Below are 57,671 nucleotides of genomic sequence, written 5' to 3'. Positions count from 1 at the left end.
GAGATGCCACTTGTGAGCACGACACGCCGCAGAATCCGCGCACAAGTGGCATCTCGCGGAGGGGGTCGGCGGGGGCGCTTCGGGGGCTTCGCCTCGTGAGGCGATCCTGCGCCATACTTCCTGGATGAGCAAGAAGATTGACGCGGCGCATCGCGCCCTGGTAGCAGCCCTCGACAAGCACGCCGGCCTCGTCGGCGACAAGTCGTCGAAGCCGAGCAAGGTCGCGCGCGCCGCGTCCGAGCTCCGCGCCGCGACGAAGGCCTACTCGGCGCTCGTCTCGGCCCGCACCGGCACCTCGAGCCCGTTCGCAGACCTCGCCGACCCGCGCCTGGACCAGCCGACCATCGCCTCCCTCCGGGCCGAGCGCGACGCGATCGCCGCCCGCCTGGCCAAGCACGAGGCCCTCGCGGCGGAGTCGGGCGACCAGGCCCTCGCCGGCTGACCCTCCTCCCCCGCTCTCCCTCCCCCGCGGAAGTCGCCGTGTTACGGGCGTGTTTCGCGCGCCCGGTGGCGCCCTGCGTACGGTGGTCTCCGGGATCCGCGCAGTCGCGGCGTCGAGCGACCGGAGGCCGGTCGCAGCGCCGGCGGTGACCAGCACCGCCCGTGGACGCCGCCCGGATCCTCTCCACGGAAGGATCCACCGCATGTCCCTGCGCCGCACTCTCCTCGCGACCACCGCGATCGCCGCCTCCGCCCTCCTCCTCGCCGGCTGCTCGTCCGCCGCCGGCGCGAGCGACGACACCGTCCGCATCGGCGTGGTCGGCGCGGGCGACCCCTACTGGGCGACCTACGAGCAGGCCGCCGAGGACGCGGGCATCGACGTCGAGATCGTCGACTTCACCGACTACAACCAGCTCAACCCCGCGCTGACCGAGGGCGAGATCGACCTCAACCAGTTCCAGCACCTCGTCTACCTGGCGCAGTACAACACCTCGGCCGACGCCGACCTCGTGCCGATCGGCGCGACCGCGATCTACCCGCTCGGCCTCTACTCGACCCAGTACGACAGCGTCGAGGACATCCCCGAGGGCGAGAGCGTCGCCGTCCCGAACGACGTGACCAACCAGGCCCGCGCGCTCCTCGTCCTCCAGTCGGCCGGCCTGATCGAGCTGACGGACGGCGGCACCGCCTTCTCCGGCCTCGACGACATCGACACCGGCGCCTCGAAGGTCACCGTCACCGCGCTCGACGCGGCGCTCGTGCCGACCTCGCTCCCCGACGTCGCCGCCGCGGTCGTCAACAACGACTACCTCGCGGGCGCGGGCCTCGAGGCCACCGACGCCCTCGCGCAGGACGACCCGAGCGACCCGACCGCGGTGCCCTACGTCAACGTGTTCGCCGCCCGCGCGGACGACGCCGAGAACGAGACCTACCTGAAGCTCGTCGACGTCTACCAGACGTCGCAGGACGTGCTCGACGGCGTCTCCGAGCAGTCGGGCGGCACCGCCGTCTTCGCGACGACCCCCGCCGCCGAGCTGCAGTCGACCCTCGCCACCGTCGAGGCCGACGCCGCCGCCCAGGGCTGACCCGCCCCTCCCCCGCCGCGACCCCGCGGCGCAGCAGTGCCCGTCCCGGCAGTGTCCGACCCCAGCAGTGCCCGACCCCAGCAGTGCCCGACCCCAGCAGTGAAGGAAGCGCCGTGCCGCTCATCCGCCTCGCCGACGTGAGCAAGGTCTACCCGCCGCTCGCGCGCGGCGCGTCCGCCCTGACCGCCGTGGACGGCGTCAGCCTCGACATCGAGGCCGGCGACGTCTACGGCGTGATCGGCTACTCCGGCGCCGGCAAGAGCACGCTCGCGCGCCTGATCAACGCCCTCGAGCCCGCCACCGGCGGCAGCATCGAGATCGACGGCCGCGAGATCGTCGGCCTGCCCGAGCGGGAGCTGCGCCGGCTGCGCCTCGGGATCGGCATGATCTTCCAGCAGTTCAACCTCTTCGGCTCCAAGACCGTCGAGCAGAACGTCGCCTATCCGCTGCAGGTCGCCGGCACGCCGCGTGCCGAGCTGCGCGCCCGCGTCGACGAGATGCTCCGCTTCGTCGGCCTCTCCGACAAGGCCCGCAGCCACCCGGAGCAGCTCTCCGGCGGCCAGAAGCAGCGCGTCGGCATCGCCCGCGCCCTCGCCGCCTCGCCGCGCATCCTCCTCGCCGACGAGGCCACCAGCGCCCTCGACCCGGACACCACCGGCGAGGTGCTCGCGCTCCTGCGCCGGATCAACGAGGAGCTCGGCGTCACCATCGTCGTCATCACGCACGAGATGGACGTCGTCCAGCAGCTCGCGACGAAGGTCGCCGTGATGGAGGCGGGCCGCATCGTCGAGCGCGGCCCCGTCTTCGACGTCTTCTCGGCCCCGCGGGAGGCGGTCACCCGCCGCTTCGTCTCCACGGTCGTGCGCACGGTGCCCTCGCGGGAGGAGGCGGCGGTGCTGCGCGCGCGCCACCGCGGCCGCCTCGTCACGCTGTCCTTCTCGGACGGCTCCGCCTCGCAGGGCGACGTCTTCGCCGAGATCGCGCAGGCCGGCGTCCCGCTGGAGCTCGTCTACGGCGGCATCACCGACGTCCGCGGTCGCGCCTTCGGCCACCTCACCGTCGCGCTCGACGCGTCCGACGCCGTGATCGACCCCCTGCTGGCCCGCCTCGGCGCCCGCGTCGCCCTCACGGAGGTGCCCCGATGAACGAGCTCATCCCCCTGCTGCCCCAGCTCGCCGAGGCGACCGGCGAGACCCTCTACATCGTGGCCTTCAGCCTGCTCTTCGGCGGGATCGGCGGCCTGCTGATCGGGCTCGGCCTCGCCGTCACCCGCGGCGGCGCGCTCTACGCCAACCGCTTCGTCTTCGGCCTGCTGAACGTGATCGTCAACGTCTTCCGGCCGATCCCGTTCATCATCTTCATCGCCGCCGCCCAGCCGCTCGCGCGCCTGGTGGTCGGCACGGGCATCGGCACCGACGCGATCGTCTTCACACTCTCGCTCGCCGCGGCCTTCGGCATCGGGCGCATCGTCGAACAGAACCTGCTGACCGTGCAGCCCGGCGTGATCGAGGCCGCCCGCTCGGTCGGCGCGAGCCGCTTCCGGATCGTCCGCACGGTCCTGCTGCCCGAGGCGCTCGGACCGCTGATCCTCGGCTACACCTTCGTCTTCGTCGCCATCATCGACATGTCGGCCGTCGCCGGCTACATCGGCGCCGGCGGCCTGGGTACCTTCGCGATCCAGTACGGCTACCGCCAGTTCGAGCCCGTCGTCACCTGGGCGGCCGTGCTCGTCATCATCGTGATCGTCCAGCTCGTCCAGCTGCTCGGCAACGTCCTGGCCCGTCGAGTCCTCCGCCGCTGACCCGCGCGTCCCCTCCCTCTCCGCGAGATGCCACTTGCGTACACGACGCGCCGCGAAAAGCGTGCCCAAGTGGCATCTCGCGGGAGGAGTCAGCACGGTGGGTGTCATGAGGATCCGATACGACCCGCAAGCGAACGCCGCCTACCTGCCCGTCGGGCGCGAACCCGAGGCCGGCGAGTCCGTCGAGCAGGTGCACGACATCGCCGACCCGCACGGGTTCGGCGAGATCATCCTCGACTTCGACGCCGCCGGACACCTCATCGGCGTCGAGATCCTCGGCGCGCGCGCACTCCTGCGCCCCGAGGCCCTGGCCGACGCCGACATCCTCTGACGCCTTAACCACCTCCGCGAGATGCCACTTGTGTACGCGACACGCCGTGAAAGGCGTGCACAAGTGGCATCTCGCGGAGGGGAGGGGGCAGGGCTCAGTAGCGGGGCTTGCGCTCCGGACGCTCCGAGGAGCGGGACGGGCCCGAGGGGCGAGCGCCGCGGTCGGCGCCGGCGCGGCTCGGGCGGCGGTCGGGCTTGAGCTCGATCAGCTGGCCGCTGATGCGGGTACCGGCGAGGCGGTCGAGCACGTCCTGGGGCAGGTCGGCCGGCAGCTCCACGATCGAGAAGTCCGGGCGGATGTCGATGTGCCCGAAGTCGCCGCGGTTGAGCCCGCCCTCGTTCGCGAGCGCGCCGACGATCTGGCGGGGCTCGACGCGCTGACGGCGGCCCACCTCGATCCGGTACGACGCGAGGTTGCTGTTCGACGAGCGCTGGCGGCGCTCGGGACGCTCGCGGTCGTTGTCGTACGAGGACCGGTCGGAGCGCTCGGGGCGGTCGCCGCGGCTGTCCTCGCGGCGGAAGCGGGGGTCGTCCGGCGAGAGCAGCAGCGGCTCGTCGCCCTGGGCGACGATCGCCAGCGCGGCGGCGACGTCGGACTCGACCACGTCGTGGTGCTCGACGTAGTGGCCGATGATGTCGCGGAAGCGGTCGAGCCGCTCGCGGTCGGCCAGCGCCGTGGTGATGGCGTCGTCGAAGCGGGAGAGGCGCGTCACGTTGACGTCCTCGACGCTCGGGAGGCGCATCTCGGTCAGCGGCTGGCGGGTCGCCTTCTCGATGGCGGAGAGGAGGCGGCGCTCGCGCGGGGTCACGAAGCTGATCGCGGCACCGCTGCGGCCGGCCCGGCCGGTGCGGCCGATGCGGTGCACGTAGGACTCGGTGTCGATCGGGATGTCGTAGTTGACGACGTGGCTGATCCGGTCGACGTCGAGACCGCGGGCCGCGACGTCGGTCGCGACGAGGATGTCGAGCTTGCCCGACTTCAGCTGCTCGACGGTGCGCTCGCGCTGAGCCTGCGCGACGTCGCCGCTGATCGCGGCGGCCGTGTAGCCGCGGGCGCGCAGCTTCTCGGCGAGCGTCTCGGTCTCGCTCTTGGTGCGGACGAAGACGATCATGCCCTCGAAGTTCTCGACCTCGAGGATGCGGGTCAGCGCATCGACCTTCTGCGGGTACGACACCATCAGGTAGCGCTGGGTGGTGTTGGCGGAGGTCGTGGTCTTCGCCTTGACCGTGATCTCCTCCGGGTCCTTCAGGTACTTCTGCGAGATGCGGCGGATCTGCGACGGCATGGTCGCCGAGAACAGCGCGATCTGCTTCTCGACCGGGGTGTCGGCGAGGATCGTCTCGACGTCCTCCGCGAAGCCCATCTTGAGCATCTCGTCGGCCTCGTCGAGCACCAGGTACTTCAGGTGCGTGAGGTCGAGGGTGCCCTTCTCGAGGTGGTCCATGATGCGGCCGGGCGTGCCGACGACGACGTGGACACCGCGGCGCAGTGCGGAGAGCTGGGTGCCGTAGCCCTGGCCGCCGTAGACGGGGAGCACGTGCACGCCGCGCAGGCCGGACGCGTAGCGCTCGAACGCCTCGCAGACCTGGAGCGCGAGCTCGCGGGTCGGCGCGAGGACGAGCGCCTGCGGGGTCTTCTGCGAGACGTCGAGGCGGGAGAGGATCGGCAGCGCGAACGCCGCGGTCTTGCCGGTGCCGGTCTGCGCGACGCCGAGGACGTCGCGGCCGGACAGGAGGGAGGGGATCGTCGCGGCCTGGATCGCCGAGGGCGTCTCGTAGCCGACCTCCTTGAGGGCCTTGAGGACGGGGTCGCTGAGACCCAGGTCCGAGAAGACCAGCGAGGGGGCGGTCTCGTCTGCCGGCGCGGCCGGGGCGGTGCTGTCGGCGGCGGGCGCGGTCGCGCCGTCGGCCTGGGGGGCGGGTTCGGGTGTATCGGTGGACGCCATAGTGCAACGGTAGGCCGTCGGAGGCGCGCGCGAGCGCAGATCCGGCCTCTGAGCGGGCATTCGCGCCGGATCGGCGGCTGTGGAGGGGTCTCGGGGGGCCGCGCGGGCCCTGGCGTCAGTAGAACTCGACGGTGTCGACCCGGTTGATCAGCTCCTCGCCGTCGAGGAAGTGGGTGGCGTTGCGGGCGAAGAGCTCGGCGATCAGGCGGTCCTCGGCCGCGTTCAGCGCGGCGGTGTGCGGGCTGAGCAGCACGTTCGGGTGGCTCCAGAGCGGGCTGTCCTGCGCGAGCGGCTCCTCCGCGACGACGTCGAGGGCGGCGAAGCCGACCCGGCCGTCCTCGAGCGCGACGAGCAGCGCGCCCTCGTCGATCACGGTGCCGCGGCCGACGCTGACGAGCGTCGCCCCCGGGCGCAGCGCGGCGAAGAAGTCCGCGCCGACGAGCTTCTCGGTCTGCTCGGTGCCGGGGAGGGTGACGACCACGCCGTCGATCCGCCCCGCGACCTCGGCGATCGCCGACGGCGGCACGATCTCGTCCACGTGCTCCACGGCGCTCTCGTGTCGGCTGGTGCCGATCACCCGGGCGCCCAGCGCCGACAGCTTCTGCGCTGTCGCCCGGCCGATGGTGCCGAGCCCGACGATCAGGATCGTCTGCTCCGAGAGCAGGCTCATCGTCCAGCGCGACCCCCACTCGCGGGCGCCCTGCAGCGCCTGCAGCTTGGGCAGCGTCTTCGCGCCGGCGAGCAGGCCGAAGAGGGAGAACTCGGCCAGCGGGTCGGAGTGCACGCCCGCGGAGGTGGAGAACGCGACCCGCGCGAGCTGCTCCTCGCTCAGGCCGGCCTTCTTCACCTGCGCGCCGCCGCCCGCGGGCATGGTCTGCACCCAGCGCAGCGCCGGGTTCGCGGCGACCGTGCGAGCCAGCGCAGCCGGGTCCTCGCCGGGGATCCCGTAGAGCACCTCGGCCGAATCGACCAGCTCCTCGAACGCCACCTGCTGCTCCGCGGTGCGCTCGAAGGCCGGGTCGCCGCCGTGATCGCCCGGGTGCCGCATCGGCGGCAGCAGACTCTGGTCGGCGACGAAGTCGATCCGCGGCTCCAGCTCCATCACCCGCACGATCAGCTCATCGCTGATCGGCGTGGCGGCCACGACGCGCAGGCGCTCGGTGCGGTCCGCGCCGGACTCGGTCGATCGGGGCGGAGTCGGAGCGGGCGTCGTCACGGGAGTCCCTTCGAGCGGCGAGCGGCGAGCGGCGCGGCGGGCACCGACGCGATCGACCGCGGTCTCCCTCAGCGTATCGAGCGGAGGGAGCGCGTCAGGTTCGGGCGCAGGGCGGGGAGGAGGCCGACGTTCGCAGGGAGGTGGGTCTCGATACGCCCGGCCAAGAAGCAACCCCTTGGCCGCCCGCATTGCTGTGGATCTCCGCGTCGCCGGCCGTCAGTCACCGGGCCGCCGGCTGGACGAACGGTGAGGACGCCCCTCCGCGCCTCGGGCCCCGCCCTACCGTGAGCGGACGGGAACATCGATCGAAGGAGACCGGATCATGGCGGCAGCAGGAGTGGCGACGGTATGGGTGCCGGTCGAGGACATGGAGCGGGCGGTCGCGTTCTACCGCGACACCCTCGGCCTCGACGTGAAGAGCACCTCGGGCGACTGGTCGGAGCTCGATGCGGGCGGACTGATGATCGGGCTGAACGCCCGCGAGTCGGCCTCGGTCGCGGAGAGCGGCGGAGCGGTCATCTCGTTCCAGCCCGACGGCAGCATCGAGGACGAGCTGGAGCGGCTGAAGGCGCGCGGCGCGTCGATCGAGGGCGAGATCAGCGACCACGAGTGGGGTCGCATCCTCCCCTTCAAGGACTCCGAGGGCAACGACCTCCAGTTCTACACGCCGCCGCAGAGCTGACGGCGGGCTGAGCGCCGGAGAGACGGCGCGGAGCGAGGGGGAGGCGGACGGAATCGCCTCCCCCTCGTCGTGTCAGGACGGCCCGTCGTGTCAGGACGGCTCGTCGGCTCAGGACGGCCGCAGCGGCAGCCGGCCGGCGAGCCGCGCACCGCCGAGGGCGGCCGACGGGGCCAGCTCGATCGAGCCACCGTAGACCGCGAACTGGCGCGAGAGGCGCTCGAGCCCGGAGAGCACCGGCGGGGCCGCGAGCCCGCCGCCGTCGTCGTCGAGACCGATCACCACGGCGTGCTCCCTCTCCCCGCGCGCCACGTCGAGCTGCAGCCGCACGGCCCGCGCGCCGCCGTGCTTGAGCGCGTTGGTCAGCGCCTCCTCGATCAGCCGCACCAGCAGCACCCGCTGCTCGATCGGGACACCGCGCTCCTCGAGACCCGGGTAGTCGTCGTGGACGTCCAGGTCGACGGCGATCTCCGGCGGCAGGCGCGAGAGCAGATCGCGGGCGGCGGCGACCAGCCCGTGCTCGATGTCGACCGGGTAGAGCGCCCCGCTGACCGCGCGGACCTCCTGCTCCCGCAGCTCGTCGAGCCGGCTCGCGATGCCGCTCAGGCGCTCGGCGGTCGCGGCGGAGGGAGGAGTCGCGGCCAGCCCGCGCAGCTCCGCGGCCAGCACCACGAGCGTGTTCTGCAGTCGGCCGTGCAGGCCCTGCGCGACCTCGCGGCGCACGCGCAGCTCCTCCTGCTGAAGCGCCTGCACCGCGTCGACGGCCTGGAGCAGCACGCGGGCGCGCTCCCGCTCCTTCTCGCGCACCCGTCGGGTCGCATCGACGAGCAGGAACCCGAACGAGACGATCAGGCCGACGACCACCGCGCCCACCACGAGCTCGACCACGAGCGCGTCGAGCGCGGTCGGCAGGTAGACCCCGACGATGAGCTGCAGCCCGACGCGGACGACGGCGACGACCGCCGCGATCCCCGCCGAGACCAGCAGCCGCCCGGTGCGCGCGCGGCGCTCGGGACGCAGCAGCGCGACGAGCGCGACCGCGAGGCCGATCGACGCGATGTTGACGACCACGCGCACGACGACGTCGACGACAGGCCCGCTCTCGACCCCCCGCACGGTCTGCGACAGCATGCCCAGCGCGAAGACCGCCTGCAGCGCCGCGAGGACGGCCAGCACCCCGCCGAGGATCGCGACGGTCCCGCGCAGGATCCGGTTGTCCTCGGCGTCGTCCGCGCGGCGCGGCCGGGAGTCGTCGGGGAGGGTCACCGGGTGTGCTCCAGGAACAGCAGGGTCGCCTCCACGCGGGGGTTGCGCGAGCCGTCGGAGCGCAGGCCGAGCGCTCCGTAGAGGGCGTTCACGTGGTTGTCGACCGAGCGCACCGCGATGCCGAGCCGCACCGCGATCGCGGCGTTGGTGAGGCCCGAGGCGAGGGCGCCGAGCACCTCGTACTGCCGGCGGCTGAGCGCGTCGACGGGCGAGCTCCGGCGGGCGGTGCGCGCGGCGACCAGGGCGGGGTCGAGCACGGTCCGGCCGTCGAGCGTCGCCCGGATCGCGGTCATCAGCGCGGGGGACGAGAGCGACGAGCTCTTCGAGAGGTAGCTCCAGCCGCGCACCTCGTCGCGGCCGAGCCGGAGGAATCGGTGCATCGAGTCGACCGCCGAGAGCAGCACGACGGCGAGCTCGGGGTCGCCGGCGCGCAGCTCGCGGCCGAGCTCGATCCCGTCGCCGTCGCCCAGCTCGATGTCGATCACGGCGACGTCGAGCTCGGCGGGTCGCAGCCGCTCGCGCGCCTCGGCGGCCGAGGACGCCTCGACGACGCTGCGGACTCCGGGTACCGCGCGCAGCAGCGACGCGAGCATCTGCCGGTAGAGCGGCTGGTCGTCGACGACGGCGAGCCGCAGCTCCCGCAGACCGCCCCCGAACGTCACACCGCATATCTTGTCCCGGCGCCGGGGACGGGATCGGCGGAGATCGTGCTCAGAGCCGCTTGACCCCCGTCAATGGGGGGCACGGTCCCACTGTCGGAGCGCCCTGCGGGCCGGTCGATGAGACATCCGGTCTCAGCGCGCGAGCAGAGCCCCCGTCAGCGCCAGCCCACCGGCCGCCGCGGCGAGCGCCGCCGCCCACATCCCGAGGCCGTAGCCGAGGCCGGCGGCCCAGCGCCGCTCGAGCAGCATCCGCGCGGCCTCGACGCTCGCCGTGCTGAAGGTGGTGAAGCCGCCCAGGACGCCGGTGCCGAGCACGAGGCGCCACGCGTCGTCCAGAGCGCCGGTCAGGGCCAGCCCGGTGACGACGCCGAGCAGCAGCGAGCCGGAGACGTTGATCAGGAGCGTGCCGACGGGCCAGCGCACCGGGATCAGCGAGCGCGCGACGCCGTCGAGGACGAGGCGGGCCGCGGCGCCGACGCCACCGGCGAGAGCGATGCCCAGGAAGAGGAGCGGCTCCGTCATGCGGTCGCCCCGCCCCGGCGCCGGCTCGCGAGGACGACGCCGAGCGCGGCCGCGAGGGTGCCGAGCACGAGCGTCACGCCGGTGTACAGGAGCACCTCGGCGATCCGGCCGCCCTCGAGGAGCGCCACGGTGTCGAGGGAGAAGGTGCTGTAGGTCGTGAAGCCGCCGAGCACTCCGGTGCCGAGCAGGAGGCGGAGGGTGAGCCGGCCGCCGGTGTCCGGTCCGCGGCGGGCGAGGCCGGCGAGCAGCAGGCCGAGCAGGAAGGCGCCGACGAGGTTGACCGCGATCGTCGCCACCGGGACGGCGCCGAGCGGCGGCAGTACGAGCGCGGTCCCGTAGCGGGCGGCCGTGCCGACGGCGCCGCCCGCGGCGACCAGGAGGATCGCGCCCGGCCGCAGGTGCGGCGGCCGGGTGCTGAGCGGCGCGGTGCTGGGCGGCCCGGTGCGGGGCGGCGTCACTCCCCCGTGTCCCAGGGGACGCGACGGCGTGTGCCCTCGTCGGCGCGGGGCACGACGAGGACGGGGCGGCGCTGGCGGTGCGCGAGGTGCACCGCGACGCTGCCGCTGAGGAACTCGGCGATGCTCGCGAGCACTCCGGCGTCGCGGGTGCCGACCACGATCATCCGGGCGTCGATCTCCTCGGCGACGTCGGTCAGGACCAGCGCCGGCTCGCCCTGGACCGTGCGCAGCGTCCAGTCGACGTCCGTCCCGGCGAGGGCCGCGCCGATCTCCTCGCGGAGTCCGGGCGGCTCGGTCGGGCCGGCGCCGGTGCCGCCGGAGCGGGGCACGAGGCCGACGGGGATGCCGCCGGTCATCGGGTCGACGTACTCGCCGACGAGGTACGGATCGGCGACCACGGTGAGCAGCAGCAGCGGCGCGCCGAGCCCGGAGGCGAGCTGCGCGGCGGTGCGGACGACCTCGGGACGCTGCCCGTCGACGACGCCGACGAGCACGGGTCCGGAGGGAGTGGATTCGGTCATGGACGGCTCCTTCCCTGGTCCTTCCATCCTCCCACCGGGGCCGGAGCGGGAGGAGACGCTGCGCGACGAGTTCCGTCGTGATCATTCCGTTACCGCACGGTGGCGGGCTAGAGTGACGAGTCGCCGGGCCCTGCCGGCGCCCCGCACCACCCCGCAGGCCCCCCCTGCACCACCCCAGTCCGCCCACCCGAGGAGAGCGCACGCGTGTCGACCACTGGCATTCCCGATCCGCAGGAGTGTCACGACACCTCTCCCTCCGCGCCGGCGCACCTCACCCGCCGCGAGGCCCGCGCCGCTGAGGCCGCCGCCGCTTCACGGGTGGCCGGTGCCGCTGTGCCTGTCGCTGCCGCGGCCGTCGCCTCTGCGCCCGTCGCTTCTGCGCCCGTCGCTTCCGTGCCCGTCGCCTCCGTGCCCGTCGCTTCCGTGCCCGTCGCGACTCCTCGCGCCACGGTCGCCCCGCGCCCTCCCGCCGCCTCGCAGCCCGCTCGCTCCGGTGGGCTCAGCCGGCGCACCCTCGGCTTCGCCACGTTCTCGATCGTCGGCGGACTCTTCGCCACCGCCGCGCTCCCCGCGTACGGCGCCCGAAGCACCGCGGCCACCGCGGCCGGCACCGCCGCGAACCGCGCAGGCCTGCAGAACCTCACCGTCTCGTCGGAGGCGGCCGGGCAGACCGCCGTCCGCGACGCGTTCGCCGCGCCGACGCAGGCGCAGCTCGACGAGGCCAGCCGCCAGGCGGCCGTGCTGCAGAACGCGAACGGCGGCGGCTTCAGCACCGTGCAGACCCGCGCCGTCGGCGACGACTACCCGTGGCCCTACGAGACGATCGACGACGACGGCGGGGGGCTCTCCCCGCTCGGCTACTACTACCGCGAGTGCGTCGACTTCGTGGCCTGGCGCCTCAACCGCGACGCCGGCGCGACCGCCGCGCCGTGGAAGTACACCTGGGGCAACATCACGCCGATGGGCGGCAGCGCCTGGGAGTGGCCGGACAACTGGGCCGCGAAGGGCTGGGCCACGAGCTCCGTCCCCATCGTCGGCTGCGTCGCCTGGTGGACCTACAACCACGTCTCCTACGTGCAGCAGGTCAACGACGACGGCACCGTCCTCCTCGAGGAGTACAACTACGGCGGCCGCCACAGCTACGTCACCCGCACCTTCCCCACGGCGCAGGTCCCCCTCTTCCTCTACCCGCCCGCCCTGTAGCGGCGGCCCCCGCCGCCTCGCGGATCGCTCACCGCCTCCGTGCGGATATCCATGCTGATCGAGTAGTCCGCGAAGCGGGCGTATCGAGATCCACCACCGCCAGCAGGACGACCTGCAGACCCCGCCGCGCCGAGGGTGAGCGGCTCTCGAGACGCCCCTGCGGGGCTACTCGACCAGCATGACGACGCGCAGCGGCCGCACTCCCACCCCCAGCATGACGACGTGAAGCGACGTCCTCTCAGCGCTACTCAGGAAGCGACGGGCGTCGTCCCGCGCTCGAGCTGCTGCACCCTGGTCCGGGACACACCGAAGGCGGCGGCGGCGGCATCGAGCGTGTACCGGTCGGCTCGAGCGATCGCGACCGCTCGGCGTCGAGCGGCGGCCGAGCGCTCCTGCGCCTCTCGCGACTCGCGCTCGGCCTCCTCGGCTTCGCGCCACGCCGCCTCGGCGGCGGGAGTCACGTGCACAGTGACTGTGACGCTCACGTCCTCCTCAGGGACGTTCAGGAAGAGCGCGGCCACTTCGCGAGCAACGGCGTCGACCTCGCCCACCGTTCGGGCCTGACCCACGGTGTCGAGCTCGGGGATCGTCACCAGCCACCAGCGCCCGTCCCGCTCGGCGGTCGCTGCAAGGTCGTACTTCGTCACGGTCACCCTCCTAACGCCATTCCCTCGGGACATCGGGAAACTTCTTGCCGAGCTGACGAATCACGCCCGCCGATACCTCGGCATGCCGTGGGATCGTCTCCTTCACCGACTCGTCGGGCAGACCCCAGATCTCGTGGCTGCCCTTGCCCCGCCGCAGGAGCCCCCCTAACGACGACAAGGAAAGGGGGACTGTCGAGATGGCGCACGACGCACGGTCGTCTTCCCGCGCGCAGCGGAAGATCACCTCTGAGGCGACGCGCGCAGACGATCGAGGACGGCCAGGAGCGCGGCGAACGCGGGCGTGCGCGGGTCGATCGGGGCGTAGTGGTCGGCGTCCGGGATCTCGACGAGGTGCGCGGAGGGGTGCTCGGCGCAGTAGCGGCGGCTGTACGCGATCGGGACCTCGTCGTCGAGGGTGCCGTGCAGCAGGACGGTCGGCATCGGTGGGGCGGGGAGCCGCGCCGGGTCGAGGTCGTCGAGCGGGCCGTCCGGGCCGAGCAGCTCCGCCACGGCGCCGTTCCCCAGCCGCTCGTCGGCGGCGGCGCGCAGGTCGGCGACTCCGGCGAGCGAGACGACGGCGTCGACGTGCGGTGACGGATGCGCGGCCTGCGACCAGAGCGCCAGGTGGCCGCCGGCCGAGTGGCCGACCAGCACCGTGCGCGGGCGCTCCTCCGCGGGGACCAGAGGCGGGAGCGCCGCGACGGCCGCGAGGACGTCGTCGAAGGAGCCCGGCCATCCGCCGCCCGCGTCGCCGACGCGCCGGTACTCGAGCAGCAGCACCGACCAGCCCGCGTCGGCGAGCGCGGCGGCCAGCGGACGCGCGTGGCTCCGGTCCCAGCGTGCCCGCCAGAAGCCGCCGTGCACGAACAGCACGAGATCCCGCCCTGAGCCGCGGTAGAGCTCCGCGATCTGCTCCGGCGCCGTCCCGTAGCGCAGCAGCTCGTCCGGTTCGCGCGCCGCGAGGTCGAGGACCCCGCTCACGCGCCGCCGTGGACCTCTCGGGACTCGCGCGCCCCCTCGAGGAGCAGGTCGCGCACCGCCAGCACCACGGTCTCGACCTCCGCGAAGGACGTGGAGAGCGGCGAGAGCCCGAGCCGGATACCGCTGGGCGTGCGGAAGTCCGGGATGATCCCGCGCTCCCAGAGCACGGGGACCATCGGGGCGAAGTCCGGGTGGTCGACGGTGATGTGGCCGCCGCGGCGCGCGGGCTCGCGGGTGGTCGACAGCTCGACGCCGAGCGGGGCGAGGTGCTCGTCGAACAGCTCGACGGCGAAGGCGGTCAGCGCGATCGACTTGGCGTGGATCGCGGGCAGGCCGGCCTCCTCGATCAGGTCGAGCATCGCCTGCATGGCGAGCATCCCGACGATCGGCGGCGTCCCGCTGAGGAAGCGGCGGATGCCGTCGGCGGGGTCGTAGTCCTCGCCCATCCGGAACGAGTCCTTGACGCCCATCCAGCCCTGGATCGGCTGCTGGGCCCCGGCGATCAGCTCGCGGCGCACGTAGAGGAAGGCGGGGGCGCCCGGGCCGCCGTTGAGGTACTTGTAGGTGCACCCCGTCGCGAGGTCCACATCCCAGGCGTCGAGCTCGATCGGCAGCACGCCGACGGAGTGGCAGACGTCCCAGAGCACCAGCGCGCCGTGCTCGTGCACGATCTCGGTGATCGCCGGGACGTCGGCGGCGTAGCCGGAGCGGTAGGCGACCTGGCTCAGCACGACGACGGCCGTCTCGGCGCCGACGACCGCGCGGACGTCGTCCGGCGTCACTCCGGAGCCCGACTCGGTCTCGATCCAGCGGATGCTCGCCCCGGTCTCGGCGGCGATCCCCTCGACCACGAAGCGGTCGGTCGGGAAGTTGCCGCGGTCGATGACGATCTCGGACCGACCGGGCCGGGCGGTCAGCGCGGTGCGGATCAGCTTGTAGAGCGAGACGGTGGTCGAGTCGCCGACGACGACCTGACCGGGAGCGGCGCCGAGAACCGATGCGCCGAGGCGGTCGCCCAGCGTCAGCGGGAGCTGGAACCAGCTGTCGTCCCAGCCGCGGATGAGGCGGGTCCCCCACTCCTGCTCGACGAACGCGGCGTAGCGCTCGGTCAGGACCTTCAGCGGGCGGCCGAGCGAGTTGCCGTCGACGTAGGCGGGCAGCGCCGGGTCGTCCGCGCCGACGAAGCGGGAGCGATAGCCGGCGAGCGGATCGAGGCGGTCGAGCTCGGCCGCGGAGGAGCGGACGGTCTGGTCGAGGGCCACGGCGGCCCTCCTCTCGTGTGGGGCGCGGGTGCGGGGAGGAGCGGGGACTCCTCACAGTCGCACGAGCGGGCCCCCGCGGGACAGCACTCGCGCGAGGATGGTCGGGTGACCTCCTCCGCAGCGCCCGTCCACCCTCGCCCGCGCCTGCTCCCGAGTCTCGGGGTCGGCGTCGCGGCGGGCGCGCTCGGACTGCTGCCGTGGCTGCTCACCGGGCTGCGACTGCCGCTGCAGAACCTCTGGGCGACCGACGTCCTGCCCGAGGAGATGCCGCTCGCGCTCCTGCCGTTCAGCCAGTACTTCCTGACGCTGATCGTCTCGGTGATCGTGGTCGGGTCGGCCCTCGCGGGACTCGCGGCCCGCGTCGGCCGGCGGCGCGGCATCGGCCCGCTCGGCGCCGCGCTCGGAGCGGTCGGCGTGCAGGTCGTCGCGCTGGTGCAGTCGGCGCTGACCGTGTCCGCCGGGCTGCGGGAGGACCGCGACTCCGACCTCTACCTCGCGGCGATCGTCGGCGGCACCGTCGCCGCGATCGCGGTCGGAGCGCTGCTCCTGCTCGTGATCGCCCGGGCACCGCGGGTGGGGGCGGCCGTCGCGATCTCGTTCGCTGCGGTGGCCGCCGGCGGGTGGCTGACCGGAGTGGTGGCGCCGCTCAGCCGCGACGGCTCGGCCGCCGGAGTCGCGCTGCTGAACGCGGTGCAGTGGCTGCCGGGGATCCTGGCCGGTCTCGCCCTCGCCTGGTGCGGGGTGCTCTCCGCCGGCCGGGTGATCGCCTGGATCGTGAGCCTCGCCGTGCTCTGGGTCGGGCCGGTGCTGGTCACCGCCGTCTCGGCCGCCGCCGGCTCGCGGGTGCTGGCCCGCCATCCGCTCGAGATGCTCGACTACGCGCAGGCCGTCTTCACCAGCGCGCTGATGCTCCCGGCCGTCTCGCTCCGCACGCCCGCGACGGCCCTCGTCGTCGCCGCCCTCGGCGTCGCGGCCCTGCGCGCCTGGCACGCCCGCCGAGCGCGGTGAGCATGCTGGTCGAGTAGCCGCGCAGCGGCGTATCGAGACCGACTCGTCTGCGGGGGCGGATCTCGATACGCCCGCTGCGCGGGCTACTCGATCAGCATGACTGGCCCGCTCCGCGGGCTACTCGATCAGCATGCTCGGCGCGGGAGGGGTCAGGACTCGAACCAGCCTCGGGGGTGGTGGTCGGCCGTCAGGGGGGTGCGCTCGCGCTTCGGGCGCGCCCACTGCACGGCGTTGGCCAGCACCCGCTTGATGTCGGGGTGGTGGTAGACGGGGTAGTCCTGGTCGCCGGGCGAGAAGTAGAACACCTTGCCCAGGCCCCGGGTGTACGTCACTCCGGAGCGGAAGACCTCGCCGCCCGAGAACGTCGAGAGGAAGACCGTCTCCTCGGGCACCGGGATGTCGAAGTACTCGCCGTACATCTCCTGCTCGGGGATGACGATCGGGCTCGGCACGCCCTCGGCGATCGGATGGGTCGGCGCGATCGTCCAGACCAGCTCGCGGTCGTGGTCGTTCCGCCACTTCAGCGAGCAGGTCGTGCCCATCAGCGCCTGGAAGATCTTCGAGTAGTGGCCGGAGTGCAGGATCAGGATGCCCATGCCCTCCTGCACGTGCCGCAGCACCCGCTGCACGACCTCGTCCGACACCTCCGGGTGCGCGATGTGCGCCCACCAGAGCAGGACGTCCGTCTTCGCGAGCGCCTCCTCGGTCAGCCCGTGCTCGGGCTCGGGGAGGGTCGCGGTGCGCACCGAGACGGCGTCGCCGAGCGACTCCGTCAGGCCGTCGGCGATCACCCGGTGGATGCCGTCGGGGTAGTGCCGCATCACGGTCTCGTCGCCGCGCGTCTCGTGGCGGAACTCGTTCCAGACCAGGACCTCGAGGGGTGCGCTCATGCGACCGCCACCTCCTTCTTCTCGGCGGCGGAGCGGTAGATCGCGTCGACCACCCGGCTGCGGTGCAGCGCGTAGTCGCCGTAGTGGCCGGCGTAGCGGGGACCGCCGGCGGGAGCGTCGGCGCCGGAGGAGATCGCGGCGAGGAACTCCGCGATCACCGAGCGGTGGTGCCCGGCGGGCACCGGGACGTCGGGGCGGGAGACGGTGGGGGCGCCGGCGACCTCGGAGTAGAACGTGAGCGTCCCCTCCGTCGCGTAGTCGGCGACGTGCAGGCGGGCGCCGCCGGCCGAGCCGAGCAGCTCGACCTCGATGTCCTCGTGCACCTTGGAGTAGCTGGCCCAGGAGGCGTCGAGCTGCAGGCTGCGGCCGTTGTCGAGGCGGAGCAGCGCGCTGGAGAAGTCCTCGACCTCGAAGGCGTGCGTGCCGGTGGCGGCGACGCCGTGCGGGCGCCCGCCGCGACCGGAGCGGCCGATCTCGCCGTAGGCGACGGCGGAGACGCTGGTCACCCGCGGTTCGCCGAGCAGGTGCAGCGCGATGTCGAGGACGTGCGAGCCGAGGTCGATCAGCGGTCCGCCGCCGGCGAGCTCCTTGCTGGTGAACCAGGAGCCGATGCCGGGGATGCCGGTGCGCCGCTGCCAGCTCGCGCGGGCGTGGTAGATCTCGCCGAGCGGGGCGTCGTCGAGGTAGGTGCGCAGGTAGGCGACGTCGGCGCGGCGGCGGTGGTTGTAGGCGATCTCGAGGACGCGGTCGTTCGCGCGGGCCGCCTCGACCATCTCGGCGGCGAGCTCGGCGGTGGTGGCCAGCGGCTTCTCGCAGAAGACGTGCTTGCCGGAGGCGAGCGCGGCGACCGCGATCGGGTGGTGGAGGTGATTGGGCACGCCGATCGAGACGACGTCGAGGTCGTCGCGGGCGACGAGCTCCTCCCAGTCGGCGTAGAGGTCGGGGACGCCGCGGGTGGCGCCGAGCTCGCGCAGGCGCTCCTCCTCCTGGCCGGCGAGCGCGACGACGCGCGCACCGGGGAGGGCCTGGAAGGCGTCGAGGTGGGTGGTGCCGGCGAAGCCGAGGCCGACGACGCCGACGCGCAGCTCCCCCGGGATCTCGGTCGTGCCTGTGTTCTCGGTCATGCCGTCGAGCCTAGTCGAATTGATTCGAGTCCTCGATAAACAGGGGGGTGGGTCTCGATACGCCGCCTGCGGCGGCTACTCGACCAGCATGCAGTGACCGGCGAAGGACAGCTTCATGCTGGTCGAGTAGCCCCGCAGGGGCGTATCGAGACCCGCCGTCGTCAGCAGGGAGGCGTCAGTCCGCGCGTTGCAGGCGCACCGCGATGTACTCGCGGCCCGGCAGGTCGATGCGGAAGCGGCCCGAGTAGGCGCCGGGCAGGCGCTCGACCGTCATCGCCCAGGTGTCGAGGACGTCGACCGTGTACGAGACGTCGGGCTCGAGCAGGAAGCGGCGGTAGGTGGGGCGGTCGAAGCCGAAGTAGTAGAGGTAGTACTCGCCCTCGACGCCGGCGCGCGGCACGTCCCAGTCGAGCGGGATCGGCTCGAGGCCGCGAGCGGGCCCCTCGGCCAGGACCGACTCCAGGAACGCGATCCGCGCCGGGCTCGTCCCGCGCAGCTCGCCGCCCTTCGACCACCAGAGCACGTCGTCCGGATGCACGTAGGTCTCGCCGTGCCCGACGTAGCCGCCGCGCAGCGCGCCCTCCCAGCACCGCCGCACCAGCTCCTCGCCGGTGATGTTGCCCCAGCCCTGGTCGATGTCGCCCTCGTAGGCGCACTCGTCGATGACGACCGGCTTGCCCCAGCGGCGCCACTCGGTCGTCATCTCGGCCGTCTTGTAGACGTCCTGCCGCTGGATGCTGGCGTGCGTGATCCACGGCCGGGAGTGGTCGTAGAACTCGCGGCAGTTGTGGATCGAGAGCAGGTGCCGTGACGGGTCGTCCTTTCCCACGATCCCGGCGAAGCGCTCCCAGTCCTCCTCGGTCTTCTCGAACAGCAGGTCGTACTCGTTCGCGAGCGACCACCAGACGTTCGCGAACGAGGCGAGCCGCGCCACGGCGTAGCGTACGTAGCGGTCGTCGGCGACGGCGTCCATCGTCGAGAAGCCCCAGCGGTCGTAGGCGTGGAAGAGGATGAGGTCCGCCTCGATGCCGAGCTCGCCGAGCTGTTCGATCCGCCGCTCGAGGTGCGCCCAGAACGCCGGATCGAAGCGCTGCCAGTCGAACCCCGCCTCGGGCGAGCCCTCGAACGGGTAGAGCTCCGGCTCGTTCTCGTTGAAGAGGTACGACTTCGGGAAGACGCACATCCGCATCTTGGTGAAGGGCGCGGTGGCGAGCGCGGCGAGCGTCCGCTCCTCCAGCTCGTCGCCCTGGTGCGTCCAGGCGTAGGAGGTGGTGCCCAGCGGGCGGTGCCGCGTGCCGTCGGCGTGCGCGAAGTGGAAGGTGTCGGCCACCCGCACCGGGCCGTGCTGCCCCGCCACCGCCGCGGTCACCGAGACGGAGCCGGTGACGCCGTCGAGCGAGCGGGCGCTGCTCGAGGTGGTCCAGGCGTACTCGCCGGCGGCCTCCGGCATCCAGCGCAGCCGGTAGACGCCGTCACCGTCGTAGAAGCCGGGCACGCGCACCGACCCGGTGGGCCCGTCGACGATCGCCGAGAGCGCGACGTCGACGAACGGGTTGCCGTGCGCGGGGCCGCGCAGCTCGATCTCGAAGCGCCCGAAGACGGTGGCGGTGGCCGGCGCGGACACGCCGGCCGAGGCCAGCGGCACGTCCGCGGTCTCGTAGTCCCCGGAGGGCTCGACGAACCGCTCCTGCTCGCGGACCGGCGCCGGCTCCTCCGTCGGGATCGCTGCGACCTCGGCCAGCAGCGCCTCGCGCTCGGCCGCGTCGAGAGACTCCTCGGTGTCGACGACGAGCCCGAGCGGATAGCTGTGCAGGGTGTGCAGGATCGAGGAGTGCACCAGCCCGGGGAGGCGGCGCTCGACGATCGCGTGCCCGCGCGGGTCCCGGAGGACCTCGAACAGGCGCGTCTCGCGCGAGAACCGCTCGGCGGTGTCGGTGGTGTGCGGCACGGTCAGCCCTTCACGGCGCCGGCGAAGGCGCCCTCGACGAAGTAGCGCTGGAACATCAGGTAGACGATCAGCACGGGGAACACGGACATGATGGTGAAGGCGTTCAGCGGCCCGTACGAGCTGGTGAACTGCGACTGGAAGCCCTGCAGCGCGAGCGGGATCGTCCAGGAGTCCTGGCTCTGCAGCAGCGCGAGCGCGATGGAGTACTCGTTCCAGGTGGAGACGAAGTCGAGGATGAACAGCGCGGCGAGGGCCGGGCGGGCCAGCGGCAGGATGATCGTCAGGAACAGCCGCCAGTTGCCGGCGCCGTCGATCCGCGCGCTCTCGTCGATCTCCTCGGGGATCTGCCGGAAGAAGCCGTAGAGGATGAAGGTCTGGTACGGCAGGCCGAAGGCGATGTACGGCAGGATGATGCCGAAATTGCTGCTCAGCAGCCCCAGCCCGTTGATGACCTGGAAGAGCGGCGCGATCGCGACCTGGATCGGCACCATCGCGCCGAGCGCGATCACGCCCATCAGCAGGCGCTGCCGGCGGAACCGCATCCGCGCCAGAGCGAAGGCTGCGGCCGCCGAGATGAACAGGCCGATCGGCACCTTGAAGAGCGCGATGATCAGGCTGTTGCCGCCCGCGGTGAGCAGGTTGCCGCGGTCGAGCGCCTCGACGTAGTTGCCGAAGTCGGGCGACCACGGCGGCACGAAGGCCGGCGTGCTGAAGATGTCGGCCTCGCTCTTCAGCGAGGTGAAGACCATGAAGATCAGCGGGACGGCCCAGATCAGGACGGCGAAGACCAGCGCGATCCAGAGGCCGATCCGGATGTAGTCGCGGCCGCCGACCGGGCGGCGGGTGCGCTTGGGCGGCGCGACCAGGCCGGGTGCGCTGGTCGGGATGCTCGTGACGCTCATGAGTTCTTCTCCTGACGAGCCGTCCACACCATGTACGGGACGACGATGACGAGGGTGATCACGAGCAGGACCGTGGCGATCGCGTTGCCCTGGCCGTACTCGTGGTTGTTGAAGGACTGCTGGAACGACCAGAGTGCGAGCACCTGCGTCTGCTGCGCCGGGCCGCCGCCGGTCATGCCGACGATCAGGTCGAACACCTTGATCGAGTTGATGATCGTGAGGACGACGACGATGACCGTGGTCGGCCGCAGCGCCGGGATCGTCACGTTGCGGAAGACCTGCCAGGCGTTCGCGCCGTCGAGCCGGGCCGCCTCGACATGATCGGGCGAGACGCTCTGCAGGCCGGCGAGGAAGAGCACCATGTTCGTGCCCGCGATCTGCCAGACGAAGGCCGCGAAGATCGAGTAGAGCGCGAGGTTCTTGTCCCCGAGCCACTGCACCTCGGCCAGCCACGGCAGGTCGAACAGCTGCGCGAGGTTCACGCCCACGCCGTAATTGGGGTTGTACATCCAGCGCCACATGTTCGCGATGGCGATCGGGGCGAGCACGCCCGGGATGTAGAAGAGCGAGCGGAAGGCGTTGCGCCCGAACAGCGGCCGGTTCAGCGCCAGCGCCATCACCAGCCCGAGGCCGACCGGGATGAACAGCGAGAGCACCACCCAGATCAGCGTGTTCGAGAACGCGGTCCAGAACACCGGGTCCTGGGTGAAGATGCGGACGTAGTTCTGCAGTCCGACGAAGACCTGCGGGGCGCCCTGGAAGCCGGACCACTCGAAGAAGCTGAGCCGCACCGACTCGAGCGAGGGGCCGACCACGAAGACGAGGTAGGCGGCGAGCGCCGGCGCGAGGAACGGCAGGGCGGCGAGGAAGCCGGTGCCGCCGAAGCGGGCGAGGGCCCGGCGGCGCGGATGCTTCCTCCGCGGCTGCTCCGGCGCGGACTGCCGCGGGCGGGCGGGGGTGGATGTCGTCATGGCGGACCTCTCGGACGTCTCGGACGCGGGGTGCTCGGGCACGGCGGCGCTCGGGCGGAGGGGACGCGCGGCCCCCTCCGCCCCGGGCGTCACTGCTGGTCGATGAACTTCTGGAACTCGGCGCCGGCGTCGGCCGGGTCGAGGTCGCCGGTCGCGACCAGGTTCTGGATGCGCCAGTACTCGGTGGTCTGCGACTGCGAGAGGTTCTGGTCGTTGTTCATGTAGACGCCGGTCGCCGCCTCGGTGATCGGGTTCCAGAGGGCGTCGAAGGCGCTCTGGTCCTCGGGGGTGACGTCGACGTTGACCGAGCGGCTGCCGAAGGTGGCGATGAACTTCGCCTGCGCCTCGGGCGAGGTCAGGTAGTCGAGGAACTTCGCGGCCTCGTCGGCGTGCTCCGAGTTCGCGGAGATGTAGTTGTTCTCGTTGAAGCCGTAGATGCGGTCGGTGCCCGTGGGGAAGGCGAAGATGCCGACCGAGTCCTCGGACATCCCGGCGTCGCGGATCTGCTGGTTGAACCAGTCGCCCTCGATCGCCATGGCCGCCTTGCCGGCGAAGAAGAGCGAGCTCGACTCGTCGTTGTTGATCGAGATGAAGCCGTCGTTGACGTAGTCCGACGTCCAGGTGGCGAACTCGGTGAAGGTGTCGGTGACGCAGGACTCGTCGGCCCAGCTCGCCTCGCCGGTGACGAGGGCCTGGTAGCCGTCGGCGCCGCACTCGGTCTCGAGCAGGCTGTCGAGCAGGCGCATCACGTGCCAGTTGACGGTGCCGCCGAACTCGAACGGGGTGATGCCCGCGTCCTTCAGCTTCCCGGCGTCCTCGACGAGCTCGTCGTAGGAGGTGGGCGCGGCGTCGATGCCGGCCTGCTCGAAGAGGTCCTTGTTGTAGAAGACCGCCTCGGTGCGCTGGGTGTAGGGCACGCCGTCGTAGCCGCCGTACTGGGTGACGGTGGACATCGTGGTGTCGGAGAAGCGGTCGGCCCAGCCGTACTCGTCGTAGTACTCCTTCAGGTCCAGGCTCGCGCCGGCGTCGATGAACTCGCCGCCGAGACCGGGGCCGGCCCAGGAGAAGAAGAGGTCGGGGGCGCCGCTCGTGCCGAGCGTGGTGCGCAGCGCGTCCTTGTGCGCGTCCACCGCCCGCTGCTCGACCTTGACGGTGATGTCGGGGTTCGCCTCCTCGAAGTCGCTGACGATCTCGTTGATCGTCGCGTTCGCGGAGTCGGCCGACTCGGTGAGCTTGAACCAGGTGATCTCGGTCTTGCCGCCGGAGTCGCCGCCGCTCGCGGAGCAGCCGGCCAGGCCGGCGAGGAGGAGAGCGCCCGTGGCGAGGGCGACGGATCGGGTCAGAGCATGGGAACGGGTCAGAGCACGCATCGTCGCGTCCTTTCGCTGCTCGACATCGCAGCAGCGCGACATCGACGTCGGATCCGCCGATCAGGGCCGGGACTGGAGCTCCAGCGGCGGTGGATGAGGGATACGTTATCGATAACACATTCGGGCGACAATGCGCGCAACCGGTTGATGCGTCACGATCGGGTAACGGCGATCGGCCCGGAATCCGCTCAGTAGAGTGAGCGGGTCGCCGCCAGGGAGGGAGCCTCGATGTCGAGCACGTCCCTGCCCCGCGCGCGGCCGAGCATGGCCGACGTCGGGCGGCACGCCGAGGTCTCCGCGCAGACCGTCTCCCGCTTCTTCACCGGCGGCTACGTCGCTCCGGCGACCCGGGTGCGCATCGAGGCGGCCATCGCCGAGCTCGGCTACCGGCACAACCGCGTCGCCCGGAACCTCCGCGTCCAGCGCACCGACACGGTCGGCTTCCTCGCGATGGGGCCGCTGAACTACGGGCACTCCGAGCTGCTGACCGGGGTGAGCCGCGCCGCGCGCGCCGAGGGGCTCTCGCTGATCACGGCCCTGCTCGAGGTCGGGCCGGACGCCCCCGGAGCCCGCGAGGAGATGCGGCACGCGGTCGACAAGCTGCTCTCCTTCCAGGTCGACGGGATCATCGTCGGCACGCCCTACGGCGGGCTCGACGAGCTGGTCGAGTACATCGCCGCCTCGGTGCCGGTCGTGACGCGCTCCGAGCGCGGCGGCCCCGTGGGCGACTCGACCTACGCCGACTCCTACGGCGCCGGCTACCTCGGCACCCGGCACCTGCTCGAGCTCGGGCACCGGCGGATCCTGCACCTCGCGGGCCCCGGCGACCGCAACGAGGCCGTCGACCGCGAGCGCGGCTACCGGGCGGCGCTGACGGAGGCGGGGGTCGCCCCGCTCGACGTGCTGCGCTGTGCGGAGTGGGACGCCGAGTCGGGAGCCGCGCAGGGCCGGGCCGTCGATCCGGAGTCGTTCACCGCGGTCTCGGCCGCCAACGACCAGATCGCGCTCGGCTTCCTCCGCGCGATGTCCGAGCGCGGCCGGACGGCGCCCGGCGACTACTCGATCGTCGGCGTCGACGACATGCCCGACTCCGCCTACTACTCGCCGCCGCTGACGACGATGCACCTCGACCACCAGCTGCTGGGCGAGAAGGCCCTGCAGATGCTGGCCGCGCGCATCCGCACCGGCGAGCGCCAGGAGCGGACGGCGGTCACCGCCCGCCTGGTGCTGCGCTCGTCGACGGCACCGCTGCGCTGACGGCGGGTCTCGATACGCCGCTGCGCTGACGCCGGGTCTCGATACGCCGCTGAGCGGCTACTCGACCAGCATGGGAAGAGCCGCCTGCCTCATGCCGATCGAGTAGCCCTCGGAGAGGGCGTATCGAGATCCACCACCGTCAGCACAAGGGTCTGCAGACCCGCCCTCTTGAGGACGGTGGGTCTCGATACGCCGCTGCGCGGGTACTCGACCAGCATGTGTGCCCTCCTCAGTCGCGCGCGTGCTCCCCGGTGGACAGGCGGGCGAGCAGCTCCGCCAGGTCGCGGCGCACCACGGGGGCCTCGAGCGCGTCGCGGTCGGCGGCGTCGTAGGCGTCGGCGAAGGCCTCGAGCTGGCGGTGCAGCTCGGTGCGCGCGGTGCCGCGGGCGACCGGCTCGAGGCGCTGCGCCAGGCGGAGGCCGGCGCGGACGACGAGCGGCTGGTCCAGCGCGTAGGCGCGCAGGGCGAGGTAGACCTCGGCCAGGAGGTCCGCGGCGGTCGGCCAGGTGCACCACAGCCGGGCGACACCGTCGGCGTCGCGGAAGCGGGTGCGCGGGCCGTCGCCCCGGCAGAGGTCGACGAGCGCGCCGGTGAGGGCGTCCAGCGCGCTGACCGCGGTGTACGGGTCGTTGGTGCCAGTCGCCAGGCCGCGGACGCCGATCTCGACGACCTGCTGCACGGCGTAGCGGAGGTCCTGGTGCGGGGTGCGCGCGTCCGCGATCACGACCGCGGCGAGCGCCGCCTCCTCGAGGTCGCTCCCGCCGACGAGCGCGAGCACGGAGTCGCCGGCCAGGACGTGGTCGCCGGGTGAGGCGAGCGTCCGCAGCACCGCGTCGTGGCGGGCACCGAGTGCGACGAGGCGCTCGAACTCGAGCTGCTCGACGTAGCCGGAGCGGGGCGCCGTCAGCACGACACCGCCGGCGGGGAACGGCTCCTCGCGCGGGTCCCGCTCGTCCTCGTCGCCCGACAGCTCCGCGATGACGTCCTCGAGCTCGCCGAGCACGCGCTTCTGCAGCGTGGTCACCTGCACCGACAGCGCGATGTGGTGGATGAAGTAGACCAGCACCGCGACGTCGCCGACGGCCAGCACCACCGCGAAGCCGACCGCGACGACGGGCACGAAGGCGAGGGTGGCGTCCTCCTCGGTGTGCACCGAGCGGAGCACGATCAGCGAGTAGAGGAACGTCGAGGTCAGCACCGCGAGGACGACCTGGTTGCCGCGGTCGGCCATGAAGTTGCGGACCAGCCGGGGCCCGTACGCGGAGGACGTGGTGGCGAGGACGGAGATCGTGATCGAGAACGAGGTCGCGGCGACCCCGAGCATCGTGCCGCCGATCGCGGAGAGGATCGCGCGGCCGCCGGTCGCGGAGAGGTCCTCGACGAGGGGGAGGTCCTGGATGCCCGCGCGGATCAGCAGCCGGTCGAGCTCGATCAGCCCGAAGGCCAGGGCGATCGCGAGGACGCCGAACAGGGTGGGCAGGAACCAGAACGATTCGCGGGCGTGCAGGAGCCGGGAGCGCATCCTCGAAGGCTAGATCTTTCATGCTGATCGAGTAGCCCTCGGAGAGGGCGTATCGAGATCCGGCGTTCTGGAGGACGTGGGTCTCGATACGCCCTGCGGGCTACTCGACCAGCATGGGTCGCCGCTTCGCGGCTGCTCGACCAGCAGGGGAGGCCGCCTCTGCGGGCAGTCGCGGACCTACGGGACGATGACCGCGCGGCCGCGGACGGTGCCGTCGTGCAGGTCGGCGTAGGCCTGGGGGGCGTCGGCGAGGGCGTAGCGCTGGACCTCGACGTCGATGCGACCCGCCTTGGCGAGCTCGAAGACCTCGATCAGCTCGCTGCGGGAGCCCCAGTAGGGGATCCGCAGGGCCGCGTCGTAGGCGATCGTGCCGAAGCCGACGGTCGCCTGGCCGCCGCCGATGCCGACGATGGTGACGTCCGACTCGACGGCCGCGACCGCGGTGGCCGTCGCGATGGTCGGGCCGGCGCCGACGAAGTCGAACACGGCGTCCGCGCCCAGCCCGCCGGTGATCTCGCGGATCCTCTCGGCGGCGGAGGAGTCGCTGATCAGCGTGACGTCCGCTCCGACGTGCTTCGCCAGCTCGAGCTTCTCCTCGCTGACGTCGAGCACGATCACCGTCGCGCCGGAGAGCGCCTTGAGGATCTGGATGCCGACGTGGCCGAGTCCGCCCGAGCCGATGACGACGGCGTAGGTGCCCGCGCCGAGCTTCGGGAGGCTGCGCTTGATCGCATGGTACGGCGTGAGCCCGGCGTCGGTGAGCGAGACGTTCTTCACCGGGTCGAGGTCGCCGATCGGGATCAGGTGGCGGACGTCGTCGACGATCATGTACTCCGCCATCGAGCCCTGGTTGCCGAGGCCGGGCGGGCGGATGCCCTCCGCCTCGGCGTTGGTGCAGTAGTTCTCCGCGCCGCGCGAGCAGTTGAGGCAGTGGCCGCAGCCCCACGGTCCGTAGACGGCGACGGCCTCGCCGATCCGCAGGCCGGTCTCGACGCCGGGGCCGAACTCCTCGATCACGCCAGCGCCCTCGTGGCCGAGGGTGAGCGGCAGCGGGTAGTGCTGGGCGAGGTAGTCCTCCTCGGGGAGGCTCATCACGTAGTCGTCGGAGTGGCAGACGCCGGCGGCGGTCACCTTCAGCAGGATCTCGCCCGGCCCGGGCACGGGCTTCTCGATCTCGACGACCTCGGGGGCCTGTCCGACGGTGGTGTAGCGCAGTGCCTTCACGGTTCCTCCTTCGCCGGGCCGCGCTCCGCGCAGTCCGACATCTGTCTGCTATCGGGTGCCCCTCCAGGGGCGCTCCGTGCGCTGGGGAGGGTTGACCTCGGCCCTCGCGCAGGACGAGGTCCGAGCCGTGGTGTATCCATGGGGAGGGCGCAGGCGGACCGCCCGGGACGACGGAAGGCGCGACGACATGGCCCCACCGCGCCGGAAGGCGACGCTCGAGTCGGTCGCCGAGCGCGCCGGGGTCTCGCTGAAGACGGCGTCGAACGCGGTCAACGGCACGGGCCGGATGGCCGACGGGACGCGGGAGCGCGTCCGGGCCGCGGTCGAGGAGCTCGGCTACACGGTGAACGTCGCGGCCCGCAATCTGACCCGCGGACGGACCGACGCGGTGACGCTCGCCGTGCCGACCCTGAAGGCCGCCTACCTCGCCGAGCTGGCGGAGGCGGTCATCGAGACCGCCCGCGACATGGACCTCGCGGTCTCCGTCACGACCTACCCCGACGACGGCGGCGACGGCTCGCGCCGGCTGCTGCAGCGCTTCAACTCGCAGCTCACCGACGGGCTGCTGCTCTCGCTGTCCGAGCACGAGACCCTCGACCGCTCGGCGCTCGCCGTCGAGTACCCCCTGGTCTGCCTCGGGACCCGCGACACCTACGAGCTGGTGGACCGGGTGACGACCGACGACGTCGCCGACGCCCGCGCGGCCACGGCGCACCTCCTCGCGCGCGGCAGCACCGCGCTGGCCGTCGTCGGCGCGCACTCGCCCTTCGACGCCGGCCGCATCGGCGCGGCCCGCGAGGGGAACGCCGAGCTGCGGCTGCGCGGGGTCGTCGAGGAGCTCGCCGCCGCGGGCCGCTCGCTCGATCCGCGCCTGGTGGGCGTCACCGGCTACGACTGGACGATCGGCTCCGGCTTCCGGGTCGCCCGCGCGCTCGTCGAGGCGGGGGTGCCGTTCGACGGCCTGGTCTGCTTCAACGACGTCCTCGCGACCGGCGCGATCTCGGCCCTGCGCGAGGGCGGACTGCGCATCCCGGACGAGGTGCAGGTGATCGGCTTCGACGACATCGAGGAGTCGGCGTTCCTCTCCCCGCCGCTCACCTCGATGGACTCGCGGATCGAGTGGATCGCCCGCACGGCGCTCGAGCGCCTGGTCGCGCGGATCGACCGGGTGGAGGCTCCCGCGACCACGCTCTTCGCCCGATCGCAGGTCGTCGCCCGCGGCACGACACGCTGATCAGAGAAAAGTCTCCTTGCCCTCACAGGATCCTCCAGGCTAGATTCGCGTTCGTGGTACAGCGCTGTACCACGGTGGACCTGCGATGACGGAGGCACGACATGACGCGTACGACGACGAGGCGGCTCCCCGCCCTGATCGCTGCTCTGCTCGCCGGGCTGCTCGTGCTCGCCGGCCTGTCGCCCCTCGCCGGGCAGACCGCCGAGGCCGCCGAGATCCGGACGACGACGGTCGCCTTCACCGAGACCACGACCGTGCGCGGCACGCCGAACGCCACCTTCTACGAGGGCGCCTGGTCGAAGAACAGCACGCACACCTGGGCGACCGGCGGCGCGGCCTTCGAGATCGCCTTCACCGGCGAGACGGTCGCCCTCTCGGGCCGGAAGGCCACCACCAACGGCACCGCCGACGTCTTCGTCGACGGCGTGAGGATCGGCTCGGCCGACTACCGCGGCGCCCGGTCGACCACGACGATCCCGATCGCGAGCTTCACCGGGCTGGCACCCGGCGACCACGTCCTCCGGGTCGTCACGGTCGGCTTCGTCAACCACGCCTCCGCCGAGTTCACCAGCGCCGTGCTCGTCGACGAGCGCGCCCGCCTCGCCGCCGCGCTCGACCGGGTGGGCGCGCTCGCCGCGGCCGACTTCACCGCCGCCTCCTGGGCCCCCTTCTCGACCGCCCTCGCGACCGCGACCGCCGCCCGCGACGACGCCGCCTCGACCGACGCCGCCCTGCTGGCCGCCCGCGACGCCCTCGAGGCGGCCGAGACCGGCCTCGTCCGGATCTCGGGACTGCGCGAGCGGCTCGACGAGTACCGCACCCGCGTCCCCTCCGCCTACACCGCCGCGTCCTGGGCGCCGTTCGCCGCGGCGACGGTCACCGCGGGCCAGCTCCTCGACGACCCCGCAGCGAGCGCCGCGGCCGTCGTCGCCGCGAAGAACGGCCTGCAGACCACCGCCGCCGCCCTCGTCCCGCTCGCCGACGGCACCCTCGAGACCATCGAGAACGACCGGTTCTGGCTCGACACCGAGGGCGACCCGATCTTCTCCCAGGGCGGCGGGATCTTCCGCTTCGGCGACCGCTACTACTGGTACGGCGTCGAGTACACCGGCTCGCAGCTCTACTACGACTCCCCGACCCGCGCCTACACCCGGGCCGGCGAGGGCGACTTCGTCGCGGTGACGGCCTACTCCTCCGAGGACCTCGTGCACTGGACGTTCGAGAACGACGTCGCCACGAGGGACACCGCGCTGCACATCCCCGCCTCGAAGGACGTCACGGGCAGCTACTTCTCGGACATGGACACGCTCGCCGACGCGGTCTGGATCGGCCGGCTCGGCGTCGCCTACAACGAGCAGACCGGGAAGTACGTCCTGCTCACCCAGTTCGAGAGCCCCGACCCGGCCCGCGTCACGAACGCCGGAGTCCTCTTCCTCAGCGGGGACTCGCCCGTCGCCGACTTCGAGTACGCGAACCTGCAGACCCACATCCCCGGCGTCTACCGGAACCCGAGCAAGCCGGGCTGGGAGCAGGGCACCGGCGACCAGACGGTCTTCACGGACGACGACGGCGCGGACTACCTCGTCTTCTCCTACCGCGACGGCCGCAGCCGCACCTACGTCGGCCGGATCAGCGACACCGACTCGCTCTCGGTCGAGACGGCCGTCGAGGTCTACCGCGGCGCCGGCCGTGAGGGCAACGCGATGTTCAAGCTCGACGGCCAGTACTACGTCGCGAGCTCGGACCTGCACGGCTGGAACACCTCGCAGACCTATCTCGTGCGCTCGCTCGAGGGCCGGATCCAGGGGCCGTACTCGAGCATGTACGTGCTCCCCGGCACCGAGAAGGACTACAGCCACGTCACCCAGAGCGGCTTCTTCCTGACGGTGCAGGGCACCGAGCAGGACACCGTGATCTACGCCGGCGACCGCTGGGCCGACTTCGCCTGGAACGGCCTCGGCTACAACCAGTGGCTGCCGCTCAGCGGGACCGGCGCGGACGTCCGGTTCGAGTCGCTGAGCGAGTGGGACCTGAACGCCCGCTCCGGCGAGTGGCGGGCGGGCGCCGGCAACAACTGGATCCTCAACCCCGACTTCGCCGCCGACCGGATCGCGGTGACCACGGTCACCGGCTGGACGCAGACCACCGACCCCGCCTCGACGACCACCGCCTTCGTCTCGAACCCCTCGCCCGGCGCCGACGGCTCGCGCTTCGCGCTCCGGCTCGGCGCGGCGCAGGCCTTCTCGGGCGGCGTGCAGCAGCAGGACGAGGTCCCCGCTGGCGTCTACACGCTGTCGCTCCGCGCGGACCGGCCGGGCGGACTCGACTCCGCGCGGATCGTGGTCACCGGCGCGGACGGCGTCGAGCACCGCACCGAGATCCCGGCGACGAGCGGCTGGGCCGACGTGCGCTCGGCGGAGTTCTCGCTGCCGGCCGGCACCGCCACCGTCGCGATCCTCGCGAGCGGCCCCGGCGGCGCGGGCCTGACGGTCGACGCGCTGGCCCTCCGGCGCCAGGCCGCGGCCACCTGGTCGGCGACCTCCGTCTACCAGCAGGGCGACAGCGTGCTCTTCCAGGGCTCGCTCTGGCGGGCCTCGTGGTGGACGAGCAACCAGACCCCCGGCGACCCGAACGGCCCGTGGCAGCAGCTCGCGACCGCGCCCGACGGCACCGCGGTCTGGACCGCCTCGCGCATCTTCGACACCGGCGACGTCGTCGTCCACCAGGGCCAGCGCTACCGCGCGAAGTGGTGGACCCGCAACCAGACCCCGGGCGACCCGTACGGGCCCTGGCAGCCGCTCGGCTGAGCCCGAGCGCCCCTTCTCCTCCCTCCCGCAGCACCACTGTCCTCTCTCCCGCAGCACCACTGCACTCCGCAGCACCACTGCATCCGCAGCAGCACCCCACCCACACAGAAGGAACGAATCCGTGCGAAGAAGCTCCAAGAAGTTCACGACCGTCGTGGCCGTCTCCCTGCCCCTCGTCCTCGCGCTGAGCGCCTGCGCGGCCGGCGGCGGCGGTGGTGGCGGGAACGCCGCCGGCGGAGGCGACGGCGACGAGACGCTCAGCGTCTGGGCCTGGGATCCGGTGTTCAACATCGCGGCCCTCGAGGAGGCCGAGAAGATCTACCAGGAGGACCACCCGGACTTCGAGCTCGACATCATCGAGACCCCCTGGGACGACCTGCAGCCCAAGCTGACCACCCTCGCCCAGTCGCAGCAGTACGAGGAGCTGCCCGACGTCTTCCTGATGCAGAACAACGCGTTCCAGAAGAACCTCGTCAACTACCCGGAGATCTTCAGCGAGCTGCCCGCCGACGCCGTCGACTTCGCGGAGTTCCCCGAGGCCGTCGCCGCCTACTCGACCCTCGACGACGTGCACTACGGCGTGCCGTTCGACTCGGGCACCGCGGTCACCGCGCTGCGCACCGACGTCCTCGAGGCGGCCGGCTACACGATCGACGACTTCACCGACATCACCTGGGAGGAGTTCCTCACCAAGGGCAAGGACGTCCTCGCGAAGACCGGATCGCCGCTGCTCTCGGGCCAGGCCGGCTCCTCCGACATGATCATGATGATGCTGCAGAGCGCCGGAGCCAGCCTCTTCGACGACGAGGGCAACCCCACCATCACCGACAACGACGCGCTGCTCGCCGCGATCGACGTCTACAAGCAGCTCGTCGACTCGGGCGTCTTCGTCGAGGTCAACTCGTGGGACGAGTACCTCGGCACCTTCGTGAACGGCTCCGTCGGCGGCACCATCCAGGGCATCTGGATCGTCGGCTCCATCCAGACCGCCGAGGACCAGGCCGGTGACTGGGCGATCACGAACGTCCCCTCGCTCGACGGCATCTCCGGCGCGACCAACTACACGGCCAGCGGCGGATCGTCCTGGGCGATCAGCGCGAACGCCGACGTCGACCTCGCGGCCGACTTCCTCGCCTCGACCTTCGCCGGCTCGACCGAGCTCTACGACACGATCCTGCCGAAGTCCGGCGCCGTCGCGAACTGGCTGCCCGCCGGCTCCTCGACGGCCTACGAGCAGCCGAACGAGTTCTTCGCCGGCCAGCCGATCTTCGCCGAGGTCGCCGAGTTCGGCGCCGAGGTGCCGAGCAACAACACCGGCGCCTACTACTACGAGGGCCGCGACGCCGTGAGCGCCGCGATCACGCAGATCATCGGCGGCGCGGACCCCGCCTCGGCGCTGGAGGAGGCGCAGAAGAACGTCGAGTTCGCCATGAGCTAGGGCTCGCCGCGAGCCGGCGTCGCCGAGACCCGACGTCACCGCGAGCCGGCTCGCACCCCGGGCCGGGGAGGACTCCTCCTCCCCGGCCCGTCCCTCCCCGTCCCTCTCCTTCCGAGAATGCGAGCCCGCCCGTGTCGACCTCCGCCCCTCCGCGCCCGCGCCTGCGCGTCCCACCCCGGCCGCAGCGCGATCTCCGCAGCCGCCCGATCCGCCTGACCGGGGAGCGCCGCCGCAGCCTCACCGGCTGGGCCTTCCTCCTGCCGGCGGCGGTGCTCATCTTCCTGGTGAGCTTCCTGCCGATGATCCAGGCCTTCCTGCTCTCGCTGCAGACCGGCCGCGGGGCGAACCTCAGCTACGCGCAGCCGTTCTGGCTGAACTACGAGCGCCTGCTGCAGGACGAGATCTTCCGGCTGACGCTGCAGAACACCTTCATCTACCTGATCATCCAGGTGCCGGTGATGCTGATCATGGCGCTGGTGCTGGCCAACCTGCTCAACACCAGGAACCTGAAGTTCAAGACCTTCTGGCGCACCGCGATCTTCCTGCCGTGCGCCGTCTCCCTCGTCGCCTACTCGCTCGTCTTCCGCACGATCTTCGCCAACGACGGCTTCGTCAACGACGTGCTGATGGGCATCGGCCTGATGGACTCGCCGATCAACTGGCTCGGCAATCCGGACACCGGACGCTTCGTCATCATCCTCGGACTGCTCTGGCGCTGGACCGGCTACAACATGGTCTTCTACCTGGCGGCGCTGCAGAACGTCGACTACTCGAGCATCGAGGCCGCGCGGATGGACGGCGCGAACGCGCTGCAGACCTTCTGGCACGTCACGATCCCGCAGCTGAAGCCGATCATCCTGCTCACCGCGATCATGTCGACGAACGGGACGCTGCAGCTCTTCGACGAGTCGTGGGCGCTGACCAGAGGCGGCCCGGCCTACACGACCATGTCGATGTCGCACTACCTCTACGAGGTCTCGTTCCTGAAGAACCCGAACTTCGGCTACGCCTCGGCCCTCTCCTACGTGATCCTCATCCTCGTCGCGGTCCTCGCGTTCGTTCAGCTGAAAGTCGGTGACAAGCGTGATTGAGCGCGTCAGCACCCTGCCCGCGATCGAGGACGTCGAGTCCGTCACTCCGAGCGAGTCCGTCCCCGTCCGCACGGCGCCGCTGTCCTCGCGGCTGCGCGGCCTGCCGAAGTACCTGTTCCTCTCGGTCTTCGCGCTCTTCTCGATCTTCCCGCTCTACTTCATGGCCGTCTCGGCGACGAACACCAGCCAGGACGTCCTCGACTCGCGGATGATCCCGGGCCTGGCGCTCTTCGACAACTTCGCCGGACTGCTCGATCTGCAGGACGTCGGCTCGGCGATGTGGAACTCGGCGACCGTCGCGGTGGGCACCACGGTGCTCGCGCTGATCGTCTGCTCGATCGCCGGCTACGGCTTCGAGGTCTTCCACTCGCGGGCGAAGGACCTGGTGATGGCGGTCCTGCTGATCGCGATCATGATCCCGTTCGCAGCGACGATGATCCCGCTCTTCCAGGTCTTCGCCGAGGTCGGGATGATCAACTCCCTCGCCGCGGTGATCATCCCGGCGGTCTCCACCCCGTTCCTGATCCTGCTCTTCCGGCAGGCCTCGCGCTCGTTCCCCTACGAGATCATCGAGGCCGCGCGGATCGACGGGGTCAGCGAGCTCGGGATCTTCGCCCGGATCTACCTGCCGTCGATGCGCTCGACCTATGCCGCGGCCGCGGTCATCACCTTCATGACCGCCTGGAACAACTTCCTCTGGCCCAAGGTCATCCTCGTGAACAACGACTTCCAGACCATGCCGATGCTGATCTCGAACCTCAGCGCGGGCTACGTCGTCGACTACGGCGTGCTGATGCTGGCCGTCTTCCTCGCCTCGGTGCCCACCGTCATCGTCTTCATGGTCCTGCAGCGCTCCTTCGCCGAGGGCATCACCGGGGCGATCAAGTGAGCCTCGCGGAGCTCCCGGGCGAGGCTGCGTCGACCGCCGGGTTCGACCTCGCGCGGCTCTCCGACCCCGGCTTCTTCGCCGAGAACCGGCGGCCCGCGCACTCCGACCACCGCTGGTTCCGCTCCGAGGAGGAGGCCGCGACGGGCGTCAGCTCGTTCGAGCAGTCGCTGAACGGGCTGTGGCGGATCCACTGCGCGCCCCGCCCGGCCGACGCGCCGGCCGGCTTCGAGCGGCCCGAGTTCGACGCGGGCGACTGGGACCTCATCCCCGTGCCCGCGCACATCCAGCTGCACGGCCACGACCGCCCCCAGTACGTGAACACCCAGTACCCCTGGGACGGGCGCGAGAGCATCTTGCCCGGGCAGGCCCCCGAGCGGTTCAACCCGACGGCCTCCTACCGGACGACCTTCGAGCTGGACGCGCCGCTCGCGCCCGGCGAGCGGATCGCGCTCGACGTCCGCGGCGCCGAGAGCACGATCGCGCTCTGGCTGAACGGCGTCCACCTCGGCTTCTCGGCGGACAGCTTCTCGCCCGCCGAGTTCGATCTGACGGACGCGCTGCTGCCCGGCGAGAACCTGCTCGCCGCGCAGGTGGTCAAGTGGAGCGCCGGCTCCTGGCTCGAGGACCAGGACTTCTTCCGCTTCTCCGGGATCTTCCGCGACGTCGTGCTGCTGCGCCGCCCGCGGGCGCACGTCGAGGACCTCCGCGTGCGGACGACGGTCGACGACGACGGGGCCGGGGTCGCGGTCGAGCTGCGGCTCGACGGCGCGGGCTCGGCGACGGTCGAGCTCGACGGCGTCGGCCCGCTGCGGCTCGATCCGGACGGCGTGCACCGCCTCCGCCTCGCGGAGCCGCGGCTGTGGAGTCCCGAGGACCCGCACCTGCACCGCCTGACGGTGCGCGTGCGGGACGCGGACGGCGCCCTGACCGAGGTGATCCCGCAGACCGTCGGGCTCCGCCGCTTCGCGATCGAGGACGGCGTGCTCAGCCTCAACGGGCGGCGGGTCGTCTTCCGCGGGGTCAACCGGCACGAGTTCGGCCTGCAGGGGCGGGTCGTCGACCGGGCGCAGACGGAGGAGGACCTCCGGATCCTGAAGCGGGTGGGCGTGAACGCGATCCGCACCAGCCACTACCCGAACAACTCCTACTTCTACGACCTCGCCGACGAGTACGGCTTCCTCGTGATCGACGAGATGAACCTCGAGACGCACGGGCTGTGGGACCGCGTCCGCTACCTCGACGCGCCGCTCGCCGAGTCGGTGCCCGGCGACGACGGCCGCTGGGCGCCCGCGCTGCACGACCGGGCGCGGAGCCTGCTCGAGCGCGACAAGAACCACCCGAGCGTGGTGATGTGGTCGCTCGGCAACGAGTCCTTCGGCGGCACCGTGCTCCGCGATCTCGCCGACTGGTTCCGCGCGGTCGACGACCGGCCGGTGCACTACGAGGGGGTGCACTGGGACTCCCGCTACCCGGAGACGACCGACGTCGTCAGCCAGATGTACACGCCGGCTGCGGAGATCGAGCAGTACCTCGCGGAGCACCGCGACAAGCCGTTCCTGCTCTGCGAGTACGCGCACGCGATGGGCAACTCCTTCGGCGCGGTCGACCGCTACCTCGATCTGGCCGAGCGGGAGCCGCTCTTCCAGGGCGGCTTCATCTGGGACTTCGCGGACCAGGCCGTCGCGATGACCGACCGGCACGGGGTGCCGTTCCTCGGCTACGGCGGCGACAGCGGGGAGTCGCCGCACGACGGCGACTTCAGCGGCAACGGGATCCTCTTCGCCGACCGCACGCCGACGCCGAAGCTGCAGGAGGTCGCGCACCTGTACCAGCCGTTCCGCGTCGACGTCTCGCCGGCGGAGATCGTGATCGGGAACCGGCTGCTGGCCACCTCCTCCTCCGCGTACGCGGCGGTCGTCGTGCTGCGGCGGGAGGGACGCGTGCTGGCGGAGCGGGAGCTCGCGACCGATGTGGCCGCGGGCGGGTCATCGACCTATTCGCAGCCGGTGCCGCTGCCGGAGCTGCCGGGCGAGTACACGCTCGACGTCGAGCTGCGGCTGGCCGAGGACACGCGGTGGGCGCCGGCGGGGCACGTCGTCGCGCGCGGGCAGCACGTCTTCGAGGTCGCGGGGTTCTCGCGGCCGGAGCACGCGCCGCGGCCCGAGGTCATCGACGGCACCCACAACGTGGGCGTCGTGGGCGAGCACTTCAGCGTCCTCTTCTCCCGGCTGCACGGCGGGCTGATGTCGTACCGCTGGGGCGGCGGAGCCGAGGGCGGACGGGAACTGCTCACCTCGATCCCGATGCCGTCCTTCTGGCACGCGCCGACCTCGAACGAGCGCGGCTGGGGCGGTCCCTTCGAGGACGGGCAGTGGCTGCTGGCGAGTCGCTACGCGCGCGCCGCGGGCAAGGCGCTGCGGACCGCGCGGGTGTCCGTCGAGGAGCACGCGGTGGTCGTCGGGTTCCGCTACGAGCTGCCGACCACTCCTCGGGCGGTCTGCGACGTCGACTACCGGGTCACGGGCGACGGGCGGATCGAGGTGACCGTCGCGATGACGGTGCCGGACGGACTGCCCGATCTGCCCGAGTTCGGGATACAGCTGACCACCGGCGCCGACGCGCACCGGCTGCGCTGGTACGGCGACGGCCCGGACGAGTGCTACTCCGACCGCCGCCTCGGCGCGCGCCTGGACGTCTGGGAGAGCGACGTCGCGCGCGAGCTGACCCCGTACCTGAAGCCGCAGGAGTCGGGCAGCCGCACCGGAGTGCGCTGGGCCGAGGTGACCGACGACGCAGGCTTCGGCCTGCGGCTCGACTGCGCCGGCGGGATGGAGTTCTCGGCCCTGCCGTGGACGCCCTACGAGATCGAGAACGCGCAGCACCCGAACGAGCTGCCGCCGGTGCAGCGCACCGTGCTGCGCCCGGCGCTGCGCCGCCGCGGCGTCGCGGGCGACGACTCCTGGGGCGCCCGCCCGCACCCCGAGTACGAGGTCCGGCCGCTCGACGGCCGCCTCGAGTTCCGCTTCGGCCTGACGGGCGTCGGCGGCTGACGCCGCGGGTCTGCTGGAAGAGACGGCCCGCAGACATGCTGGTCGAGTAGCCCGCGCCGCGGGCGTATCGAGACCCCGCCGCGCACAACATCAGCTGAGAGCACAGGGCCTCCCCCGTCAGCGGAGGGACCCCCGTCTCAGCTGATGTTGTGCGGGGCCGGCGGCAGCCCACGCCTCCCCTGCTGGTCGAGCGGCCCGCGCAGCGGGCGTATCGAGACCCACCCACCCCACGCACTCCCCCGCAACAGCCCCGAAACGCGCGCTCGCTAGGGTTCCCGGAGCAGTGCCGGCGGACGCCGGCCGGAACGCGGGAGAGCATGCAGAAGCGGATCGTCCTCGGGGTCTTCGAAGCGGGCACCCCGCACGTCGGCGGCACCATCAGCTGGTCGCACCCGCGCAGCCGCGACGGCGACTTCCGCGACATCGACTACTGGCAGCGGATGGCGCGCCTCCTCGACGACGCCGGCTTCGACTTCCTCTTCTTCGCGGGCGGCTCCTTCGGCTACTCCTCCCGCCGCGGCGAGCTCTCGGACGTCCTCGTCGAGGCCGGCATGACCTTCGCGCTCGACGGCGCGTACCTCATCCCCGCGCTGGCGGTCGGCACCGAGCGCCTGAACTTCGTGGTCACCAGCACCACCGGCGCCGACCACCCGCTGCACGCGGTGCGCAAGTTCTCCACCCTCGACCACGTCACCCGCGGGCGCATCGGCTGGAACATCGTCACCGGCGCCTCGCAGAACACGATGGCCGCGATGCTCGGCCAGTCCGCGATGGTCCCGCACGACGAGCGCTACCGCGCCGCGCAGGAGTACGTCGACGTCGCCTTCTCCTTCTGGGAGGGCGGCAACGACGACGACGTCATCGTGCTCGACCACGAGCGCAACGTCTTCGCCGATCCCGAGAGGATCCGCCCGGTCGCCTACGAGGGCGAGTTCTACCGCTCGCACGGCTACCACACGCTGCCGCCGTCGCCGCAGCGCTCGCCCCTGCTCTTCCAGGCCGGGACCTCGCCGGTGGGCCGCGCCTTCGCCGCGAAGAACGCCGAGTGCGTGTTCGTGCAGGGCTCGACCTACGGCAAGGTCAAGGCGGACATCGTGGACATCCGCCGCCGGGCCGCGGAGAACGGCCGCGATCCGGAGTCGATCAAGGTGATGGTGGGCGTCACGATCGTCGTCGCGCCGACCTCGGCGGAGGCGGCGCAGCTGCGCGCCGAGTTCGACGCCCTGCAGACCGACGAGCTGGCCGCGCACTACTACGCCGGCAACACGGGCGTCGATCTGCTGGCCTACGACCTCGACCGCACGCTCGCCGAGCAGCTGGTGCTCGACGACCAGGCCGGGCAGATGGGCACCAGCAACATCGAGCGCTTCCTCACCCGCCCGGACGGCTCGGCGCCGACGGTGCGCGAGATCCTCGACGAGCTGAAGGGCAAGGGCACCCGCGGCTTCGCGATCACCGGCGACCCCGTCGAGGTCGCCGACGAGCTCGAGCGGATGATGGACGAGGCCGACCTCGACGGCATCATGCTCGAGGCGGTCTTCGGCCTCGCCTCGATGCGCGACTTCATCGAGCTCGTGCAGCCCGAGCTGCGGCGCCGAGGCCGCCTCGACCCCGAGCCCAGCGGCGCCACCTTCCGCGAGCGCATGCTCGGCACCGGCCCGCACCTCGCCCCCGAGCACCACGCGGCCGGCTTCCGCCCCGAGGCCTGACGCCGCACTCCTCGACCAGCACGAGGCGATGCATGCTGATCGAGTAGCGCTCGCAGAGCGCGTATCGAGATCCACCACAGTCAGGAGCTAGGTCTGCGCGGCCGCACTGCTGGCAACGCCGGGTCTCGATACGCCGCTGCGCGGCTACTCTACCACCATGAGAGCGGGCCGTGCCGTGTCGCAGGGCGACCCCGATTCATGCTGATCGAGTAGCGCTCGCAGAGCGCGTATCGAGATCCACCGGCGTCAGGAGCTGAGTCTGAAGACCAGCCGTGCTGGCAACGGTGGGTCTCGATACGCCGCTGCGCGGCTACTCGACCACCATGAGAGCGGACCGCCGCGTTGCAGGGGCGGCCCCTTCATGCTGATCGAGCAGCGCTCGCAGAGCGCGTATCGAGATCCGGGCGGCGTCAGCTGACGCGGACGAGGGTGCGCTGCCAGCCGGAGGAGCCGTTGGGGGCGACGCCCGCGCGGTCCTCGATCTGGAGCATGCCGTTCGCGTCGGTCGCGCGGACGGCGACGTAGTGGGCGCCGCTCGCGGCCTCCCAGTCGACGTACCACTGCACCCAGGTGTCGAGGTTGACCGGGGTCGACAGGGTGGCCTCCTGCCAGTCGCCGTCGTCGATGCTGACCTCGACCTTGGCGATGCCGGTGGTCTGCGCCCAGGCGACGCCGGCGATCTTGGTCGCACCGGCGGGGATCGCGGCGTCGATGCGCGGGGTGTCGATCCGCGAGGACATCTTGATCGGGGCCTCGGCGTCGTAGCCGCGCGGGGTCCAGTAGGCCTCGTCGGCGGCGAAGGTGGTGACCTTCAGCTCGGTCAGCCACTTCGTGGCGGAGACGTAGCCGTAGAGGCCGGGGATCACCATCCGCACCGGGAAGCCGTGCTCGAAGGGCAGCGCCTCGCCGTTCATCCCGACGGCGAGGATCGCGTCGAGGTTCTCGTCGGTGACCGCGGAGAGCGGGGTGCTGGCGGTGTAGCCGTCGACGCTCGTGGAGAGCAGCATGTCCGCGCCGCTCTGGATGCCGGCCTTCTTCAGCACGTCGCGGAGCGGGACGCCGAGCCACTTGGCGTTCCCGACCAGGTCGCCGCCGACCTGGTACGAGACGCAGGTCATGGTGATGCCGTACTCGTCCAGGCCCATGTCGAAGATGTCCTGCAGCGACATGGTGACCTCCTGGTCGACCATCCCGGAGATCTTCAGCGACCAGGTGGAGGGGTCGATCGAGGGCACGGTCAGCGCGGTGTCGACGCGGTAGAAGTCGGCGTTGGGCGTGTAGAGCGGAGTGAGTCCGTCGATCCCGAGGTCGGCGCCGGCCGGCACCGAGACGGTGCTGCGCGGGCTGGGCAGGCGCAGGGCGTCGCGCACGCTGGCGAGCGAGGAGGTGGCGGCGTTGACGGCACGGGCACCGGCGCCGATCACGGCGGCACCGACGGCGGCGATCAGGGTGACGCGGAAGAAGCCGCGGCGCTCGATGCCGACCGGGCGGGCGGCGGGGGCCGCCCCGGTCTTCTCGGCGGCGGACGCGGCGCGCCAGCGGCGCAGGCGCGAGACGGTCAGGTGCATGACGATCATCGCGACGACGAGACCGACCAGGGTGGGCACCGCGGAGAGCGGGGTCGCGCCGGTGCGGGTGACGATCGCGGCGATCGAGAGGCCGCCGGCGATCACGAGCAGGATCTGGCCGAGCGGCGGGCGGATCAGCTGCAGCACGCCGGCGAGGGCGGCGGCGACCAGCACGGCGACGCCGATGCTCGCCAGCAGGAAGATCTTGTCGTTCGCGCCGAACGTCTCGATCGCGAACTCCTTGAGCGGGCGCGGCACGATGTCGACCACGAACGCGCCGAGTGCGAGCACCGGGCTGGCGTTCTTCGCGACGACGAGCGCGACGAGCTCGGCGATCGCGAGCAGCACGCCCGCGACGACGATGCCGGCCACGGCCGAGAGTGCGATGAACCGCAGCTTCGGCACGCGCGGGTTCTTCCCTGTCTGTTCCATGGGAGTCATGCTCCGCCCTTGACCTGCCCGTTCGCAGTGTGGTGCCGGTTTGGTCGAGTCGGGTAACGAATCGGTAACGCTGCGACCTCCTCCTCCGGCCGCGAGATGCCACTTATGAGCGCGACACGCCGTGAAAAGCGTGCACAAGTGGCATCTCGCGGAGGGAGTCAGCGCGGGGTCAGCCGCAGGTGCGGGCGGAGTAGGGGGCCGCCTTCGTCGTCGTCACCGATTTGCCGTCGATCGTGGCCGTCGCGGTGACGGTCGCGGTGCCGGCCGGGATCGAGGCGGCGCGGGTCGTGTCGGCCTGCGTCGCGCTCCTGCCCGCCGCGATGCCCGGGTAGGACTTCGTGGCGTAGGGCGTCGCGATCGAGATCGACGCGGCGGCCTTCGAGTCGTTGCGGGCCGTCGTCGTCAGGACGACCTTGCCGGCGACGCAGCGCGTCGTGGCCGAGACCGTCAGGTCGATCACCGCGGCGGGAGCGGCCCGGACGATCGCGAGCCGGTAGGTCGCGAGCGTCGTGTGGTCCTGCGCGGAGGAGGTGATCACGACGTTCGTGGTCCCCGAGGCCGCGAGGGTCACGGTCCGGGCGACGGTGTCGTCGATCAGCACGCCGTCGACCTTCACCAGTCCGCTGGCCACGGCCGGGTCGAGGTCGAGCGCGACGCTCGTCGCCTGGACCGGCACGGTCAGCGTCAGGTCGCGCACCCCGGCGGCGAGCGCCGGCGAGAACGTCCCGACGGACGACGTCAGCTTCGTCAGCTCCGCGTTCGTCGCGAACCCGGTCGACTCCGTCGTGTAGACGCCGAAGACGCCGCCGACGTTGCTCGCGGTGCCGGTGCCCTGGAAGCGCACGGTCACCTTGGGGACCTTGTTCCCCTGGGCGTCGAGGACGTAGGCGCCGGACTGATTGCGCTTCCAGCTGTCCTTCGCCGCGATCCCGTCGAGCACGGCGCGAGGGATCTCGTCGTACTGCACGTACCAGTTCAGCGCGCCCGCGGCGCCCGAGACCACCTCGGTCTTGAGCTTCACGTCGTTGAGGTAGACGTCGAAGGTGCGCCCCGCGTCGCCGCCGTAGTAGCGGACGCCGAGGTAGTTCTTCGGCAGCGCCGGGTCGACGATCATGTCGTACTGGAAATACGCGTCCGCCGACCGCTCGCCGTCGCGGTAGCCCTCGCCGCGCCAGGTCCCGACCGCCGAGCGGTTGTACTTGTAGTTCTTGTCCGCCTCCGAGTTGTTGTTGTCGAACGAGGTGAGCGAGTCGATCGTCGTCTCCTCCACCCGCAGCTGCTGCTTCTCCTTGAGGATCAGCGCCTGAGCCTCCGCGGAGTCGGGGGCGATGAGCGTCATGTAGGTCGCGTAGCGCGCGTTGTAGAGGCTGTAGTACGGCTGGAAGATCCGGGCTTCGGAGGCTGCGTCGACGTTCGTCATGCCGAAGCGCATCGTCGTCGTCCCGTTGCCGTTCGCGCCGTTCGGCAGGCGGAGCAGGTTCTGCTTCACCGCGGACTTCCACGCGGCCGCGTTCGCGACGACCACGTTCGAGTTCACCGTCTTGTCGGCGACGCTCATCTGCACGAGCACGCCCGCGGGGTAGGAGGCGTCGACGTTGTTCCGGTTCAGCTCGGTCGCCAGGAGGACGGGCCCGTAGGTGAAGGCCGTCCAGTTCGCGTTCTCGGTGTTCGCCACCGCGGCGACAGCGGCCGGCAGCTTCCAGGTGAGGGTGTCGCCCGCCGCCACCGGGACGACCGCGTAGCCGCCCTCGGTCAGCGCGGCGACGTCGCGGACGGCGCCGTTCACGGTGAGCGTCGGCGCGCCGTCGACCCAGGCCGGGATGCGCAGGCGCAGCGTGGTGCCCTCGGCGACCGCTCCCGCTCCGAGCGCCGCGATCGTGAAGCGCGCGGTGTCGGTGTTCGGGATGTCCGCCGTCTGCGTCACCTTCAGGTTGCTGCCGCCCGAGCTCAGCACCGACGAGCGGAACTGGTTCACGTAGACCGTCTTCGGCCCCTCGAAGTAGATCGAGTCGCCGAGCTTGGTGAAGCTCTCGACGCCGGTACCGTGGTCGCACCAGAACTCGTCGTGCTCCTCGCCGAACACCTTCGCGTAGCCCGCGGTCTGCGGCTGGAAGTAGGTGACCATGCCCGTCTCCGGGTTCTGCACCGAGAGCACGCCGTTGATGAACGCGTTCTCGTAGAAGTCGGCGTACTTCACGTCCTTCGTCACCTGGAACAGCGCCCGGGTGAGCTTGAGCATGTTGTAGATGTTGCAGCCCTCGGAGGTCGAGTTCTCGCCGTAGCCGGTGGTCTGCCCGTTGGTCGCGTACTGGTAGAGGGTGTCCGCGCCGTGGAAGTGCTCGGACTGGCTGTTGCCGCCGTTCGCGTAGCTGTGGCTCTCGTCCACCATGCGCCAGAAGTTCTCGGCGGCGCGCCGGTACATGTCGAGGTCCGCCTTCTCGGTGGCGGTCAGCGTCGCGTACAGCGCGGGGTCGTCGGTGAAGAGGGTGTAGCGCTTGAGCGCGCCGATCAGCTTGGGGATCGTCGTGTTCGCGTGCAGGCCGTTGAGGACGTCCTCGTTGTTCGCGAGCTTCCGGAAGAGGGCCGTCTCGTCGAAGTACTCGGCCGCGCGCTTGTGCGCCGGCTTCTGCGTGGTCTCGTAGAGGCGGTAGAGCGCCTCGTTCATCCCGCCGTACTCGGTGCTGAGCAGCTGCGCCGGGTTCGCCTGGCGGCCGGCCCAGGTCGTGATCCAGGAGCCGAAGCCGTCGGCGACGACGAGCGCCTCCGCCGACACGGCGCTGGGCGCGTACTGGTGCGCGTCGAGCAGGCCCGCGAGCACCTTGTGCAGGTTGTAGAACGGCACGAGCAGACCGTCGGCGCCGGAGGGCAGGTAGCTCACCGGGAACGGCGAGACGTAGCCGGCGTTGGCCGGGTCCTTGAGGGCGTAGGCGTCCTGGACCTTCTTCAGGCCGTCGACGGAGGCGGTCAGCTTCGCGAGCAGCGCGGCCTTCGTCGTCGCGTCCTGCTCGCTCGCGTAGGCCTGGGAGAGGCCGGAGATGTAGTGGCCGAAGAAGTGGCCCTGGAACCGGGTGCCGCTCTCGCGCTCCCAGCCGCCGTAGCCGCCGGCCGTGGTCGGGGTGAGACCGGCCTGCGTGGAGAAGGAGTGCAGGAACATCTCGGGGTCGAGGCTGAGCAGGTACTCGACGGTCTGCTGCTCGCCGTTGTCGAGGTACGGGTCCTGGACGGTGACGTCCGAGAGGCCGGCCTCCTGCAGATAGCTCGAGCTCTTCACGCCCTTCGGCTGTACCTGGATCGCGAAGGTGCGGGTGACGGCCGTGCTGCCGCCGTAGGTCGAGGAGCCGGTGAGCGTCACGGTCGTCGCGGCGCCGGTGGGCGGGGTGACCGTGGCGGTGCCGCCGGAGATCGCGATCGCGGCCTCGTCGGAGGAGGTCCAGCTGAGGTCGGAGCCCTTCGCGCCGCGGGTCGGCACGGAGAAGCCGGTGCTCGTGCTCGCGGGCAGGGTGACGGCGTCGAGGTCGGCCTTCGCGACGGCGGCCGGGTCGAAGGACGCGTTGTGCGCCTTCGTCAGGGCGACGACGTCGGTGGTCGTGGCCACCTTGCCGTAGAGGACGTAGTCGTCGAGGAGCCCGCGCAGGTGCGCGCCGTTGTACTGCGGTCCGTTGAAGCCGAGGGTCTTGGTCGAGGTGCCCTCGGAGCCGAGCACGCCGGTGGCCGCTCCGGTCGCCTCGGACTTGGTGACGGTGGGCTGCTTCACGCCGTTGCGGTAGAAGGCGACCTGCTTGGTCGCCTTGTCGTAGCTGGCGACGACGTGGGTCCACTCGTTCGTCGGGAAGAAGCCGGCACGGGCGGTGTCGATCGCGACCTTGTAGGGCTGTCCGGTCGAGGGTCCGATCGAGAGCGCGAGCGGGGTCGCGTCGCTCTCGGAGGTGAGGTACCAGCCGTCGGAGTTGTAGGCGGTCTTGTTCCAGGTGAAGACCTGCTCGCCGGTCATCGCGGCGGTCGGCTTGTACCAGAACGAGACCGTGAGGTCGGCGGGCTGGAGGCGGGCGTCGGTGCCGAGCGACACCGCGTTGGAACCGGTGAACTCGAAGGCCTGGCCGGCGAGGCCGGTGCCGTACGCGGCGGCGCCCTTCTGCATCCCGACCGTGTTGCCGCGACCGCTGGTGTCGGTGATGCTGCCGTCGAAGGGCAGCTCGAGCACCTTCGCGCTGTCGAGGGAGGTGGCCGGTGCGGCCTGCGCGGTCGGGCCGACCGCGAGCAGTCCCGCCGTCAGCGCCATCACCGCCGCGGTCGCGATCGGGATCCGTCGTCTCGTCGTCATTCGTGGGGCCTCTCGTCGTTGAGATCGGTACTGGGCGCGATGTTACCGTGAACAATTCGCTTTCGGTGAAGTTTCGGTAGGCGGGCTGAGCGGGCTCGAAGACACGGGTGCCGAGCTCCGCCACCGTCCCCAGCGAGCGCCAGCGATGCGGACCGGGGAGCGGAGAAGGGGAACGCTGGTCCGCGGCGAAGGGCGGACGAGAGTGACGATCAGAGCGGATTCGACGGCGCCGCTGCTGCATATCGAGGCAGTGTCGCGCCGATTCGGCGCCGGGCCGGAGGCATCCTGGGCCGTCCGCGGCGTGAGCCTGCGGGTCGAGGCGGGCGAGGTCGTCGCGCTCCTCGGGCCGAACGGCGCCGGGAAGACGACGCTCGCGCGGATGATCGCGACGCTGCTGACGCCGACGAGCGGCTCGATCCGGGTCGACGGGGTCGACGCCGTCGCGCGGCCGGACGAGGCGCGGCGTCGGCTCGCCCTCGTCCTCGGCGGCGAGCGCGGCTTCTTCCTGCGCGCGACCGCGCTCGAGAACCTCCGGTACTTCGCGTCGCTCGCGGGCGTGCCGCGGCGGCGGAGGGACAGCCGCATTCTCGAGGTGCTCGCGGCGGTCGACCTCAGCGCGCGGCGTGGCGACCGCGTCGAGGAGTTCTCCCGCGGGATGCGCCAGCGGCTGCATCTCGCCCGCGGGCTGCTGGCGGAGCCGCCGCTGCTCCTGCTCGACGAGCCGACGGTGGGGCTGGATCCGGAGGCGGCGCTGTGCTCCGCGCCCTGATCCGCGAGCTGCGCCGGGACGGGCGGGGCGTCCTCCTGACCACCCACCACCTGCACGAGGCGGAGGAGCTGTCGGACCGGAGCCTCGTCCTCCTCGACGGCCGGATCCGCGCGGCGGGGCGACCGCGGGACATCGCCGCGGCGGGCGGGCTGGGCGAGGTGACGACCCTGGCCGCTCCGGCGCTCACCGCGGCACTCGCGGACCGGATCTCCGCGCTCGACGGCGTCCGCTCGGTCCGCTCCGACAGCATCGCCGACCGGCCCGTCGTGGTCGTCGGCTGGGACTCCTGCCGGCCCGACCTCCGCGCCCTGGCGGCCGTCGTCGCCGACCTCCCGACCGGCACCTGGACCACCCGGCCGGCGACCCTCGAGGAGGGCTACCTCGCCCTCGTCGACCGGTGCCGAGGAGGGCGGGAGTGATCGCGGGGCTGCAGGAGGGCGCTTTCCACCTGCGGCTGCTGCTCCGCAACGCCTACTTCGTTCAGGCCGCTCTGATCGCACCGGTCGTCTTCGTCGTCCTGCGCGTCGAGGCGGGTCGGGGCGGGCCGGCGCTGGGAGTCGATGGAGCCGTCGTCGGCGTGTGGACGGTGACCGCGGCGGCGGTCGGGATCCTCGGCTACCAGCGGTCGCAGGGGACGCTGGAGCAGATCGCGCTGACTCCTCGGCCGCTGGGCGGTGCGCTCGCGCCGATCTCACTCGCCTGCGCCGGCGTCGGGCTGCTGTCAGTCCCGGCCGCGGTCGTGGCCTCCCGACTCCTCGGCGTCGAACTCGCGCCGCACTCCCCCGCCCTCGTCGCGCTCGGCCTCGTCCTGCTCCTCGCCGCGTGCGGGACGACCGCGCTCGTGCTGTCCGGCCTCTTCGTGCTGACACCGCACGCGACGGTCTACGAGCCGGTCCTCGTCGCTCCCGTCCTCCTCCTCTCCGGCGCCGTCATCGACCGCGCGCAGCTGCCGGTGCCGCTGCAGCTGCTCGGGGTCGTCGATCCGCTGACCGGTGCAGTGCAGATCCTGCACGCCGGAGTCTCGGGTGGCGCGCCCGGCGACGTCATCGCGCTCTGGAGCGCGCAGGGGCTGATCACGTCTCTGCTCTCCTTGCTGCTCGCCCGCCTGATTCTGCGGACGGCCCTGCGGCGGGCGCGGCTCGCCGGGACGCTGGCGCTGTCGTGAGCGGGCTCGTGGCGGCGTCGATCGTGGTCGCGCTGCGGTCGTTCGACGCCACGCGGACGCGCCGGACGCTCCTGGTCGCGGTCGTGCTCGGGCCGGTGCTGCAGGTGCTGTACTTCGCGGCGGTGGCGGGGTCGCGCGGGTCGCCGTCGCTGGTGGTCGGCGCGGGTGCGAGCCTCCTCCTGGCCACTCTGACCGCGGTCGACAGCGTGACCGTGTCGCTCACCCGGATGCGGCACGACGCGGTGCTCGGGAGCGTCCTCCTCAGCGCCCGGCCGGCGGCCCTGCTCTGGAGCGGGGTCGCGCTCGCGGGGGCGGCGGTCGGGTTCGCCGCGGGTCTCGTCTCGCTGGTCTGGGCGCTCCTGCAGTTCGGGCAGGGCGTCTCGTGGCAGGTCGCCGCGGGCGTGATCGCGCTCGCCGGCTGCGCGGCTCTGGCCGGCGGCGGCTGCGGGTTCGCGGTCGGGGTGCTCGGCCTGCGCTCGCGCGACGGGCTGGCCTGGGTCGGGCCGTTCACGGCGGTCCTGACCGTCCTCGGCGGAGTCGTGGCGCCGGTGGCCGAGCTGCCGCCGGTCGTCGAGGCCGTCGCCCGGGTGCTGCCGCTGATGTACGCCACCGACGCCCTGCGGACACTGCTCGGCGAAGGATCGATCGGCGCGCTCGCGGTGCAGACCGGCGCTGTCGTCGTGCTCGGCGCCGCGTGGTTCGGGCTGGGGCTGCTCGGCTGGGGCCTCGCCCGCAGGACGCTGCGGCGGACGGGCGGCACGGATCTGCTGTGAGGCCTCCTGGCGCAGCGCATAGCAGGGCCGCGCCGATCCGGGCAGGGGGCTGCCGTCCCGCCGCGCCCCTGATGGGATGGCGTCATGTCCGACTCCGCTGCTCGCCCGTCCCAGGACGACGACCTCCGCTCCATCGTCTACGCGAGCCACACCGCCGCCGGCCTCGAGGAGGCGGACCTGCCCGCACTGCTCGAGCAGTGCCGCGCGAACAACGAGCGCCTCGGCCTGACCGGCATCCTGCTGTTCCGCGACGGCCGGTTCCTGCAGCTGCTCGAGGGGCCGGCCGCGACGCTGCGCGAGCGGATGGCGATCATCGCCGACGACCCCCGGCACGCCGGGCTGCGCGTGCTGCTCGAGGAGGCGCCGGCGCAGCGGCTGTTCCCCTCCTGGACGATGGCGTACGAGGCGATCACCGACTCGATGACGACCGAGCTGCCCGGCTACCGCAGCACCTTCGAGGACATCGACACCGACGTCGACGCGAGCGCGACGCTGCCGGCGCTGCGCGAGCTGATCCGCTGGTTCCAGGTGCGCCACTGACGCCGAGCGGTGCAGCGCGCTCGCTACAGTGACGGCGTGAACGAGGACGACGGGCGGGACGACGACGGCGAGCGCGAGGTCGCGGCCGAGTACCTGCGGGCCGAGCTGAGACCCCGGACGCTGACCTGGCTCCGGATGACGATCGACGCCCTGCTCGGCGGCGGCGTGATGACGACGCACGACCTCGTGGTCACCCGCCTCGACACCGGCGCCGAGGTCATCCGCACGCCCGCCGACATCGGCGACCCGTACGTCCTGCTCGAGCAGATCGAGCTGGAGCTCGAGACGAAGACCACCGCCGAGTTCCTCGAGGAGTGGCGACGGGAGTAGCACTCTCCTCCACAGACCCGATCTCGCGGAGTTGTCCGAGGGTTCCTCCCGGCGACCGCTCGGGTGTCGGTGGTCCCTGGTTCAATACGCGTATGGATGAGCACAGCGACCCGGGAGCGGCAGGACAGCCGAGCGCGCTCGCCGCCGTCGACGCGCTGACCGACATCGCCGCGGAGATCGGACGCACCTCCGCACAGCTTCTCCTCTCCCGCGCGCAGACCCTGCACCTCGCCTACCGCGCGGCGGTCACCGTCCCCGACGCGTTCGCCCGCGGCAAGTCACTCTCCCGCAGCGAGGCGCACTCCCTTGTCGAGCGGTCCATCCGGGCCGAGTTCGCGGTCAAGCTGCGCCTGTCCGAGCGGGCCACGGAGACGGTCCTCGAGCACGCCCGGCTGCTCGTCGAGGACCTCCCCCGCACCCGCGCCCTGCTGGCCGAGGGCCGGCTGCTGTGGGACTCGAGCGAGATCGTCTGCGCCACCGCCGCCACCCTGCCCGCCACCTCCCGCGCCCGCTTCGACGAGCGCGCCGCCGAGATCGCACCGGAGGTGACCCCGACGCAGCTGAGAAGAATCGTCACCCGGCTCCGCGACGAGCTGCACGAGGAACCGCTCGCCCAGCGGCACGTCCGCGCCCGGCAGGACCGCGCCGTCTGGGTCTCGCCGGAGGTCGACGGCATGGCGACACTGTGTGCACTGCTGCCCGCGCCGGACGCGATGGGCATCGCCGAGCGCGTCGACCGCATCGCCCGGTCCCTCCGCGAGGGGGGCGATGAGCGCACGCTGGCGCAGCTGAAGGCCGACGTGCTCACGGATCTGCTGCGCGACGGCGACATCGCCGGCACCACCCCCGCAGGCGACGGACCTCAGGTGTCGGCGTCGTACGTGCCCGGGATCCGTGCGGAGGTGCGCCTCACCCTCGCTGCATCCACCGCCGTCGGTCTCGACGACGCGCCCGCGGACCTCGACGGCTACGGCCTCATCCCCGCCGACCTCGCCCGCGCCCTGGTCGCGACCGGTGCGTCCTTCACCCGAGTGCTCACCGATCCGGACACCCGCGCCGTGAGGTCGGTCGGCCGCACCTACCGGGTCCCGCCGCCCCAGATGCGTCTGCACCTCCAGCTGCGCGACCAGACCTGCCGCTTCCCCGGCTGCACCCGCACCGCGTCCCGGGCGGAGGCCGACCACACTCTCGAATGGCGCAACGGCGGAGAGACGTCCCTCGAGAACCTCGTCTCCCTCTGCACGTCCCACCACCACGTCCGCCACGGCGACCGTTGGACCTACGTCCCCCGCAAGGACGGCAGCATCGTCTGGACCACCCCCACCGGCCGCCGCATCACGATCCGCCCACCTGCACTCGCCGGCGCCCCACCGGGCCCGCGCTTCGAGGACGCACCGCCCCCGTTCTGACGGACGCCGGTCTCGATACGCGCCGCCTCATGCTGATCGAGTAGCCCTCCGAGAGGGCGTATCGAGATCCACCGTCGCCTGATGGGTGGGTCTCGATACGCGCTTCGCGCTACTCGACCAACATGGGTCGCTCATCCCTGCCCAGCACACCTGCCCTGATCCATGCTGATCGAGTAGCCCTCGCAGAGGGCGCATCGAGACCCACCATCACCCGACGGGTGGGTCTCGATACGCGCTGCGCACTACTCGACCAGCATGTTCGCGTCAGCCGCAGGTGCGGGCCGTGTACGGGGACTGCAGGGTGGCGCCGCCGGCCGTCGCGGTCAGCGTGCCCGCCGGGACGGACGTGGCGCGGGTGGTGAAGGCGTGGGTCGCGTTCGCGCCGGGGGCCGCGGTCAGCGTGGGCGAGGTGCCCCAGGCCGAGCGGATCACGACGGACAGCGGCGAGGTGCCGGTGTTCTTCACGACTCCGGTGACGACGACCTTGCCTGCTACGCAACGGGTGGACGACGTCAGGGTCGCCGTCGCCGCGGACACGACCACCGTCGCGGTCACCCGCACGGCCGTCGAACTGGAGAGCACGCGGTTCGGCGCGTTGTACGCGGTCGATCCGCCCGCTCCGACCCACTGGTTGTCGTTCGCGCCGATGGTGCGCACGACTCCGGTGACCGGGTAGCGGCCGGGAGCGGTGCCGACGGAGGACGTGTCCCAGGTCACCGGCTGCGAGGCGGTGCCGCGGTCGTAGGCGAGGACGACGTCGGCCCGGGCGGGCAGCGCGGCGACGGAGCCGACCTCGCCGAGGTCGGAGCGCACGGCGGTCGCGGCGTCGGCCGCGCGCACCTCGGTGTACTGACCGGCGGTGAGCGAGACGATGCCGCCGTGCTTGGTCGACGGCGCCAGCGAGAAGCCGGGGTCGTTCAGCTGGGTCCAGCCGGCGTCGAGGTCGGTGGTCACCATCGGCCGGTAGCCGGTCGAGGGGATGACGTCGACGTAGAGGTACCAGCGGTCGGCGTCGTGGTCCTTGAAGACCGCGGGCCCCTCCACTCCCCCGGCGTTGCCGCCGGCCCAGACGGCGCCGATGCGGTCCTGCAGCTGCGTCCACGCGGTGGACGGCAGCCACCACTGCTTCGCGGTCGTGGACTCCATGTAGATGCCGCGGCCGGTGCCGTTGTCCTTCGAGATGCGGTAGGTCGTGCCGCCGTCCTGGATCATCGTCGTGTCGATGACGTCGGCGCCGGTGTCGATGAAGGTGCCGCCGTAGGAGTACGTGGCCTGGGTGAAGTCGGTGGTCGCTCCCCAGAGCACCCGCGAGGCGCCGGTGCCGGGCGTGTGCGCGGCGTTCGGGTACACGGTCGAGGACCAGTAGACGACGAACGCGCCCTTGCCCGCTCCGTTGTAGTCGGCGACCCAGGTGGCCTCGGGCGCCCACATCATGCCGGCCTCGAGCTGCTTCGCGCCGGCCGCATCGAGCGCGACGTCGAACTGGCGCAGGTCGCTCCAGGAGACGAGGTCGCTCGACTCCCAGACGTTCATCTTCGTGCTGCCCTGCGTGGTCCAGTAGCACCAGGTGGTGCACGAGCCCGAGCCCTGGTCGCCGCCGAAGACGCGGAGGTCGGTGGCGATGATGTAGTACTTCTTCGTCTCGGGGTTGTAGGTGAGGTACGGGTCGCGGACGCCGGTCGTGCCGAGGTCGGACGCGAGGATCGGCTTCCCGCCGTTCAGCGGGTCCCACTTCTCCGGGTCGTCGCCGCGGGAGACGTCGAGGTAGATCTTCTCGGCGTAGCCCTGCGCGTCCTCGACGAAGTGCACCATCAGATAGCCGTAGGGGGTGTCGACGCCGACCTGCGGCTCGACGGTGACGGCGACGGCACGGGACTGCGCGACGCCGCGGATCGACGCGGTCGCGGTCAGCGACGACGTGCGGGCGGCCTGGCCCGCGGCGGGGCGATCGGTGGCGAGCGTGCGGCCGTCGGCGGAGACGCGGAGGGTGGGGTCGTTCGAGGCCCAGGTCACGGTGCCACCGTAGTCGGGCAGGTTCGTGGTCGATTCGTCGATGGTCAGCGCAGTGACGCCGTCGAGCACGGCCGCGGTCAGCGGCGCGAACGACGAGGCGTGCAGCTTCGCGTCGACGGTCGACACGGTCGCGACCTCCTCGCCGGTGAGGGCGCGGTCGTAGACGCGGAACGTCGACACCTCCCCCTTGAAGAAGGGGTCGGGGTAGGGCGCGCGGCCGATGGCGTTCAGCGACTGGTCCGCCACCGAGGCGGGCCGCAGCGCGGTGGGCGCGGAGGCGACGCGGGTGCCGTCGACGTAGAACGAGATCGTGCCGGCGGCGCCGTCGATCACCGAGCTGAGGCTGTACCAGCGGTCGGCCGCGATGCCGGACGCGCTGCGGGCGTTGTTCTCGCCGCCGCCGCCGGTGGTCGTGATCGCGGTGCGCACCTTGTCGCGCACAGAGGCGAACCAGTACTGCGAGGTGCTGTCGCTGCCGATGTTCCAGAGGAAGTGGAAGTTCGAGAGCATCGAGGCGTCGGCGCGGGTCTCGATCGTGACCGTCCCTGACGTCTTGCCCGTGAGCAGGTCGTCGGGCAGCTCGACCCAGGGGGCAGCGCTGGTCTTCGCGCCGCCGGTGAGACGGAGTGACGTGCCGGTCCAGAGCGCGTCCGTCCCGTTCACGACGCGCGCGGCTCCCACAGCTCCGCCCGCCGAGTTGGGGACGGTCGCGCCGGTCGTCTGGCTGAAGCGGTAGTCGGCGAGGAGGCCGGCGGTGGGGACCGCGGCGTCGGCGGCCGTCGCGGTGGGGGCGACGAGGCCGGCGGCGAGCACCGCCCCGAGGCCGAGGGCGGCGAGGGCCGCGCGGAAGGGCGCGCGGCGGGTGGGGGTGGGCATGGTGCTCCTTTGCACGGGGGGCGGGTGTGTGGTGGGTGGGTCTCGATACGCCCGCTGCGCGGGTTACTCGACCAGCAAGAAAAGGGGGCGCCCCATGCTGGTCGAGTAGCCGCGCAGCGGCGTATCGAGACCCCGGTCGTCAGCAGGTGATCGCGGGGTAGGCGGCCGACTGCGTGGCCGCGCGGCCCGCGTCGTCGACTCCGGCGCCCGTCACCGAGGCCGAGCCGGCGGCCAGCGCCGGCTGGCGCACCGTGAAGCTCGCCGTGGCGTTCTTCCCGCCGGCGACCGCCGGGAAGGTCTTGGTGCCGGAGGCGGTGGTGACGGTGATGTCGGCGGGCAGGTCGTCCGCGTTCTTCACGGTCGTGGTGAGCACCGGCTTGCCCGCGACGCAGCGCACCGACGAGGTGGCGGCGAGCTGCAGAGCGACCGGAGCGGCCGGCGCACCGAGCGAGACGCGGAAGCGCTGGCAGTCGTTGTTCAGCACGCTCCACTGGCCGATCCGGGTGCCGTTCTGGTCCGAGCAGTTCGACAGGTCGAGGGCCTTGCCGCTGTGCGCGGCGCGCAGCTCGACGGTGCCGTCGTTGCCCGGGCGGAGCCGCCAGCTGCTGCCGGTCACGCCACACGCGCCCTGCGTGACGGTCGCGCCGTCGGCGGTGGAGCCTCCGGTGACCGCGAGGCACTTGGCCGCGGCCGAGACGGGGTGCAGCTCGACGGCGCCGTCCGCGGCGGCCGTGAACGTCACGCGCTGGCACGGCGAGCCGAGCCACTCCCGCTGCTGCAGCACCGCGCCGTCGGCGGTGGAGCAGTTCGGCAGGTCGAAGGCCTTGCCGGTGACCAGCGAGGTGACGGCGACCGCGCCGACCGGGCGCAGCGCCCACTCCTGCGAGGCGGCGGCGCTCGGCGTCGACTGGCGGATCGCTCCGGAGACCGCGTCGAGCGCCTTCTCGCCCGTGCGGTTCGTCAGCGTCGAGTAGCCGCCGGAACCCGGAGCCACCCTCCACTGCTGGCAGGAGGTGGTCAGCCACGCGGACTGCTGCAGCGACGCACCCGAGGCGGTCGAGCAGCCGACCGGCCCGAGCGACTTCCCGCTGCTGGCGTTCACGATGCGCACGAAGCCGTCGCCGGTGCTGTCGAGCGTCCAGCTCGCGCGGGGCGTGGCGCAGGAGCCCTGCACGACGCCGGCGCCGTCGCCGCTCTGGGCGGAGGACACGGTGGCGCAGAGGCCGGTGCTGCGGCTGACCAGCTGCCAGGGCGCACCATCGACGCGGGCCGTGATCGGCGCGTTCTCGCCGCTGGGCACGGGGATCCGGGCGGCGGTGCCGAGCGGCGTGCCGAAGTCGGGCTCGCCCTCGGCGGTCCAGTCCACGAGGTGCGCGCGGGCCGAGCGCTGGCGGCTGCAGCCGTCGTTCGGGCCGGGGTTCGCGTGGTACAGGTTCCAGGTCTCGGTGCCGTCGGGCGAGTCGAAGAAGTCGTTGTGGCCGGTGCCGTACTCGCCGTTCGCCTTCGAGAAGACCGGGCCGTCGCTCTTGGTCCAGGAGGAGGCGAGCACGGGGTCGCCGGTGCCGTCGTACTCGAGGGTGCCGAGCTGGTAGTCCTCGGTGCCGCAGAAGCTCGCCGAGTAGACGATCCAGGTGCGGCCGTCCTTCTGCAGCGGGATCGGACCCTCGTTGACCGGCATGCCGATGGTCTCCCACGGCTCGACCGGCTCGGACAGCACGTTCAGCGGGCCGACCGCGGTCCACGGGTCCGACATCCGGGCGATGTAGTTGCTCTGCAGCCCGTTGCCCGGCTGGAACGCCGACCAGGTCATGAAGAGCTCGCCGTTCAGCTGCAGGTAGGCGCCGTCGATGTTCCAGGAGTCGACCGGGACCGGCCGGCCCTTGTAGCTGTACGGGCCCATCGGGTCGTCGCCCGCGCTCTCGATCACCTGGAGGTGCTGGCCGTCGAAGTTCCCGGCGGTCCCCATCGTGTACATCAGGTACCACCGCCAGCCGTTCGGGCCCTCGAGCCGCTGCAGCTCGGGCGCCCACATGTTCGCGTTCCGGCCCGGGTTCGTGTCGGAGTAGACGGTCACCGGAGTCGCGGTGCCGAGCGCCGCGAGCGTCGGCGCCTTGCGCATCACCACGCGGTTGTCCCAGGTCGTGGCGACGAGGTAGTAGTTCCCGTCGTGGAACTCGATCGTCGGGTCGGCCGTGTCCGGCTCGAGCGGATTCGTGAAGGTCGACTCGCCGATCGCGGCCGCGGGGCTCGCGGCGGCCAGCGGCAGCGCCACGATCGCCGCCAGCAGGATCAGGAGACCGGCGATCAGCCGGCGGCGCAGGCCCGGTGCGGGCGCGGTCAGGTGCATGGATGACTCCGTCGTCGATCGTGATGCGGGCGCCCCGTCGGGCCGCGAGAGCGCGGCCCCCAAGGCCGGGGCGAGAATTTGTTCACGGTAACAGCGGCAGTTGCGCAAGGTCAAACCCCTCCGAGCAGCCCTTCCCCGGCTCCTTCCCACCACTGGGGCGAAACGTTTCGCTTCCGCCCTTGATCCCTCCCGCACACCCCGCCTAGAGTCCGAGGCGAACGTTTCGTGCGATCGGAGATCCCCCATGTCAGCGCAGACCCTCTCCTGGCGCGCCGGGCCGCTCGAGCTCGAGTTCCGCCGCTCCCCCGACGCCCCCGTGAGCCTCGTGCGACTCGTCTCCGGCGAGCTCGAGATCCGCTTCGAGCACGCACTGCCGCTGGTCGGGATCCTGACCGCCGGCCGGGGCCACGTCACCTCCACCGACCGGCTCGTGCAGACCGCGATCGGCGACTCCCTCCGCTACGTCTCGCACGAGGCCGGGGGCGAGGGCGGGGGCGGGGCGACCGTCCTTCGGATCGTCTCGGCGAGCGCCGACGGCCTGCGCGCCACGACCACGATCGACGCGCTCGGCACCGCCCTCCGCGCGAGCACGACCGTCGAGAACGCGGGCACCGGGCCGGTGCTGCTCACCGCCGTCACCAGCTGGGCGATGCCGCTCGGCACCCGGCTGGACGTCGGCGCCGCCGCCGACCCGGCCGCGGACTGGGAGCTGCTCGAGGGCCGCAGCGAGTGGCTCGGCGAGGGCCGCTGGGAGGCCCGCGAGCTGCGCGCACTCCTGCCCGACCTGCATTCGGAGCACACCGAGCAGCCCCCGCGCGAGTCGGTCGTCCGCACCGCGACCGGCACCTGGTCGACCGGCGGCGCACTCCCGCTCGCCGCGCTCCGCTCACGGCGGCAGGACGTCACCTGGCTCTGCGAGGTCGCGCACAACGGCCCGTGGCGCTGGGAGGCCGGCGAGCAGATCGGCGACGCCTACCTCGCCGCCTCCGGCCCCACGGACCGCGACCACCAGTGGTCCGTGCTCCTCGCGCCCGGCGAGTCCTTCACCTCGGTGCCGGCGCTCGTCGCCGTCGGCACCGGCCTCGAGCACGCCGCCGCGGCCCTCACCCGGGCGAAGCGGTCGGCCCGGCGCGCCCACCCGGACGACCGCCGCCCCGCGCTGGTCTTCAACGACTACCTGAACACCCTCGGCGGCGACCCGACGACCGCGAAGCTCCTGCCGCTGATCGCCGCGGCGGCCGAGGTCGGCGCCGAGGTGTTCTGCGTCGACGCCGGCTGGTACGCCGAGACCGAGTCCTGGTGGGACACCGTCGGCGCGTGGACGCCGTCGACCCGGCGCTTCCCGGGCGGACTCGGCGAGGTCGTCGACGCGATCCGCGGCCACGGCATGGCGCCCGGGCTCTGGCTCGAGCCCGAGGTGATCGGCACCGGCAGCCCGCTCGCCCGGTCCCTGCCCGACGGGGCGTTCCTCTCCCGCTCGGGGATCCGGGTGGAGGAGAGCGGCCGCCACCACCTCGATCTGCGCCATCCTGCAGCCCGTGCGCACCTCGACGAGACCGTGGACCGGCTCGTCCGCGAGTTCGGCATCGGCTACGTCAAGCTCGACTACAACATCGATCCGGGCCCCGGCACCGACCGCGACGCGACGAGCGCCGGCGCGGGACT

46 protein-coding genes (1 of these 46 cut by a window edge) are annotated in these 57,671 nt (G+C 72.1%); 24 read left to right on the top strand and 22 right to left on the bottom strand.

The genetic code is table 11. The features are described 5' to 3' along the window. Positions 1–124: 124 nt before the first annotated feature. From MT355_RS12440 to MT355_RS12420, 5 genes are all read left to right on the top strand, one after another. Positions 125–442 carry a hypothetical protein gene (locus tag MT355_RS12440; protein ID WP_123444613.1) on the top strand — a complete coding sequence of 106 codons (318 nt, stop codon included), beginning with the start codon at positions 125–127 and terminating at the stop codon, positions 440–442. Between the two features lie 202 nt (positions 443–644). Continuing rightward, positions 645–1,526 (top strand): MetQ/NlpA family ABC transporter substrate-binding protein, encoded by an 882-nt coding sequence (locus MT355_RS12435; RefSeq protein ID WP_123731786.1) that lies wholly within the window; start codon positions 645–647, stop codon positions 1,524–1,526. Positions 1,527–1,639: 113 nt separating this feature from the next. Next, positions 1,640–2,671 carry a methionine ABC transporter ATP-binding protein gene (locus MT355_RS12430; protein ID WP_243599768.1) on the top strand — a complete coding sequence of 344 codons (1,032 nt, stop codon included), beginning with the start codon at positions 1,640–1,642 and terminating at the stop codon, positions 2,669–2,671. Beyond that, complete coding sequence (locus MT355_RS12425; RefSeq protein ID WP_243599767.1) at positions 2,668–3,327, top strand: methionine ABC transporter permease; 660 nt, start codon at positions 2,668–2,670, stop codon at positions 3,325–3,327. The genes MT355_RS12430 and MT355_RS12425 overlap by 4 nt, the downstream gene beginning before the upstream one ends. A gap of 106 nt (positions 3,328–3,433) precedes the next feature. Further along, positions 3,434–3,658 (top strand): DUF2283 domain-containing protein, encoded by a 225-nt coding sequence (locus MT355_RS12420; protein ID WP_243599766.1) that lies wholly within the window; start codon positions 3,434–3,436, stop codon positions 3,656–3,658. 94 nt (positions 3,659–3,752) lie between these two features. Here the strand turns inward: MT355_RS12420 and MT355_RS12415 are convergent, their stop codons facing one another. Together MT355_RS12415 and MT355_RS12410 are read right to left on the bottom strand one after the other, a co-directional pair. Continuing rightward, on the bottom strand, positions 3,753–5,603 hold the full coding sequence (locus MT355_RS12415) for a DEAD/DEAH box helicase (protein WP_123705713.1): 1,851 nt from the start codon (positions 5,601–5,603) through the stop codon (positions 3,753–3,755). A gap of 115 nt (positions 5,604–5,718) precedes the next feature. Continuing rightward, positions 5,719–6,819 carry a D-2-hydroxyacid dehydrogenase gene (locus MT355_RS12410; protein ID WP_243599765.1) on the bottom strand — a complete coding sequence of 367 codons (1,101 nt, stop codon included), beginning with the start codon at positions 6,817–6,819 and terminating at the stop codon, positions 5,719–5,721. Between the two features lie 322 nt (positions 6,820–7,141). Here MT355_RS12410 and MT355_RS12405 point away from each other — a divergent pair, with 322 nt between their 5' ends. Then, positions 7,142–7,501 (top strand): VOC family protein, encoded by a 360-nt coding sequence (locus tag MT355_RS12405; protein ID WP_132435182.1) that lies wholly within the window; start codon positions 7,142–7,144, stop codon positions 7,499–7,501. A 108-nt stretch (positions 7,502–7,609) separates the two neighbouring features. On the opposite strand, the gene MT355_RS12400 is transcribed toward MT355_RS12405, so the two are convergent. From MT355_RS12400 to MT355_RS12380, 5 genes are all read right to left on the bottom strand, one after another. Next, positions 7,610–8,764, bottom strand: a complete 1,155-nt coding sequence (locus tag MT355_RS12400) for a sensor histidine kinase (protein WP_243599764.1) — start codon at positions 8,762–8,764, stop codon at positions 7,610–7,612. Then, complete coding sequence (locus tag MT355_RS12395) at positions 8,761–9,426, bottom strand: response regulator transcription factor (RefSeq protein ID WP_243599763.1); 666 nt, start codon at positions 9,424–9,426, stop codon at positions 8,761–8,763. The genes MT355_RS12400 and MT355_RS12395 overlap by 4 nt, the downstream gene beginning before the upstream one ends. A 132-nt stretch (positions 9,427–9,558) precedes the next feature. Continuing rightward, positions 9,559–9,948, bottom strand: coding sequence for a CrcB family protein (locus MT355_RS12390; RefSeq protein WP_243599762.1), 390 nt, complete (start codon positions 9,946–9,948; stop codon positions 9,559–9,561). Beyond that, on the bottom strand, positions 9,945–10,406 hold the full coding sequence (locus MT355_RS12385; RefSeq protein ID WP_243599761.1) for a CrcB family protein: 462 nt from the start codon (positions 10,404–10,406) through the stop codon (positions 9,945–9,947). The genes MT355_RS12390 and MT355_RS12385 overlap by 4 nt, the downstream gene beginning before the upstream one ends. Next, positions 10,403–10,927: a universal stress protein gene (locus tag MT355_RS12380; RefSeq protein ID WP_243599760.1), complete on the bottom strand. Its 525-nt coding sequence runs from the start codon at positions 10,925–10,927 to the stop codon at positions 10,403–10,405. The genes MT355_RS12385 and MT355_RS12380 overlap by 4 nt, the downstream gene beginning before the upstream one ends. A 408-nt stretch (positions 10,928–11,335) precedes the next feature. On the opposite strand from MT355_RS12380, the gene MT355_RS21615 reads away from it, so the two are divergent. Then, on the top strand, positions 11,336–12,130 hold the full coding sequence (locus MT355_RS21615; RefSeq protein ID WP_243599759.1) for a CHAP domain-containing protein: 795 nt from the start codon (positions 11,336–11,338) through the stop codon (positions 12,128–12,130). A gap of 248 nt (positions 12,131–12,378) precedes the next feature. On the opposite strand, the gene MT355_RS12370 is transcribed toward MT355_RS21615, so the two are convergent. The 3 genes from MT355_RS12370 to MT355_RS12360 all read right to left on the bottom strand — a co-directional run bounded on the left by MT355_RS12370 (position 12,379) and on the right by MT355_RS12360 (position 15,020). Then, complete coding sequence (locus MT355_RS12370) at positions 12,379–12,777, bottom strand: antitoxin HicB (protein WP_243599758.1); 399 nt, start codon at positions 12,775–12,777, stop codon at positions 12,379–12,381. 240 nt (positions 12,778–13,017) lie between these two features. Next, a complete protein-coding gene (locus MT355_RS12365) occupies positions 13,018–13,758 on the bottom strand; it encodes an alpha/beta fold hydrolase (protein WP_243599757.1) in 741 nt (246 codons plus the stop codon). Next, positions 13,755–15,020, bottom strand: a complete 1,266-nt coding sequence (locus MT355_RS12360) for an aminotransferase class V-fold PLP-dependent enzyme (RefSeq protein WP_243599756.1) — start codon at positions 15,018–15,020, stop codon at positions 13,755–13,757. The genes MT355_RS12365 and MT355_RS12360 overlap by 4 nt, the downstream gene beginning before the upstream one ends. Positions 15,021–15,125: 105 nt before the next feature. On the opposite strand from MT355_RS12360, the gene MT355_RS12355 reads away from it, so the two are divergent. Next, entirely contained in the window at positions 15,126–16,028 is a 903-nt protein-coding gene (locus MT355_RS12355) for a hypothetical protein (RefSeq protein WP_243599755.1), read from the top strand. Between the two features lie 149 nt (positions 16,029–16,177). Here the strand turns inward: MT355_RS12355 and MT355_RS12350 are convergent, their stop codons facing one another. The 6 genes from MT355_RS12350 to MT355_RS12325 form a co-directional block, all read right to left on the bottom strand. After that, positions 16,178–16,918 (bottom strand): ThuA domain-containing protein, encoded by a 741-nt coding sequence (locus MT355_RS12350; protein ID WP_123705721.1) that lies wholly within the window; start codon positions 16,916–16,918, stop codon positions 16,178–16,180. Further along, on the bottom strand, positions 16,915–18,042 hold the full coding sequence (locus tag MT355_RS12345; RefSeq protein WP_243599754.1) for a Gfo/Idh/MocA family protein: 1,128 nt from the start codon (positions 18,040–18,042) through the stop codon (positions 16,915–16,917). Before MT355_RS12345 ends, MT355_RS12350 begins: the two co-directional genes overlap by 4 nt. Before the next feature lie 175 nt (positions 18,043–18,217). Further along, positions 18,218–19,990 carry a DUF5605 domain-containing protein gene (locus tag MT355_RS12340; protein ID WP_243599753.1) on the bottom strand — a complete coding sequence of 591 codons (1,773 nt, stop codon included), beginning with the start codon at positions 19,988–19,990 and terminating at the stop codon, positions 18,218–18,220. Between the two features lie 2 nt (positions 19,991–19,992). Continuing rightward, positions 19,993–20,892 (bottom strand): carbohydrate ABC transporter permease, encoded by a 900-nt coding sequence (locus MT355_RS12335; protein WP_243599752.1) that lies wholly within the window; start codon positions 20,890–20,892, stop codon positions 19,993–19,995. After that, the gene (locus tag MT355_RS12330; protein WP_159423673.1) at positions 20,889–21,863 is read right to left on the bottom strand and encodes a carbohydrate ABC transporter permease; all 975 of its coding nucleotides are present in this window, start codon (positions 21,861–21,863) and stop codon (positions 20,889–20,891) included. The genes MT355_RS12335 and MT355_RS12330 overlap by 4 nt, the downstream gene beginning before the upstream one ends. 89 nt (positions 21,864–21,952) lie before the next feature. Then, entirely contained in the window at positions 21,953–23,233 is a 1,281-nt protein-coding gene (locus MT355_RS12325) for an ABC transporter substrate-binding protein (RefSeq protein WP_243599751.1), read from the bottom strand. 228 nt (positions 23,234–23,461) lie between these two features. On the opposite strand from MT355_RS12325, the gene MT355_RS12320 reads away from it, so the two are divergent. Beyond that, positions 23,462–24,490 (top strand): LacI family DNA-binding transcriptional regulator, encoded by a 1,029-nt coding sequence (locus MT355_RS12320; RefSeq protein ID WP_243599750.1) that lies wholly within the window; start codon positions 23,462–23,464, stop codon positions 24,488–24,490. Between the two features lie 229 nt (positions 24,491–24,719). Here MT355_RS12320 and MT355_RS12315 read toward each other — a convergent pair whose 3' ends face one another. Both MT355_RS12315 and MT355_RS12310 read right to left on the bottom strand, forming a co-directional pair. Beyond that, a complete protein-coding gene (locus MT355_RS12315) occupies positions 24,720–26,012 on the bottom strand; it encodes a DUF2254 domain-containing protein (RefSeq protein ID WP_243599749.1) in 1,293 nt (430 codons plus the stop codon). 177 nt (positions 26,013–26,189) lie between these two features. Continuing rightward, positions 26,190–27,236, bottom strand: a complete 1,047-nt coding sequence (locus MT355_RS12310; protein WP_243599748.1) for an NAD(P)-dependent alcohol dehydrogenase — start codon at positions 27,234–27,236, stop codon at positions 26,190–26,192. Positions 27,237–27,423: 187 nt separating this feature from the next. On the opposite strand from MT355_RS12310, the gene MT355_RS12305 reads away from it, so the two are divergent. The 7 genes from MT355_RS12305 (at position 27,424) to MT355_RS12275 (ending at position 39,454) form a co-directional block, all read left to right on the top strand. Continuing rightward, positions 27,424–28,470: a LacI family DNA-binding transcriptional regulator gene (locus MT355_RS12305; protein WP_243599747.1), complete on the top strand. Its 1,047-nt coding sequence runs from the start codon at positions 27,424–27,426 to the stop codon at positions 28,468–28,470. A gap of 101 nt (positions 28,471–28,571) precedes the next feature. Continuing rightward, entirely contained in the window at positions 28,572–31,277 is a 2,706-nt protein-coding gene (locus MT355_RS12300) for a carbohydrate-binding protein (RefSeq protein ID WP_243599746.1), read from the top strand. Positions 31,278–31,398: 121 nt separating this feature from the next. Next, the gene (locus tag MT355_RS12295) at positions 31,399–32,715 is read left to right on the top strand and encodes an ABC transporter substrate-binding protein (RefSeq protein ID WP_243599745.1); all 1,317 of its coding nucleotides are present in this window, start codon (positions 31,399–31,401) and stop codon (positions 32,713–32,715) included. 131 nt (positions 32,716–32,846) lie between these two features. Next, positions 32,847–33,806, top strand: coding sequence for a carbohydrate ABC transporter permease (locus tag MT355_RS12290; RefSeq protein WP_243599744.1), 960 nt, complete (start codon positions 32,847–32,849; stop codon positions 33,804–33,806). Next, positions 33,799–34,695, top strand: a complete 897-nt coding sequence (locus MT355_RS12285; RefSeq protein ID WP_243599743.1) for a carbohydrate ABC transporter permease — start codon at positions 33,799–33,801, stop codon at positions 34,693–34,695. The genes MT355_RS12290 and MT355_RS12285 overlap by 8 nt, the downstream gene beginning before the upstream one ends. Beyond that, positions 34,692–37,745 carry a glycoside hydrolase family 2 TIM barrel-domain containing protein gene (locus MT355_RS12280; protein WP_243599742.1) on the top strand — a complete coding sequence of 1,018 codons (3,054 nt, stop codon included), beginning with the start codon at positions 34,692–34,694 and terminating at the stop codon, positions 37,743–37,745. The genes MT355_RS12285 and MT355_RS12280 overlap by 4 nt, the downstream gene beginning before the upstream one ends. 317 nt (positions 37,746–38,062) lie before the next feature. Beyond that, a complete protein-coding gene (locus tag MT355_RS12275; RefSeq protein WP_243599741.1) occupies positions 38,063–39,454 on the top strand; it encodes an NtaA/DmoA family FMN-dependent monooxygenase in 1,392 nt (463 codons plus the stop codon). A gap of 410 nt (positions 39,455–39,864) precedes the next feature. Here MT355_RS12275 and MT355_RS12270 read toward each other — a convergent pair whose 3' ends face one another. After that, a complete protein-coding gene (locus MT355_RS12270; RefSeq protein ID WP_243599740.1) occupies positions 39,865–41,454 on the bottom strand; it encodes a molybdopterin-dependent oxidoreductase in 1,590 nt (529 codons plus the stop codon). A 178-nt stretch (positions 41,455–41,632) separates the two neighbouring features. Continuing rightward, complete coding sequence (locus MT355_RS12265; RefSeq protein ID WP_243599739.1) at positions 41,633–45,784, bottom strand: beta-L-arabinofuranosidase domain-containing protein; 4,152 nt, start codon at positions 45,782–45,784, stop codon at positions 41,633–41,635. Between the two features lie 250 nt (positions 45,785–46,034). Between MT355_RS12265 and MT355_RS12260 the strand changes: the two genes are divergently transcribed. From MT355_RS12260 to MT355_RS12230, 7 genes are all read left to right on the top strand, one after another. Further along, positions 46,035–46,553 (top strand): ABC transporter ATP-binding protein, encoded by a 519-nt coding sequence (locus tag MT355_RS12260; protein WP_243599738.1) that lies wholly within the window; start codon positions 46,035–46,037, stop codon positions 46,551–46,553. Then, positions 46,538–46,972: a hypothetical protein gene (locus tag MT355_RS12255; protein WP_243599737.1), complete on the top strand. Its 435-nt coding sequence runs from the start codon at positions 46,538–46,540 to the stop codon at positions 46,970–46,972. The genes MT355_RS12260 and MT355_RS12255 overlap by 16 nt, the downstream gene beginning before the upstream one ends. Further along, positions 46,969–47,718 carry an ABC transporter permease gene (locus tag MT355_RS12250; protein WP_243599736.1) on the top strand — a complete coding sequence of 250 codons (750 nt, stop codon included), beginning with the start codon at positions 46,969–46,971 and terminating at the stop codon, positions 47,716–47,718. The genes MT355_RS12255 and MT355_RS12250 overlap by 4 nt, the downstream gene beginning before the upstream one ends. Further along, entirely contained in the window at positions 47,715–48,491 is a 777-nt protein-coding gene (locus tag MT355_RS12245; protein ID WP_243599735.1) for an ABC transporter permease, read from the top strand. The genes MT355_RS12250 and MT355_RS12245 overlap by 4 nt, the downstream gene beginning before the upstream one ends. A gap of 84 nt (positions 48,492–48,575) precedes the next feature. Further along, positions 48,576–49,031, top strand: coding sequence for a BLUF domain-containing protein (locus MT355_RS12240; RefSeq protein ID WP_123446522.1), 456 nt, complete (start codon positions 48,576–48,578; stop codon positions 49,029–49,031). Between the two features lie 36 nt (positions 49,032–49,067). Further along, positions 49,068–49,361: a hypothetical protein gene (locus MT355_RS12235; RefSeq protein WP_243599734.1), complete on the top strand. Its 294-nt coding sequence runs from the start codon at positions 49,068–49,070 to the stop codon at positions 49,359–49,361. A 92-nt stretch (positions 49,362–49,453) separates the two neighbouring features. After that, the gene (locus MT355_RS12230) at positions 49,454–50,770 is read left to right on the top strand and encodes an HNH endonuclease signature motif containing protein (RefSeq protein WP_243599733.1); all 1,317 of its coding nucleotides are present in this window, start codon (positions 49,454–49,456) and stop codon (positions 50,768–50,770) included. Positions 50,771–51,034: 264 nt separating this feature from the next. Here the strand turns inward: MT355_RS12230 and MT355_RS12225 are convergent, their stop codons facing one another. Then, positions 51,035–53,659: a LamG-like jellyroll fold domain-containing protein gene (locus MT355_RS12225; protein ID WP_243599732.1), complete on the bottom strand. Its 2,625-nt coding sequence runs from the start codon at positions 53,657–53,659 to the stop codon at positions 51,035–51,037. A gap of 139 nt (positions 53,660–53,798) precedes the next feature. Continuing rightward, positions 53,799–56,006, bottom strand: a complete 2,208-nt coding sequence (locus tag MT355_RS12220) for an RICIN domain-containing protein (protein ID WP_243599731.1) — start codon at positions 56,004–56,006, stop codon at positions 53,799–53,801. Positions 56,007–56,250: 244 nt separating this feature from the next. Between MT355_RS12220 and MT355_RS12215 the strand changes: the two genes are divergently transcribed. Beyond that, a protein-coding gene (locus tag MT355_RS12215) for a glycoside hydrolase family 36 protein (RefSeq protein WP_243599730.1) crosses the window boundary here: on the top strand, positions 56,251–57,671 show its 5' portion. It continues 688 nt past the right edge of the window; 1,421 of the gene's 2,109 nt are visible here — the first part of the coding sequence; its start codon is at positions 56,251–56,253; its stop codon lies off the right edge, out of view.

Origin of the sequence: Rathayibacter sp. VKM Ac-2929, assembly GCF_022815495.1 — a bacterium.
Taxonomy (GTDB): Bacteria; Actinomycetota; Actinomycetes; order Actinomycetales; family Microbacteriaceae; genus Rathayibacter; species Rathayibacter festucae.
Note: the sequence above shows the minus strand (reverse complement) of the source record. Positions and strands in the feature narration are given on the sequence as shown.

Bases quoted from the DNA above. Each gene is read 5' to 3' on its own strand.
- MT355_RS12440 (WP_123444613.1), top strand. From the start codon at position 125: ATGAGCAAGAAGATTGACGCGGCGCATCGCGCCCTGGTAGCAGCCCTC.
- MT355_RS12435 (WP_123731786.1), top strand. From the start codon at position 645: ATGTCCCTGCGCCGCACTCTCCTCGCGACCACCGCGATCGCCGCCTCC.
- MT355_RS12425 (WP_243599767.1), top strand. From the start codon at position 2,668: ATGAACGAGCTCATCCCCCTGCTGCCCCAGCTCGCCGAGGCGACCGGC.
- MT355_RS12420 (WP_243599766.1), top strand. From the start codon at position 3,434: ATGAGGATCCGATACGACCCGCAAGCGAACGCCGCCTACCTGCCCGTC.
- MT355_RS12415 (WP_123705713.1), bottom strand. From the start codon at position 5,603: ATGGCGTCCACCGATACACCCGAACCCGCCCCCCAGGCCGACGGCGCG.
- MT355_RS12405 (WP_132435182.1), top strand. From the start codon at position 7,142: ATGGCGGCAGCAGGAGTGGCGACGGTATGGGTGCCGGTCGAGGACATG.
- MT355_RS12390 (WP_243599762.1), bottom strand. From the start codon at position 9,948: ATGACGGAGCCGCTCCTCTTCCTGGGCATCGCTCTCGCCGGTGGCGTC.
- MT355_RS12380 (WP_243599760.1), bottom strand. From the start codon at position 10,927: ATGACCGAATCCACTCCCTCCGGACCCGTGCTCGTCGGCGTCGTCGAC.
- MT355_RS12350 (WP_123705721.1), bottom strand. From the start codon at position 16,918: ATGAGCGCACCCCTCGAGGTCCTGGTCTGGAACGAGTTCCGCCACGAG.
- MT355_RS12345 (WP_243599754.1), bottom strand. From the start codon at position 18,042: ATGACCGAGAACACAGGCACGACCGAGATCCCGGGGGAGCTGCGCGTC.
- MT355_RS12335 (WP_243599752.1), bottom strand. From the start codon at position 20,892: ATGAGCGTCACGAGCATCCCGACCAGCGCACCCGGCCTGGTCGCGCCG.
- MT355_RS12330 (WP_159423673.1), bottom strand. From the start codon at position 21,863: ATGACGACATCCACCCCCGCCCGCCCGCGGCAGTCCGCGCCGGAGCAG.
- MT355_RS12325 (WP_243599751.1), bottom strand. From the start codon at position 23,233: ATGCGTGCTCTGACCCGTTCCCATGCTCTGACCCGATCCGTCGCCCTC.
- MT355_RS12320 (WP_243599750.1), top strand. From the start codon at position 23,462: ATGTCGAGCACGTCCCTGCCCCGCGCGCGGCCGAGCATGGCCGACGTC.
- MT355_RS12315 (WP_243599749.1), bottom strand. From the start codon at position 26,012: ATGCGCTCCCGGCTCCTGCACGCCCGCGAATCGTTCTGGTTCCTGCCC.
- MT355_RS12305 (WP_243599747.1), top strand. From the start codon at position 27,424: ATGGCCCCACCGCGCCGGAAGGCGACGCTCGAGTCGGTCGCCGAGCGC.
- MT355_RS12300 (WP_243599746.1), top strand. From the start codon at position 28,572: ATGACGCGTACGACGACGAGGCGGCTCCCCGCCCTGATCGCTGCTCTG.
- MT355_RS12275 (WP_243599741.1), top strand. From the start codon at position 38,063: ATGCAGAAGCGGATCGTCCTCGGGGTCTTCGAAGCGGGCACCCCGCAC.
- MT355_RS12270 (WP_243599740.1), bottom strand. From the start codon at position 41,454: ATGGAACAGACAGGGAAGAACCCGCGCGTGCCGAAGCTGCGGTTCATC.
- MT355_RS12265 (WP_243599739.1), bottom strand. From the start codon at position 45,784: ATGACGACGAGACGACGGATCCCGATCGCGACCGCGGCGGTGATGGCG.
- MT355_RS12240 (WP_123446522.1), top strand. From the start codon at position 48,576: ATGTCCGACTCCGCTGCTCGCCCGTCCCAGGACGACGACCTCCGCTCC.
- MT355_RS12230 (WP_243599733.1), top strand. From the start codon at position 49,454: ATGGATGAGCACAGCGACCCGGGAGCGGCAGGACAGCCGAGCGCGCTC.
- MT355_RS12225 (WP_243599732.1), bottom strand. From the start codon at position 53,659: ATGCCCACCCCCACCCGCCGCGCGCCCTTCCGCGCGGCCCTCGCCGCC.
- MT355_RS12220 (WP_243599731.1), bottom strand. From the start codon at position 56,006: ATGCACCTGACCGCGCCCGCACCGGGCCTGCGCCGCCGGCTGATCGCC.